The organism is Candidatus Coatesbacteria bacterium, from assembly GCA_014728225.1.
Taxonomy (GTDB): Bacteria; RBG-13-66-14; RBG-13-66-14; order RBG-13-66-14; family RBG-13-66-14; genus WJLX01.
The window spans coordinates 1-57,671 of the sequence record WJLX01000012.1; the positions used below are offsets into that span (position 1 = coordinate 1).

At 68.6% G+C, this 57,671-nt stretch carries 49 protein-coding genes (1 of these 49 running past the window's edge); 28 read left to right on the forward strand and 21 right to left on the reverse strand.

The annotated features are described in order from the left end of the window. Positions 1 to 243: 243 nt before the first annotated feature. The gene (locus tag GF399_01040; protein MBD3398899.1) at positions 244 to 1,092 is read right to left on the reverse strand and encodes a DUF3078 domain-containing protein; all 849 of its coding nucleotides are present in this window, start codon (positions 1,090 to 1,092) and stop codon (positions 244 to 246) included. Between the two features lie 84 nt (positions 1,093 to 1,176). After that, positions 1,177 to 2,073 (reverse strand): GNAT family N-acetyltransferase, encoded by an 897-nt coding sequence (locus GF399_01045; protein ID MBD3398900.1) that lies wholly within the window; start codon positions 2,071 to 2,073, stop codon positions 1,177 to 1,179. A gap of 137 nt (positions 2,074 to 2,210) precedes the next feature. On the opposite strand from GF399_01045, the gene GF399_01050 reads away from it, so the two are divergent. Then, the gene (locus GF399_01050) at positions 2,211 to 2,717 is read left to right on the forward strand and encodes a tetratricopeptide repeat protein (protein ID MBD3398901.1); all 507 of its coding nucleotides are present in this window, start codon (positions 2,211 to 2,213) and stop codon (positions 2,715 to 2,717) included. A 309-nt stretch (positions 2,718 to 3,026) separates the two neighbouring features. Here the strand turns inward: GF399_01050 and GF399_01055 are convergent, their stop codons facing one another. From GF399_01055 to GF399_01070, 4 genes are all read right to left on the reverse strand, one after another. Beyond that, positions 3,027 to 4,295, reverse strand: coding sequence for a hypothetical protein (locus tag GF399_01055; GenBank protein ID MBD3398902.1), 1,269 nt, complete (start codon positions 4,293 to 4,295; stop codon positions 3,027 to 3,029). Between the two features lie 85 nt (positions 4,296 to 4,380). Beyond that, the gene (locus tag GF399_01060) at positions 4,381 to 4,905 is read right to left on the reverse strand and encodes a hypothetical protein (GenBank protein ID MBD3398903.1); all 525 of its coding nucleotides are present in this window, start codon (positions 4,903 to 4,905) and stop codon (positions 4,381 to 4,383) included. 618 nt (positions 4,906 to 5,523) lie between these two features. Next, positions 5,524 to 7,332 (reverse strand): M28 family peptidase, encoded by a 1,809-nt coding sequence (locus GF399_01065; GenBank protein ID MBD3398904.1) that lies wholly within the window; start codon positions 7,330 to 7,332, stop codon positions 5,524 to 5,526. Between the two features lie 284 nt (positions 7,333 to 7,616). Continuing rightward, the gene (locus GF399_01070; GenBank protein MBD3398905.1) at positions 7,617 to 8,885 is read right to left on the reverse strand and encodes a hypothetical protein; all 1,269 of its coding nucleotides are present in this window, start codon (positions 8,883 to 8,885) and stop codon (positions 7,617 to 7,619) included. 122 nt (positions 8,886 to 9,007) lie between these two features. Here GF399_01070 and GF399_01075 point away from each other — a divergent pair, with 122 nt between their 5' ends. Both GF399_01075 and GF399_01080 read left to right on the forward strand, forming a co-directional pair. Next, positions 9,008 to 12,157: a tetratricopeptide repeat protein gene (locus GF399_01075; protein ID MBD3398906.1), complete on the forward strand. Its 3,150-nt coding sequence runs from the start codon at positions 9,008 to 9,010 to the stop codon at positions 12,155 to 12,157. Between the two features lie 131 nt (positions 12,158 to 12,288). Then, positions 12,289 to 13,047 carry an ATP-binding cassette domain-containing protein gene (locus GF399_01080; GenBank protein MBD3398907.1) on the forward strand — a complete coding sequence of 253 codons (759 nt, stop codon included), beginning with the start codon at positions 12,289 to 12,291 and terminating at the stop codon, positions 13,045 to 13,047. On the opposite strand, the gene GF399_01085 is transcribed toward GF399_01080, so the two are convergent. Beyond that, entirely contained in the window at positions 13,002 to 13,499 is a 498-nt protein-coding gene (locus tag GF399_01085) for a hypothetical protein (GenBank protein ID MBD3398908.1), read from the reverse strand. The genes GF399_01080 and GF399_01085 overlap by 46 nt on opposite strands. A 176-nt stretch (positions 13,500 to 13,675) precedes the next feature. Beyond that, positions 13,676 to 14,041: an aspartate 1-decarboxylase gene (locus tag GF399_01090; GenBank protein ID MBD3398909.1), complete on the reverse strand. Its 366-nt coding sequence runs from the start codon at positions 14,039 to 14,041 to the stop codon at positions 13,676 to 13,678. Positions 14,042 to 14,157: 116 nt separating this feature from the next. Here GF399_01090 and GF399_01095 point away from each other — a divergent pair, with 116 nt between their 5' ends. Further along, positions 14,158 to 15,033, forward strand: a complete 876-nt coding sequence (locus tag GF399_01095; protein ID MBD3398910.1) for an SDR family NAD(P)-dependent oxidoreductase — start codon at positions 14,158 to 14,160, stop codon at positions 15,031 to 15,033. 7 nt (positions 15,034 to 15,040) lie between these two features. Here GF399_01095 and GF399_01100 read toward each other — a convergent pair whose 3' ends face one another. Both GF399_01100 and GF399_01105 read right to left on the reverse strand, forming a co-directional pair. Further along, the gene (locus GF399_01100) at positions 15,041 to 15,409 is read right to left on the reverse strand and encodes a hypothetical protein (GenBank protein MBD3398911.1); all 369 of its coding nucleotides are present in this window, start codon (positions 15,407 to 15,409) and stop codon (positions 15,041 to 15,043) included. A 94-nt stretch (positions 15,410 to 15,503) separates the two neighbouring features. Continuing rightward, on the reverse strand, positions 15,504 to 15,875 hold the full coding sequence (locus GF399_01105; GenBank protein ID MBD3398912.1) for a hypothetical protein: 372 nt from the start codon (positions 15,873 to 15,875) through the stop codon (positions 15,504 to 15,506). A 323-nt stretch (positions 15,876 to 16,198) separates the two neighbouring features. Here GF399_01105 and tgt point away from each other — a divergent pair, with 323 nt between their 5' ends. Both tgt and GF399_01115 read left to right on the forward strand, forming a co-directional pair. Further along, positions 16,199 to 17,461 carry a tRNA guanosine(34) transglycosylase Tgt gene (tgt, locus tag GF399_01110; GenBank protein ID MBD3398913.1) on the forward strand — a complete coding sequence of 421 codons (1,263 nt, stop codon included), beginning with the start codon at positions 16,199 to 16,201 and terminating at the stop codon, positions 17,459 to 17,461. Positions 17,462 to 17,469: 8 nt separating this feature from the next. Then, complete coding sequence (locus GF399_01115) at positions 17,470 to 18,294, forward strand: GNAT family N-acetyltransferase (GenBank protein ID MBD3398914.1); 825 nt, start codon at positions 17,470 to 17,472, stop codon at positions 18,292 to 18,294. A gap of 168 nt (positions 18,295 to 18,462) precedes the next feature. Here GF399_01115 and GF399_01120 read toward each other — a convergent pair whose 3' ends face one another. The 8 genes from GF399_01120 to GF399_01155 form a co-directional block, all read right to left on the reverse strand. After that, complete coding sequence (locus tag GF399_01120) at positions 18,463 to 18,861, reverse strand: hypothetical protein (GenBank protein MBD3398915.1); 399 nt, start codon at positions 18,859 to 18,861, stop codon at positions 18,463 to 18,465. A 342-nt stretch (positions 18,862 to 19,203) separates the two neighbouring features. After that, entirely contained in the window at positions 19,204 to 20,037 is an 834-nt protein-coding gene (locus tag GF399_01125; protein ID MBD3398916.1) for a hypothetical protein, read from the reverse strand. A gap of 75 nt (positions 20,038 to 20,112) precedes the next feature. Next, on the reverse strand, positions 20,113 to 21,516 hold the full coding sequence (gene tilS, locus GF399_01130) for a tRNA lysidine(34) synthetase TilS (GenBank protein ID MBD3398917.1): 1,404 nt from the start codon (positions 21,514 to 21,516) through the stop codon (positions 20,113 to 20,115). A gap of 13 nt (positions 21,517 to 21,529) precedes the next feature. Beyond that, positions 21,530 to 23,098, reverse strand: a complete 1,569-nt coding sequence (locus tag GF399_01135; protein MBD3398918.1) for a response regulator — start codon at positions 23,096 to 23,098, stop codon at positions 21,530 to 21,532. Positions 23,099 to 23,151: 53 nt separating this feature from the next. Then, positions 23,152 to 24,405: a hypothetical protein gene (locus tag GF399_01140; GenBank protein MBD3398919.1), complete on the reverse strand. Its 1,254-nt coding sequence runs from the start codon at positions 24,403 to 24,405 to the stop codon at positions 23,152 to 23,154. Position 24,406: 1 nt separating this feature from the next. Then, positions 24,407 to 24,916, reverse strand: coding sequence for a hypothetical protein (locus GF399_01145; protein MBD3398920.1), 510 nt, complete (start codon positions 24,914 to 24,916; stop codon positions 24,407 to 24,409). A 30-nt stretch (positions 24,917 to 24,946) separates the two neighbouring features. After that, on the reverse strand, positions 24,947 to 25,930 hold the full coding sequence (locus tag GF399_01150; GenBank protein ID MBD3398921.1) for a hypothetical protein: 984 nt from the start codon (positions 25,928 to 25,930) through the stop codon (positions 24,947 to 24,949). A 30-nt stretch (positions 25,931 to 25,960) separates the two neighbouring features. Continuing rightward, positions 25,961 to 28,129, reverse strand: a complete 2,169-nt coding sequence (locus GF399_01155; protein ID MBD3398922.1) for a diguanylate cyclase — start codon at positions 28,127 to 28,129, stop codon at positions 25,961 to 25,963. 126 nt (positions 28,130 to 28,255) lie between these two features. On the opposite strand from GF399_01155, the gene GF399_01160 reads away from it, so the two are divergent. The 5 genes from GF399_01160 (at position 28,256) to mutS (ending at position 38,478) form a co-directional block, all read left to right on the forward strand. Beyond that, a complete protein-coding gene (locus tag GF399_01160) occupies positions 28,256 to 28,789 on the forward strand; it encodes a DUF2062 domain-containing protein (GenBank protein ID MBD3398923.1) in 534 nt (177 codons plus the stop codon). A 307-nt stretch (positions 28,790 to 29,096) separates the two neighbouring features. After that, positions 29,097 to 29,438 carry a cupin domain-containing protein gene (locus GF399_01165; protein MBD3398924.1) on the forward strand — a complete coding sequence of 114 codons (342 nt, stop codon included), beginning with the start codon at positions 29,097 to 29,099 and terminating at the stop codon, positions 29,436 to 29,438. 19 nt (positions 29,439 to 29,457) lie between these two features. Continuing rightward, positions 29,458 to 31,449 carry a tetratricopeptide repeat protein gene (locus GF399_01170; GenBank protein ID MBD3398925.1) on the forward strand — a complete coding sequence of 664 codons (1,992 nt, stop codon included), beginning with the start codon at positions 29,458 to 29,460 and terminating at the stop codon, positions 31,447 to 31,449. A gap of 12 nt (positions 31,450 to 31,461) precedes the next feature. Further along, positions 31,462 to 35,604 (forward strand): AAA family ATPase, encoded by a 4,143-nt coding sequence (locus GF399_01175; protein ID MBD3398926.1) that lies wholly within the window; start codon positions 31,462 to 31,464, stop codon positions 35,602 to 35,604. A gap of 243 nt (positions 35,605 to 35,847) precedes the next feature. After that, positions 35,848 to 38,478 (forward strand): DNA mismatch repair protein MutS, encoded by a 2,631-nt coding sequence (gene mutS / locus GF399_01180; GenBank protein MBD3398927.1) that lies wholly within the window; start codon positions 35,848 to 35,850, stop codon positions 38,476 to 38,478. On the opposite strand, the gene GF399_01185 is transcribed toward mutS, so the two are convergent. Beyond that, positions 38,460 to 39,050: a hypothetical protein gene (locus tag GF399_01185; protein MBD3398928.1), complete on the reverse strand. Its 591-nt coding sequence runs from the start codon at positions 39,048 to 39,050 to the stop codon at positions 38,460 to 38,462. The genes mutS and GF399_01185 overlap by 19 nt on opposite strands. Positions 39,051 to 39,136: 86 nt before the next feature. Between GF399_01185 and GF399_01190 the strand changes: the two genes are divergently transcribed. Continuing rightward, positions 39,137 to 40,114: an HD domain-containing protein gene (locus GF399_01190; protein MBD3398929.1), complete on the forward strand. Its 978-nt coding sequence runs from the start codon at positions 39,137 to 39,139 to the stop codon at positions 40,112 to 40,114. A 280-nt stretch (positions 40,115 to 40,394) separates the two neighbouring features. Here the strand turns inward: GF399_01190 and GF399_01195 are convergent, their stop codons facing one another. Both GF399_01195 and GF399_01200 read right to left on the reverse strand, forming a co-directional pair. Further along, positions 40,395 to 41,867, reverse strand: a complete 1,473-nt coding sequence (locus GF399_01195) for a PQQ-binding-like beta-propeller repeat protein (GenBank protein MBD3398930.1) — start codon at positions 41,865 to 41,867, stop codon at positions 40,395 to 40,397. Positions 41,868 to 42,224: 357 nt separating this feature from the next. After that, complete coding sequence (locus tag GF399_01200; GenBank protein ID MBD3398931.1) at positions 42,225 to 42,944, reverse strand: hypothetical protein; 720 nt, start codon at positions 42,942 to 42,944, stop codon at positions 42,225 to 42,227. Here GF399_01200 and GF399_01205 point away from each other — a divergent pair. The 16 genes from GF399_01205 to glnA all read left to right on the forward strand — a co-directional run. After that, entirely contained in the window at positions 42,928 to 43,431 is a 504-nt protein-coding gene (locus GF399_01205) for a hypothetical protein (GenBank protein ID MBD3398932.1), read from the forward strand. The genes GF399_01200 and GF399_01205 overlap by 17 nt on opposite strands. A 164-nt stretch (positions 43,432 to 43,595) precedes the next feature. Then, positions 43,596 to 45,041 (forward strand): proline--tRNA ligase, encoded by a 1,446-nt coding sequence (locus tag GF399_01210; protein MBD3398933.1) that lies wholly within the window; start codon positions 43,596 to 43,598, stop codon positions 45,039 to 45,041. Positions 45,042 to 45,328: 287 nt separating this feature from the next. After that, the gene (coaE, locus tag GF399_01215) at positions 45,329 to 45,967 is read left to right on the forward strand and encodes a dephospho-CoA kinase (GenBank protein MBD3398934.1); all 639 of its coding nucleotides are present in this window, start codon (positions 45,329 to 45,331) and stop codon (positions 45,965 to 45,967) included. Then, complete coding sequence (gene eda, locus GF399_01220; GenBank protein MBD3398935.1) at positions 45,960 to 46,610, forward strand: bifunctional 4-hydroxy-2-oxoglutarate aldolase/2-dehydro-3-deoxy-phosphogluconate aldolase; 651 nt, start codon at positions 45,960 to 45,962, stop codon at positions 46,608 to 46,610. The genes coaE and eda overlap by 8 nt, the downstream gene beginning before the upstream one ends. Continuing rightward, entirely contained in the window at positions 46,607 to 46,975 is a 369-nt protein-coding gene (locus GF399_01225; GenBank protein ID MBD3398936.1) for a hypothetical protein, read from the forward strand. The genes eda and GF399_01225 overlap by 4 nt, the downstream gene beginning before the upstream one ends. Then, the gene (locus GF399_01230) at positions 46,963 to 48,654 is read left to right on the forward strand and encodes a dihydroxy-acid dehydratase (GenBank protein ID MBD3398937.1); all 1,692 of its coding nucleotides are present in this window, start codon (positions 46,963 to 46,965) and stop codon (positions 48,652 to 48,654) included. The genes GF399_01225 and GF399_01230 overlap by 13 nt, the downstream gene beginning before the upstream one ends. Positions 48,655 to 48,666: 12 nt before the next feature. Further along, positions 48,667 to 49,098, forward strand: coding sequence for a hypothetical protein (locus tag GF399_01235; GenBank protein ID MBD3398938.1), 432 nt, complete (start codon positions 48,667 to 48,669; stop codon positions 49,096 to 49,098). Continuing rightward, the gene (locus GF399_01240) at positions 49,095 to 50,000 is read left to right on the forward strand and encodes a hypothetical protein (GenBank protein ID MBD3398939.1); all 906 of its coding nucleotides are present in this window, start codon (positions 49,095 to 49,097) and stop codon (positions 49,998 to 50,000) included. The genes GF399_01235 and GF399_01240 overlap by 4 nt, the downstream gene beginning before the upstream one ends. Beyond that, the gene (locus GF399_01245; protein ID MBD3398940.1) at positions 49,997 to 50,470 is read left to right on the forward strand and encodes a hypothetical protein; all 474 of its coding nucleotides are present in this window, start codon (positions 49,997 to 49,999) and stop codon (positions 50,468 to 50,470) included. The genes GF399_01240 and GF399_01245 overlap by 4 nt, the downstream gene beginning before the upstream one ends. A gap of 138 nt (positions 50,471 to 50,608) precedes the next feature. Continuing rightward, entirely contained in the window at positions 50,609 to 51,454 is an 846-nt protein-coding gene (gene recR, locus GF399_01250) for a recombination protein RecR (protein ID MBD3398941.1), read from the forward strand. Positions 51,455 to 51,729: 275 nt separating this feature from the next. Beyond that, a complete protein-coding gene (locus tag GF399_01255; GenBank protein MBD3398942.1) occupies positions 51,730 to 52,227 on the forward strand; it encodes a roadblock/LC7 domain-containing protein in 498 nt (165 codons plus the stop codon). 68 nt (positions 52,228 to 52,295) lie between these two features. Then, positions 52,296 to 52,889: a gliding-motility protein MglA gene (locus GF399_01260; protein ID MBD3398943.1), complete on the forward strand. Its 594-nt coding sequence runs from the start codon at positions 52,296 to 52,298 to the stop codon at positions 52,887 to 52,889. A 207-nt stretch (positions 52,890 to 53,096) separates the two neighbouring features. Next, positions 53,097 to 53,717: a DUF4388 domain-containing protein gene (locus GF399_01265; protein ID MBD3398944.1), complete on the forward strand. Its 621-nt coding sequence runs from the start codon at positions 53,097 to 53,099 to the stop codon at positions 53,715 to 53,717. Further along, positions 53,689 to 55,977: an AAA family ATPase gene (locus tag GF399_01270; GenBank protein ID MBD3398945.1), complete on the forward strand. Its 2,289-nt coding sequence runs from the start codon at positions 53,689 to 53,691 to the stop codon at positions 55,975 to 55,977. The genes GF399_01265 and GF399_01270 overlap by 29 nt, the downstream gene beginning before the upstream one ends. A gap of 14 nt (positions 55,978 to 55,991) precedes the next feature. Then, complete coding sequence (locus GF399_01275) at positions 55,992 to 57,071, forward strand: hypothetical protein (GenBank protein ID MBD3398946.1); 1,080 nt, start codon at positions 55,992 to 55,994, stop codon at positions 57,069 to 57,071. 184 nt (positions 57,072 to 57,255) lie between these two features. Further along, a protein-coding gene (glnA, locus tag GF399_01280; protein ID MBD3398947.1) for a type I glutamate--ammonia ligase crosses the window boundary here: on the forward strand, positions 57,256 to 57,671 show its 5' portion. 1,075 nt of this gene lie beyond the right edge of the window; only the first 416 of its 1,491 coding nucleotides appear in the window; it begins with the start codon at positions 57,256 to 57,258; the stop codon falls past the right edge of the window.

The following is a 57,671-nucleotide window of genomic DNA, read 5'->3' on the forward strand; positions in this document are numbered from 1 at the left end:
CACAGCGCCTTCTTCACTGTCGAGGGCACCCCCAACAGCCCCGTCCACCCCGCCTCCTGGGGGGCGATCAAAGCCCTGGATTAGCACCTCAGCCAAACCCGCGATAACCAAACCGGACGGGCCGACCCGTCCGGTTTGCTCCACGGCGCAGGCGGCGGCGCGGTTGTTGCCCGCGGTCTCCCGAAAAGGGAGACCGCGGTGAGCAAGAACCGTGACGCCGCCGGCCTAACGGTGGTAGTACGCCTAGGGCAGCTTGACCGTCACCTGCAGAGCGCTGGTCTGGGAAAGCTGGACCTCGGTGATCTCGTCCTCGTCGTAGCGCAGCTTGAGCCCGGCGCTGAGCTCCAGCCAACCCGTCAGTGAGACGCCCAGGCTGTTGACCCAGTCGACGTCCATCACCGTCAGCTCGTCGAAGGGGGCGAAGATGTCGAGCTGGGAATCGAAGCTGACGATCTCGTTGACGGCCAACTGCCAGTGGCTGGTGAAGAAGGCGCCGCCCTCGATCTTCGCGGTCTCGACCTCGGTCGTTTCCGGATCGTCGGACCAGACGGTGTACTCGTCGGTCAGGGTCTCCTTGAGACCGAAGGACAGCCGGGTGCTCCACCACTCGAACCACTTGCTCTCCACCCCGGCGGACTGGCTCATGTAGAGCGGATCGGCGAAGGCCGAGACCGCCACCGGCGGCTCTGTCTCATAGTCGTAGCCCGGGGCGAACTGGGTAGTCAGGGTGGCCTCGGCGAACAGCCGCGCCAGGGGCGAGAGGGCGTAACCGGAGCGGGTGGCGAAGTCGATGCTGTCCGCCGAGGTGCGGAAGTCCTCGTCGCCCTGCTTGGTCTGGGCGAAGGCCAGGCTGAGTTCGCTGTTCCAGAAGAACTCGCCGGGCTCGTAGTCCAGGGTACCCTCGAGGCCGGAGGTATAGGCCAGGGAGTTCTCGCCGCCGGCGGCCCAGTTGCTGAAGGAGGCCTGGGAGAGACCGGCGCTGAGATGCAGGCTGTAGCTCCAGGGACCGTTCGCTTTCTCGGCGGGCTCTTCCTGGGCGGCCAGGGGGACGACCAGGGCGAGGAGTATCAACAGGCACAGGGTGGAATGCATGGTTTCCTTTCCGTTGTAACGACGGCTGCGCTGCGGGTGATTCGTGATCACGGGACCGCCCCGTAGACCTTCCACCGGTCCGGCTCAACCGAGCGACAGTTCGTAGACGTACATCCAGTTGAAGCCCTCCTCGCCGCGCAGGCCGGCGGCCAGGAAGGTTTTTTCCAACGGCAAAGGCACCGGGGTCCAGAGGTCGGCCCCGGGATGCAGGTGGCGGATCAGCCGTCCCAGGGCCTGGACGAAGGCCGCGTCGAAGGCCGCCGGCTCGCCGCTGACGGCGCTGAGATAGAGGTGATCGGGACGGGGATCGCCGGCGTAGAGCGGCGCCGCGGCGCGCAGGCCCCGCGGTCCCCGCCGGACCAGGATCGGTCGTCCACCCAGGGCTTCCCGCAGGCGCTGCGCCGTGGCCGCGGGCAGCACCCAGCCCCGGGACAACAGTCCGGCGTAGTGCTCGCGACAGCCGGCCAGCAGGAAATCGAGCACCCCGGGCTCGTCGATGTCGACGAGGGCCAGATCGTCGGTTCCGGCGGTGACTGCGGCGCGGTTTTCCAATGGTTTTTCCCGAGAGTAAGGATAGCCCGCGAAGGGTAAAACGAGCACCTTGCGGAAGCCGCTGCCGGCGGCGAAACCGACGGAACGGTTGCTGTCCGCCGTCGACCAGCGGGCCATACCGTGTCCCAGCCGGTGCAGCTCGGCCATGGTGAACTCGTGGAGCCGTCGACCCAGCCCCAGACCCCACTGCTGCGGGTCGACGCGCAGTCCCTCGAGCCACCATTCGTCGTCGGCCAGGCGACGCACCCGGCTGACGCCGACCAGGCGGTCCCGCAACTCGGCGACGTAGACGCCGCCTTCGGCGATCCGGCGATCGATGGAGACAACGAGGTAGTCGTGACCCTCCCAGATGGTGCGGACCATTTGCCGAATCGGCTCGGCGTCGGCCGGCCGGGCGGGACGAAAGCTGAGCTCGTCGAAGTCTGCCAAGGAACCTCCCCTAGCCCGCGAGCGTTATCCAAATACTAGACAACTATAGCATATCCACGCCCGGACGAGCGGACCTGGCAATCCGCCGCTCGACGGTCTATACTTGAGCAATCGATAACCACCGAGGCGGTGCGGTAATGGAAGACAAACCCCAAGGCCTGGAGCGCGACTTCAACGGTTTGGAGCCTGTGCGCTGCCCGTACTGCGGCCGGCGCTCCTACCCCACCCGGCCCCAGCCCCGGGTACGCTGCGCCTGGTGCGGTCGCGGGTTCCAGGTCCGCCTCGAGGGCGAGGACCCCTGGTACGAGCAGGCCGTCAAGGACCTCAATCGCGCCTTGGCCATCAAGACCGACCTCTTCCTGGCCTATCACAACCTCGGCCTGGCCTACAGCGAGATCGGCCAGTACGAGCAGGCGATCACCGTCTTCGAGAAGGAACTCAAGCTCAGCCCCGATGACGCCGACACCTATTTTTTACTGGGGATGGCCTACGCCGGGGCGACTACCCAGTACAAGCGGGCCATCGCCAACCTGGAGCGCTACCTCGAGCTGCGTCCCGAGGCCACGGAGCGGGAGGAGATCCGCCGCCTGATCGCCCGGCTGGCCAAACTGGAGCAGGAGAACGGCGGCAACGGTCGGCACTGACCAACCCACTGACCAACCACGGACCAGCGGCGGAAAAAGACGAGCCCCCGGGGGCTCGATTGCTTTTCCGCAGGATTGATGCTGAACCGTAGTTTAGTCGGAGCGACGCCGGCGGAACTTTGAAAAAGGGTTGCGGAACCTAGTCCGCCACACCGCCTTTCCCCGCCGGAACCGGCACGGTTTTTGCATCTCGGCGACCGTTACGACCGATTGATAACGGTCGGCCTCCGCAAAAACCGTGCCGGTTCCGGCGGGAGTCCTATCAACTCGCGCTGCGTCGGCGAGGCCTGTTTTTCAAAGTTCCGCCGGCTAACCGTTTTTGACGGTGATGTTGAAGGTTCGTTCGCCGACCTTGACGCGGACTTTGACCCGTTCGCTTTCGGGGTTGACGCGAATGTTGAGTCCGTCGGAGTCGCCGTCGACGGAGGCCTGCCAGGTGACCCGGGTGGCGGTGGCTTCGAGGACGCGGTCGTCCTCGCCGGCGGCGTAGTCGCCGCCCTTTTCGAAGCCGAGTTCGTAGTCGGCCAGCAGGGTGCCCTCGCCCTCGATGATCTCGGCGGAGCCGTCGAAGCCCTCGAAGGGCGGGTTGTCGTAGCGGTCGAGGTTGCCCCAGCGGATTTTGATGGTTCGGCCGTCGTCGTGAAGCCAGGCGTTGGCGCGGTTGTGATCGCCGACGGCGCTGATCAGGATCACCCGTTCGAAGTCGCCGGCGGTGACTCGGACCCGGGCGTCGCCGCCCCGGGGTTCGACGTGGACGTTGAGGCCGTCGCCGTCGGCGGGGCGAACGGAAGCCTCCCAGCGGACGACGTCGGGGCCGTCTTCGAGGATGCGGTCGTTGGAGCCGCTGGAGTAGGAGCCGTCGCTTTCCCAGGAGTGGGTGTCGGTGACAGAGAGCTCGGCCCGACCGACGACGACGGTCACCTCGCCGTCGAAGGTTTCGAAGGGTGTGCTGGGGAAGGCATCGAGATTGCCCCAGCGAATCTTGACGGTCCGGTTGTCGTCGTGGAGCCAGGCGTTGGCGCGGTTGGGTCCGACCTCGCCCTCCTCGGGCGGTCCGCCCATGGTCCAGTTGGTCACCGAGCGGGTCAGCGAGCGTTCGTGCATTCCGTTGAGATCTACGACGAATTCGCCCAGCCAATCGCCCAGATGCAGGTGAACGATCTCTTCACCGGTGACCGTAATCCCGAAGGTCAGTCCGTCGGTGTCGTTCTGCGAGCTGGCGCGCCAACTGAGGTAATCGGGGCCTTTGTCGACGACGGCGTCGTCGCCGCCGGAGTCATAATCGCCGCCGGAGTCCAGCAGCTCATGGTTGATGACCGTGCAGGGGCTTTGCTCGGGGTCGAGGAAGCCGTCGAAATAGTTCAGTCCAACCCCGGGTCGGTTGTCGAGGTTGCCCCACTCGAGTTCGAAGACCAGCTGGGCGCGCTCGTCGTTGATCTCGCGCCGGGAGACCTGTTCGAGGCGCAGGACGTTGCCGGCGGAATCGAGTTGCAGGCTGGCGGCTCCCTGGGCGGCGGCGGGTACTCCCGTGGCGGCGTAGAGGGTAACGAGCAGCCAGGCTGGCGGACGGCTTTTCATCAAGTTCATCATAGTCGATAGCGACAGGCTTGGCAAGCTGGAGACCGCGTCTCCTGTTCGTTTCCATCCTCTTGCGGCTCGTTGTTCAGGGCGCGTCGATGGCCGGTCCGTCGGGGTTCCAGACCGAGGTCGATTCCTGCAGGGAGTCTTCGACGAGGTTGCCGGCGGCGATTTTGAACTCGCCGTGCCAATCGCCGACCTTGATATGGACGACGGTGTCGCGATTGGTGATCACGCGGACGGTTAGGCCGTCGGTCTTGCCGACGGTGCTGGCCCGCCAGCGGACGTAGGCCGGGCCGTCGTGGGTAACTTTGTCGTCGAGACCGTTCTCGTACTTGCCGCCGTGGTCGAACATCCGCACATCCACCACCCGGCATTCGCCGTGCTCGGGAGCGACGAAGCCGTTGAATTTCTGGAAACCGACTCCGTCGACGCCTTCGAGGTTGCCCCATTCCAGGAAGATATTGACGGCGCGGCGTCCGCCTTCGAGTTCGGCGGTGGCGCGTTGTTCCACTTTGAGCATGTTGCCGCTTTCATCGACCCGGATGGTCATCGCAACGGCGGATACCGCCAGCAGCAGCGTAAAGACGAGTAGGATTCTGCCACGCATCTTTTCCTCCTTGATGGTGAAGGTGGGTTGGAACGACATTAGTAAATTATAGCGGGTGCTGGATTAGTTTGCAGAGGTGTTTGCGGGGTTTTCGGGCCGGTTTGTCATTTCCGCTCGCGGATCACCGGTCCGGGGTTGCCTGGTAAGCGGAACGCCTTTGCCGTATTGCACCGGGCCGTCACATTTCTTGCACTTGCAACGAACCCTTGGTCGGGTTCGTTGCGCAAGAAATGCGCCGGCCCTCGCTTGTTGCCGGATGGCGGGCGTCCGGCGAGATGCGCGACGGGCGAGGGGGAGCTCATCGCCCCGGCGGGTATCAGCAGTGTAAGACGTGCTGCTGTGCGGGCGGGTTTATTAGACCCGCCCGCGAACTACCATTGGTAATGCCCTGCTGGCGGGCAGACCCTGGCGTGGGCCGCCGTGGATCAGGGTTGGGGGCGGTTCGCCGTTAAGGGGTGACCGGCTGGCTCGCAGAGCCCGCCCGACAGGGCTATCGGGTTGCGGCCGGGGCCAGAGGAGTCAGCCCACGCTTCGTCCTGGGTGGTTGATCCGTTCCTTTCTCACCCCGGCCCGTGAACGATCTTCCTCCCCGGCGGAGAGGGAAACCGATCCGGTGGGTCAACGGCTGATCACAAACCGTCGGGTCGCCCCTGAACCTTCTCCCGCCAGTCGGGCGAGGTAGACGCCCGGTTGGTATTGTTCCACATCGAGGAGGAGGGTGTGACGACCGGGGGTCGCCTCCAGGGTTTCCGTAGTTATCCGGCGGCCGGTGAGATCATAGATAGTCAGCGTCGCTGAGGCGCAGCCCTCGGGCAGGGTGTAGCTGAGCGTCAGGGCGTCGGCGGCCGGGCTGGGATAGGGCTCGTGAAGGGTCAGCCGCTGCGTCTGCGGTGGCGCGACGACGGCCTCCGTCGGGCCGTAGCGCTCGACCGCGCCCGCGTCCCCGGTGATCTCCAGCCAGTAGGAGTAAGCCTCGCCGGGGGTGACGCCCCGGTCCAGCCAGCGGGTGGTTCGCCCGTCGAGGGCACCCGAGACGGCGATGGGATTCTCCCGGCCCCGCAGGACGCGAAGGCCGGCGGGGGGCTCGCCCTCGACGGCCCAGTCGACCAGGACGCCGTCCCCGCCGGGCGCCGCGCTCAGCTCGACCGCGCCGACGGGGAAGTCCTCGAGGGGGTCGGCCAGGGCGGCGGTGTAACCTACCGCGGCGCGCAGGACGTCGGTGCCGAAGGGCCAGTAATCCTCGTAGTTGGCCAGCAGGTCCGTGGTGGAATGGTAATGCGGGTTCTCGTCGTAATCGTTCTCGATCAGCAACAGGGCGGGGTAGCCGTTGTCCCAGAACGGCGAGTGGTCGCTCCACTCGAAGGCGGGGTCGTAGCTGGTGGCGACGTTCAGGTCCGGGACGTACTCGGCGGCGAAGGTCTCCAGCCCCGTGGCCAGATCGCTGGATTGGCCGTCGTAGGGCACCCAGACGGTGTAGCCCTCCAGGCCGTCCCACAACACCATGTCGACGTTGATCACGCCCTGGATGTCGTCGCCGGCGGCGTAGGCCTGGTCGGCGTAGTAGGTGCTGCCGCACAGCCCCTGCTCCTCGGCGCCGAAGCAGATGTAGCGCAGGGTGGCGTCGAATTCATACTGGGAGAGGACGCGGGCGGCCTCGAGTACGGCGGCGGCGCCGCTGCCGTTGTCGTCGGCCCCGGGGGCGTCGTCCTCGCTGTTCCAGGGATAACCCGCCGTCGAGTCCAGGTGGCCGCAGATGATGTAGATCTCCTCCGGCGTGACCTGCCCCGGCTGCTCGGCGATGACGTTGTAGCAGGTGAAGGTGCTGCCGTACCAGGGGTCGGCGGTGAAGGTCTGAATCTCTCCGTCCAGGCCCAAACCGTCCAGATAGTCCTCGGCGTAGAGGCAGGACTGGTAATACTGATCGTGCCGGGCGCTGCGGGTGACGAAGTCCTCCAGCTCCTGGATGACGTCCTTGATCTCGTCCTCGCTGACGGCGTCGACGATCTCGCTCAACTCCTGGTCGTCGGACCACGCCGGTGACGGACCGCCCGAGCTTTCGACCATGCGCGCCGGCGAGGCCGTTCGCAGGGGCAGGACGCCGTGGAGACCCTCGAGGTTGAAGCCCGGCGGCAGCTCGCCGTTCCAGCGCACCAGATAGAGCTGGTCCCGCCGCCAGACGACCACGCCCAGTTCGGCCGCTTTGCCCACCGCGGCCGGATCGTTGACCAGAACACGCAGGTACTCCCGGGTCTCGGCGTCACGGTCCAGGACGACGGCGTCGGGCGTCGCCTCGCCGAGGCAGACCGCGTAGTCGGCGCCCCGAAGAACGATCCGGGCGTCCGCGGGCGGAACGTCGCCCTCGTACAGCACCAGATCGGCGGCGCCGCCAGCGACGGCGAGCAACAGCAGAAACAACAAAGAAATCAAGGAAATCGCTCGGCGGATCGACATACGAACTCCATCGCGTTGGTGGTCGAAGGGCGGGCGGTTGATACCGGAGCAGCGCCCGAGAGACCGTTGACGAAACGGCTGCGCGGTCGGGCTCGTCGCGGTCGGAACCGGCACGGTTTTTGCGGAGGCCGACCGTTAACGTCGGCCGTAACGGTCGCCGAGATGCAAAAACCGTGCCGGTTCCGACCGCCGTGGCGTTGTCGGGTGTCGGCGCGGCGGGCCTTGCGTCAACGGTCTCTCGGGCGGCGGAGCGGGACGGCTCACTCGACCTGGTAGAGTTCGAGGTTGACGAAGCTGGCGAAGCCGCGGCGGACCTTGAGGTTGGTCATCGGCTGCAGGGTGCGCAGCTCGGTGGGGTCTTCCTCGCCGAGGAGGGCCCGGGCTTCCAGGAGGTAGTAGGTTCCGGGCGCCACCCCGACGAGCTGGAACTCGCCGATGTAGTTGCTGGTGGTGGTCTTGTAGGGGCGGCTCTCCTCGTATTCCTCCCGGGTGCGGTAGACCGCCACCGTGGCTCCCGGGACGGCGGTGCCCCGGATCAGCACCCGACCGACGACGACGCCGGTGGTCTGGGGGTCCATCTCGATGGTGTCGGAGCGGCCGTAGCGTCCGCCGTCGAGGGTGGGGATGCGCAGGGAGTTGAAGATCGAGATCAATTCGCGCAGGTGGGCGTGGAACTCGTCGGCGGGCAGGCTGGCCTGCATGGTGTAGCCGACGCTGTTGCGCAGCAGGTAGCAGACGACGTGCCTGGTCGTTACGGTGGTTGCGCTGACGGGATCGGTGACGCCGTCATCGTAGACGGCCAGGTAGGGTTCGCCGCTGGCCAGTTCCCGCAGCAGTTCGGCCATCTCGTCCAGCTCTTCCTGATCCGCGGCGCTTTCAGCCTCGGCGGCGCGGACCTCCGGGGTCTTGTAGGGCACGCCCGTGGTCTGCTGGAGGGCTATCAGCCCTTCCATCACCGTCATATCCTCGATGATCACCTCACCGGCGTCGGGGTCGTCGTCGGCGGGTTCGTCGCTAGGCGTTTCCGGCGCGGGTGTCGGCTGCTCGCTCTCGGGGGGCGTTTCCGGGTACGCTTCAGGATCGAGGCCCTCCTCGGGCAGCGCCTCGTCGTCGAGCTCGCCGACGAGGGGTTCGGCGCTGTATTCGATCGGCCGGGGCAGCAGTTCGGGCTCCCGGCCCTCCCAGGCCTCGATCAGGGCCTGGACGCTGGTTTCGGCGCCGCGAACGCCGTAGCTGTTGCGGGCCAGCTTGCGATGGTCCGACGGGGTGTCGAGGGAGTCCATCACGTCGACGTAGACGCGGAAGCCGACGCGGCCGTCGGGGCTCTGCAGCAGGACCAGGGCGGCGCCGACGTTCTTTTCCACGCTCCAGCCCGCCGGGGCGGTGACCTGGAAGCCGTAGTCGGTGTTTGAGTAGGTCTGGCCGGTGATCGAGGTGCGGGCCGTCGCCGGGGCGAGGATACCCCAGGCCAGCAGCGCGGCGGCGGTCAGGCTCCAGAACGGTCGGCGCAGGTGTTTCATCGCGTCCATTATAGCACCCCGGACGCCCGGGTCAATGCCGTCGTTGATGCCCCTTGCAGTACCGGCCTCCAATCGGCTATGCTATTAGCCGTCCAGGGTCGATTCTACCGCGAGTCCCCGGGAGGGCGACTTTGCCGCTGTTCATGTTCACCGACATCCAGGGTTCGACCCGGCTGTGGGAGAAGCACGGCCGGGCGATGGCCGAGATTCTCGAGCGCCACGACCGCCTGGTGGAGCAGACCGTCACCGAGTTCGGCGGGCGGATCCTCAAGCATCTGGGTGACGGCTTCTTTATCATCTTCAACGAAGGCGGCGATCCCCTGGGCTGCGCCCTGAGCCTGCAGCGGCGGATCGGCGCGGCGGACTGGAAACCCGTCGGCGATCTGCGGGTGCGCACGGCCCTGCACGCCGGCGAAGCCGAGCGCCTCGGCGAGGACTATTTCGGTCCGGTGATCAACCGTACGGCCCGGCTCTGCGACGCCGGCTGGGGCGGTCAGATCCTGCTCTCCCCCAGCGCCGCCGACTACGGACCCCTGCCCGAAGGGGCCGAACTGGTCGAGCTGGGCTCGCACCAGTTGCGCGACCTGGACCGGCCCCAGGAGATCCTGGCCCTCGACCACCCCGAGCTCCCCCTGCGCAGCTTTCCCGAGCTGCGCACGATGAGCGCCCGACCCAACAACCTGCCGCCCCAGTCGACCCCCTTCGTCGGCCGCGTCGAGGAGCGCCACGAACTGCACCGGCTCCTCGATAAGGAAGGCGCCCGCCTGCTGACGATCACCGGCCCCGGCGGGATGGGCAAGACCCGTCTGGCCCTCCAGGTGGCCGCCGAGCGGCTCGACCGCTACGACGACGGCGTCTACTTCGTCCCCCTGGCGCCGCTGGCCGACGTCGAGCAACTGGTCCCCGCCGTCGCCGAAGCTTTGTCGTACAGCTTTTCGCCCGGCTCGGAGCCCCAGGAGCAGCTGCTCAACTATCTCGAGGGCAAGCGCCTGCTGCTGGTCCTCGACAACTTCGAGCACCTGACTGCCGGGGTCGAGCTGGTGGCCGATATCAACGAGCGCGCCCCGTCGATTAACGTGCTGGCCACGAGCCGGACCCGCCTCAACCTGCGGGGCGAGCAGCTCTACACCATCGCCGGCCTGCAATTCCCCCGGCACTGGGAGCCCGCGCCCGAGGATCATTACAGCGCCCTGCACCTGTTCCTGGAGAGCGCCCGGCGTCTGGAGCCCGACTTCGTCATCACCCCGGACAACGTGCGCCAGGTTATCCGCGTCTGCAGCCTGGTCGGTGGGATGCCCTTGGGGATCGAGCTGGCGGCCAGTTGGGTGCGCACCCTGGAGCCCGCCGAGATCGTCGAGGAACTCGAGAGCGGGTTGGACTTCCTCGACACCGAGCTGCGCGATCTGCCCGAACGCCACCGCAGCCTCCTCGGGGTGGTCGACTACTCCTGGCGCCTGCTGAGCGAAGGGGAGCGGACCGTCTTCAGCTCGCTGGCCGTCTTCCGCGGCGGTTGCGACCGCGCCGCCGCCAAGGCCGTCCTCGGCGTCGGCCCCCGGGAGCTGATGAAGCTGGTGGATAAGTCCCTGCTGGAACGGGGCAGCGACAAACGCTATCGGATGCACGAAGTGGTGCGCGTCTTCGCCGAGGAGAAACTGGCGGCGGAACCCGAGCGACGGGAGAAGCTGCGCCTGGCCCATGTCGAGTACTTCAACGAGTTCCTGCAGCGGCGGCGCAAGGGTCTCAGCCGGGAAGAGGGCGCCGCTCTGCAGGAGTGCCGCCGCGAAGCCGACAATCTCAACGCCGCCTACGGTTACGCCCTGAACACCGGCGATCGCGAGCTGCTCGCCGATTATCTCGAGGTCTTCTCCGCCTACATCAACGCGACCTACCGCCACCGCGAGCACCTGGAGCTCAGTCGCCGGGGCCTGGAGGTCCTGCCGCGACGGGACGATCGCGCCGACGGTCTGCTGCTGGCCGCCCAGGCCTCCTCCCTGGCCTCCCTGGGGCGCTACAAGGAGTCGATCGATTACGCCCGGCGCTCCTACGAGATCTTCGAGAAACTCGACGACGTCAGCAACGCCTACTACGTCATCTACCGCCTCGGCGCGGCCTACTTCCGCACCTTTCAGATCGACAAGGCCCGCGAATACTTCATCAAGGCCCTCGAACTGGCTCGACGGCTGGACAGGCCCATGAGTCTGGCCAGCGCGCTGCTGGCCATCGGCGATATCGAGAACGCCAGCGGCAACCTGCACCAGGGGCTCGAGTACTGCAACGAGGCTCTGGAGATCAACCGCCGCGAGGGCCGCCGGACCGGCGTGGTCAACTGCCTGATCACCGTGGCCGACATCTACAACCACCTGGGCGACCTGCGCACCGCCTACGAGCATCACGCCGAGGCCGTGCGCATCGCCGACGAAATCACCTACCTCCACGGCAGCGCCCTGGGGCGTTCGGCCCTCAGCGAGGTCGGTAACAAATTGCACCGGGGGCGCGTCAACCTCATCACGGCGCGGCGCTCCCTGGAGTTGTTCCAGGAGATCGGCGATGTCTACTGGCAGAACAACGCCCGCAGCGAGCTGGGCATCGCGCTGACCGACGAGGGCCAATACGACGAGGGTCGCAGAATGCTCGATTCGGCGTTGAGCAGCTATCACGAAGAACGCGTCTCTCCGCTGATCGCCTACGTCGAGAGGTATCTGGGTCGACTCGAACTCTTCAACGACGATCCCCACGCCGCCCTCGCCCACTTCACCCGCAGCCTCGAGCATTACTCGCTGAAAGAGTACTGGAGGCCCAGGCTGCAGGTGGAACTCTACCAGGTCTGGGCCCGTCTCGCCGCCGGAGACAACCGGCGAACGCTCGCCGAGCTGGAGAGTATCGCCGCCGATTTCCACCGCTGCCTGAGCGGCGAAACCGATGAAAGCGGCGGCGTCATCGGGATCGGCCTGCACACCCTGCGGGGGCTGTCGCTGCGCTCGAGCGGCGCGGACCCGGCTGCAGAGCTTGACGAGGCCCGCCGCCTGCAGATCGCCGAGGAGAACGGTGAAGTCGACGATTGCGGCCTGCTGCTGGGGCTGGAGTTGTCGAGGGTCCTGCCCATGGACCCCGCCGCCCGGCTGATCGCCCGGCTGGCCGACGACGAGCGCACTCCGCGCTATTTCGCCCTCCAAGCCGCCGAGCTGCGCCGGGAACGCGGCATGCCCGTCGTCAAGCTCGAAGCCCCCGAGGACTACAACCGGGGCTACCAGGCGCTGCTGGCGGAGCTCGCCCGGCCCTGAGCCGTCCCGCGGCCCGCCCCGCCCATCCCCGCTCCCCCGGGGAGCGGTTCGGGGCGGGTAACACACGCCTTACGGCCGTCTACCCAGGCCCCGGCGCGGTTATTGCGCAACGCCCCCCGCTGCGGGGGGCGTTGCCGCGCAAGAACCGTGACGGGGCCGGCGGGCGGCCCGGGGTGGAGCGGGCGGGTTTGCCCCGGGGTGGGCGGGGTAGTACAATCGGCATCATGCTGGAGTTGCGCGACGTCAGTCTGGAACGGGCCTGCGGCCTGGGCGGACCCTTCATCCGCCGGAAGCGCTTCACCGTCGCGGCGGGGCTGAATTGGCGCCTGCCGGAGCGGGGTTTGGCGCTGATTCGGGGTCCGGCGGGCTGCGGCAAGACCAGCCTGTTGCTGCTGCTGGCGGGCGCGCTCAAACCGGCCGCCGGTGAGTTGTTTATCGACGGTCGGCCGACGCGGCGCCGGGGTGGGCGTCGCCGCCGTCGGCTGTTCGCCGGAAACCTCTATCTGGGGCCGGAACCCGCGGCCTGGCAGTTGGAGGAGCGGGTGGGGGAGCTGTCCGACGAAGCCCGGGCTTGGGCCGCGGAGCTGACGGGGCTTTATCACGACGATGCAACGCGGCTGGGTGAGCTGTGCCGCTGGGGGCGGCTGGCTCTGGCCCTGGGGGCGCGGCTGGCTCTGCGGCCCCGGGCGCTGCTGCTGGATGATCCCGCTGCCGGATTGGACCCGGGCCGGATCGACGATTTGGTGGGGGCGATAAAAAAAGCGGCCGCCGATCGTTTGGTGGTCGCGGCTGCGGCGGAACCGGGCTCGCTAGGTGCGGCCGCCGGGTTGACTTTGGTACTCGCTCAGTCGTCGCCGGGGCACTCCTCGAGCCGGGCGGCGAACTCGTAGACAGCGTTGAGTTGACTCTCGGTCTGGATCGAGCCCGGGCGCAGGCGACGGACGTAATCGACGGCCTCCTCGGCATCCCAGCCCCGGCTGATCAGATAGGCGGCGATGACGGTGCCGGTCCGTCCCAGACCCATGTAGCAGTGGACGAGGATCGCCTCGCCGGCCCGGCGGGCCTCCTCGATGACCGCCACGGCGCGACGCAGCTCGGCGATGCTCGGGGCGGTGAAGTCGACGATCGGCAGGTGTTCGATGCGGCTGAAGGGTAGTTTGCCCAGCCCGACGCCCAGGGGTACCTCGGTCAGGGTCAGCAGGCGGCGGATACCGAGCTGCCTCAGGGCCTCCAGCTCGCGCCGCAGCCCCGTATAGGTGCCCGGCTTGCCCATGGCGGCCAGTTCACCCTCAATGTACCAGGTCAGATCGGGCAGGTCGGAGTGGGTGTTGGAGTCGCTCAAGGTTTTCACCTTTCGGCATTACCGTATCGTATTGCCATCGAATTGCCGCTGAGTCGCGAACTGCTTCTTATCCATGACTGCAACGAAAGTCTGCAACGAGATTAACTCATTCTGACAAGAAATGTCAAAAACCCCCGAAAATAACGGGGATTTACGACGCGCTGCCGCTGTGGAGCCTACTTGTCCTCGAGGTCGCTGATGGCGTTGTCTTCGTCGACGTAGACGACGCGCAGGTTGTAATCCTCTAGCTCATCGTCGTCGAGGAGGCGGTAGGCCAGGATGATTACCTGATCGCCGACCTGGGCCAGGCGGGCCGCCGCCCCGCGGATACTGACCGTGCCCGAGCCGCGCTCCGCGTCGATCAGATAGGTCTCGAAGCGGTCGCCGGAATCGATGTTGAAGACGTGCAGCAGCTCACCGGGCAGGAAGCCGGCCGCCTCGTAGAGGTCGGGATCCAGGGCGATCGAGCCCTCGTAGTCCAGCTCGGTTTCGCTGACGTTGGCGCGGTGGATCTTGCCTGTGACCATCCGGCGCAGAGCCATGGGACGGCCTCCTCGGTAGCGGTGGCGCTCAATGAGGTTTGACCAGGCGAAGTATAGTCCGCTACACTCGGAGTGTCAAGGCGGACCCCGCGGGGTCGAAAAGGAAGGGAAGGCCGATGGAACCTGCCATTACACTGATCACGGGCTGTTCGTCGGGCATCGGCTTGGAGACGGCGCTGCTGGCCGCCCGGCGGGGCCACCGGGTCTACGCCACCATGCGTAACCTGGACAAGCGCGGCCCCCTGCTGGAACGGGCCGCGGCGGAGAAGCTGGAACTCGAGCTGCTGCGGCTGGACGTCACCGAACCGCAGAGCATCCGCGCCGCCGCCGCCGAGCTCGAAGGGCGCGAGGGCCGGCTGACCAATCTGGTCAACAACGCCGGCTTCAGCTACTTCGGCATCCTCGAACACTTCTCCGACGCCGAGATCCGCGACCAGTTCGACACCAACGTTTTCGGGGTCCTGCGGACGACCCGGGCGCTGCTGCCGCTGATGCGTCGCGATAAATCACCCCGGCGGACCCTGGTCAACGTCTCCTCGCTCACCGGTCGCGTCGTCTATCCGCTGATGGGGCTCTACGCGGCGACCAAGTTCGCCGTCATCGCCCTGACCGAAGAGTGGCGCCACGAGCTGCGACCCTTCGGCATCCGCGCCGTCAGCGTCGAGCCCGGCGCCATCGACACCAACTTCGGCCGCGGCTCCCTCAAGCATCCGGCGGCCTACGACGGCGCCTCGCCCTACCGCGCCGTCGTCGAGACCGTCGAGAAACGCTTCGCCGCGATGACCACGGCCGAGGGGGGCTCACCGGTCACCGCCGCCCGGACGATCCTGCGGGCGATCGAGGCCCGCAAGCCCACTCTGCACTGGAGCTGCGGACCCAAATCCAAGCTCGCCACCTTCGCCCTGCGCTGCGCACCCTACAGCTTCGTCGAGTGGTCGATGCGGCGGGACGCCGGTCTGAACAAAAAAGGAAAAACCCCGGAAAATGATTGACGGAGCACTAGAAAACCATCACCTTGTCCGCCGTCGAGATGGCGTCGACGGCATCGTCCAGCCCGGCCACGGTGACGAAGTCCAGCAGGTCCTCCTCGCCGAGGTCGCGCTCACCCATCTCCGTCCGGCAGGCGAAGATCTCCGCTTTGTCCAGCACGGCCAGCATCTGTTGGGGATTGTAACCCAGGCCCTTCTCGACGTTATAGAGCCCTTCGGCGTATTGCGGTCCGCTGCGGGCGCAATAGACGCCGTCGGACATCAGAAAGACCGTCAAGTGCACCGTGGGCAGGCGCATCATCCGCCGCGCCAGGCGCAATCCCGCCCGGGCGACGTCGTTGCCGAAGGGCGGGTGGGTGATCACCAAGACCAGTTCCATTCAACCTTCCAGGCTCGGGATCGAAGCGCTGCGGCTCTCGATCCCGCTTGAGCCGGTTATACGGTCCAGCAACGAAGACGATAAAGAAGAACGGCTAGAGGGTCAGCACCTTGTCCGCGGTCGCCGTCTCTTCGTTGAGAATATCCATCGTACCCTTCTGGATGCCCTCGAGCATGTCGCCGTCCTGTAAGCCCCGCTCGCCCATGCAGGTACCGCAGGCGTAGATCGTCGCCTTCTCCAGGATCAGCGAGACCAGTTGCGGCGCGCTGAACGTCTGGGCCTCCAGCTCGCCGTAGGAGCCGTTGGCGTACTCCGCTCTCTTGCAGGCGCAGTAGACCGCTTCCGCCATCAGAAAGATCGACAGCTCCACGCCGGGCTCCTTGAGCAAGCGGCGGGCGATCCGCAGGGCGCTGCGGGTGGTTTCGTTGCCGTAGGGCGGGTTGGTGCAGATGATGAAGACGCGCATGGAGACTCCTCGCAGATTGAAGATTAGCTAACGTCGACCCGGGCGATTATATTACCCACGGCGGTTTTTTGCCAGTCCGCCGACCGGAGTGCCGAAAAACAGCCGCCGGCGCCCCGGTCTACACCCGGCCGCGCCGGAACTGGCACGGTTTTTGCATCTCGGCGAGTTCAACCAATCGGCGGGCGGTGGCGCCTCCGCAAAAACCGTGCCAGTTCCGGCGCCGGCGCTTTCCACGGCGCCGGGGCGGGGCGGCGGCTTGGGCGGGCTGTTTTTCGGCACTCCGGCCCCGGCGGGCCGTTCTGATCGGCTGGCAGGCGGAGCCCATGACCAACGAGTTGCAATTCGAGTTATCGACCGTCGACGGCGCCGCCCGTCGCGGTCGTTACGCGGTGTGCGGGCGCACCGTCGAGACGCCGGCCTTCATGCCCGTGGCCACCCAGGCCACGGTCAAGACGCTGGATTCGGCGGACCTGGAGTGTTTGGGCGCCCAGCAGCTCGTCTGCAACACCTATCATCTCTGGCAGCGGCCGGGGCCGGAGCTGGTCGCCGAAGCCGGCGGTCTGCGCGGCCTGATGGCCCTGGCGGAGGATGGTCCGGCGCTGCTGACGGATTCGGGCGGCTTCCAGGTCTTCAGCCTTTCCGGGCGCAAGGGTCGCGGCGTCACCCTGCCCGGTGAGACGGCGAGGGACAAGGGCGAGGGCTGGGGGCCCCTGGACGGCGAGAACGCCGTGTCCGAAGGCGGTGGCGCCCCCGAGACCGAGCCGTCGATCGTCAGGCGGCTGGACCGCGAGGGCGTCGTCTTCGCCTCGCCGCTGGACGGCAAGCGCTACCGGCTGACCCCGGAACGTTCCGTCGAGGTTCAGCATCGACTGGGCACGGACATCGTCATGGTCCTCGACGAGTGCACCCCCTATCCGGCGACGCCGGAGGAGGTGGGGCGCTCCCTCGAGCTGACCCACCATTGGGAGGAGCGCTCCCTGGTGCGGCACCGGGAGCTCAACGCCGCCGCTGGGACCCGACGGGCCTGTTTCGCCATCGTCCAGGGCGGGATGTACCCGGAGCTGCGCGCCCGCTCGGCGGCGTTCCTCGCCGGGCTGGAGGCCGACGGCTACGCCCTGGGCGGGCTGTCCGTCGGCGAGCCCAAGTCGATCTATCGCCGGGTGCTGGAGGCGTCGGTCGAGCTGCTGCCCGTCGACAAGCCGCGCTACGTCATGGGGGTGGGCACCCCGGCGGACATCGTTCACGCCGTCGGCCGCGGCGTGGACCTCTTCGACTGCGTCCTGCCGACACGCAACGCCCGCAACGGCCAGCTCTTCACCTGGGCCGGCCGGCTCAACCTGCGCAACGCCCGTTTCAAGAGCGATCAGGGTCCACCGGACCCGCAGTGCGGTTGTCCGGTCTGCCGTCGCTACAGCCGAGCCTACCTCTCCCACCTGATCCGGGCCGGCGAGTTCCTGGCCCTGCGCCTGGTGACCTACCACAACCTGCACTTCTACCTGGAACTGATGCGTCGGCTGCGCCAGGCGATCGAGAACGGCGGCACGGCCGCCCTCGCCGAGCGCATCGCCGAGGCCTATCCCGAGTGAAGGCGCCGATGACCAGCGACGATTACCGAAGCGCCCTGCGCTTCTTCCCCGCCGAACCGGGTCAACAGGTCCCCCGGGCCCACTTGCTGAGCCGTCGGGGCGAGCTGCGCTGCGGCGACTGCTGGGCCGCTGTGCTCTGGGGCGACGAACTCTGCCTGGGGGGCGATCCTTTCGGCAGTCCGGTGGATCCCGGTCGGCTGCAGGATCAGGTCGAGGTCGACATCCGCCTGTCCTGCGAGGTTCCGGCCCGCTCGCGGATCACCGCGCCGGCGGGGGAGCCGGCGGCGTTGGGCGCCCTGCCCGGGGCCGATTGGCGGGGCTTCTGCTACACCCCCGCCGTCTGGACCCCCCTGTTGCGCGCCCGTTTCGCCGAGGTCCAGGCCTGGACCCGGGTCGGTTTCGTCGGCGCCGCCCCCTACCCCACCCCGGAACACCCCGTGCGACCGTTGGAGCCCGGCGACGAGGCGGAGCTGGTCGAATTCGGCCAACCCTGGCTGTGGAAGTACCACGGCTCGGCCGCCGGCTTGATCACTGCGGGCCGGGCCCGGGTCACCCTGGCGGACGGCCGTCCCCGGGCCGCGGCCGCTGTCTTCGCCGCCGACGACGCCTACGCCGAGTTGGCCGTGGTCACCCACCCCGGCTTCCGCCGGCGGGGTCTGGGTCGGGCCGCCGCCGTCGCCCTGGCCGCCGCCGTCGCCGCCGAGGGCCTGACACCCTATTGGGAGACCGGCGCCGACAACGTCGGCAGCGTGGCCATCCCCCTCTCCCTGGGCTGGGAGCAGGTCAAGCTGACGCCGATGTACACTATCAACCGCCGCCCGCCGCTGGACTGACGACGACGCCCGCCGGGCCGGCGAGCAATGAAACGGGCGGGTCTGAGGACCCGCCCCGCGTCCAACCGTCCGCCCATTTAACCCCCTCCCGCTCCCCGCCGAGGAGGAAACTAGATTTGGGATTATCACCTGATTATGACCAAGCGCGAAGTCTGCTCCCGAGGTGGTTTAGCGCGTTTTCGGCGTCTCGATGGTTGAAGCTGAACGACCTTTCACGGATAAAGAGTCTGCCGTTACGCTTGAAGCCGTCGTGGTAGGCTTTTTGGCGGCGCTTGGCGTGGTCCCGGAAGTCTCGAGGCCGTTGATATGCACCTTGCCGTTGACCAAGGTCTTGTCATGGTTGATGCGTTTATGGTGAAAGCCGTTGAGCGACAGTTTCTTATTGGCCTTCCAGTCGTCGGAATAGACGATCATGTCCAGCGCGGCCTGGCGAGCGGCGGCGCGGCGCCGGCGCGTTGCGACGCCCCGGGGACGACGCTTGAACAATTTGCCGCAACGCTTGCGCCGATACCGCCCGTCGGCGCAGCGGTAGTTGCAGCTGGGACGGTTGACGCGCCGCTCCCGCAACCCGCTCTTCCCCGTCACATTGCCCCCTCGTCAGTGGCGGGATGACAGACCCGTTCACACCACGGGAAGAACCCAACTGCAATAGCTGATGTTCACCTTCCGTGATGATCCCCTAGATTTACCCCGACCCATGCCGCTGCTTCCCGCACGGGCGACCGCCTCCGGTCGCCCGTGCTCGATCCGGCACCGACGAGGGCCGGCGCGTGTTTTTGCGCCGCCGGACCGGACGGGTCCGGCGGCGTTGCAAAAACCGTGACGGCCCGGCGCAGCGGCGACAATGGTTAAAAAACGACAACGGGTCGGCCCGCGCCGACCCGCTGCAACAATAACCCGTCGATCGCCCTAGCCGAAGCTCAGCACGACCTGGATCTTGTCCAGGATCATCAGTACGCCCAGGGCCACCAGTAGCAGACCGCCGATGATCTCGACGACCTTCATATGCTTCTTGACCTTCTCGAAGAAGTTCAGGGCGGCGTCGATGGCCAGGGCCGTCAGGATGAAGGGAATGCCGATGCCGATGCCGAAGGCGGCCAGCAGGATCACCGCCCCCCAGACGTTGGCCTGCAGGGCCATACCGATGATCCCACCCAGAAAGCCGCTGGTGCAGGCGCTGAAGGCGAAAGCGAAGGTCAGACCCATCAGGAAGCTGCCCACCAGGGTGCCGCTCTTACCTTTGAAGCTGCCGCCGCCGCCGATATAGTTGAGCACGGGGATGTTGACGAAGCCGGTCATGTGCAGGCCGAAGAGGACGACGATGTGCCCCAGCACCATGAAGAAGATCCGGCGGAAGGGGCTGCCCGGCGCCATGTTGACGCCGATCAGGCCGAAGACCGCGCCCAGCAGGATGTAGACCACCAGGATGCCGAGGAAGAAGAACAGGGCGTTGAAGAACATCTTGCGCAGGTTGGCCCGCTTGCGCTTCTTCTTCTCCTCGGGGGGCAGGGCGTCCAGCTCCTCGCCCTTGAGCTGGCCCAGGGAGAGGCCGGTCATGTAGCTGATGTAGGCCGGGATCAGCGGCAGCACGCAGGGGGTGAAGAAGGTCACCAGACCCATCAGGATGGCGGTCAAGAAGCCGCCGAAGGAGAACTCCGGTGTACCGTCGACGGCGGCGAAGGCCCCCGTTGGCAGCACCAGCAGCAGGATCACGGCGACGAACAGCAGGCGGCGCTTGGACACGTGAACACCTCCGAGGCGATTTAGCAAAAACGAATGCGTTATCTTACCCCAGCGGCGGGGTGGATTGCAAGGTTGCTAATATCGTCCTTCCGGGCCTTCGGGTTCGGTCTCCAGCGGCGGCGGACCCGCGGCCTGGTCGACCACGGACAGGGTCAGGGCGCCGGTCTCCCGGGCCCGCTCGTCCCGGGCCAGCCCCGGCACCCATAACGGTCCGGCGGCGTCGGCGATCACGGGGACGTGCTCGCGCTCCCAGGCCGGCACCCGGCTTTCGGAGAGGATCTTTTTCAGCTTTTTGGTGCCGACGCCGGACAGGCGCAGGGCGTCGCCGTCGATCCGGCTGCGCAGCGTCAGAGGCAGATCGGCGGTTTCGACGCTCAGGTGACCCAGAGAGCCCGTCATGGGTTTGTTCGACAGCTCGACCAGGTATGAACCCCACTCCCAGCGGCCGGGATCGTCCAGTTCCAGGGGCGCCGGCGGTTTGGGCAGCCGCTTCGGCCCCAGGCAGATCTTGTGCCAACTGCGGCGCAGGCGCAGGCTCTTGGGCAGATCGACGGCGGCCTGCTCGTTAGCGCCGCGGACGAGATCGGCCATCTCGACCAGGTGGGCGCTGGTCAGGTGGCCGCGCCAGCCGACGACGGCGGCCCAGACGGCGCGCAGCGTCTCGAACAGCAGGGCCTCGTGGATCTCGATCAGGCGCTGGATGCCGTAGACCTCACCCCAGGGGCCGGTGCCCAGGTAGGTCTCGGCGGCGAGTTCGTCGCCGCGGCGGCGCAGGAAGTCTCGCTGGCGCGCCAGGATGCCCGAGGCCCGGGCGATGTTGTGCAGCACCTCCGGATTGACCTGGGCCAGCAGCGGCAGGACCTGGTGACGGATCAGGTTGCGGGCGATGGCTTTGTCCCGGTTGGAGGGGTCCTCGATCCAGCCCACCCCCCGGCTGCGCAGGTAGGCCCGCAGGCGGCGGTGGCGCAGGTTGAGGAAAGGCCGCCAGAGCTCGCCGTCGTCGACGACCATCCCGGCCAGGCCGTCCAGACCCGCCCCCCGGGTCAGGTTGACGATCAGGGTCTCGACCTGGTCCTCGAGGGTGTGCCCGAGGGTGATACGCCGGAAGCCCTCGCCGCGGCACAGCTCGCGCAGGAAGGTGTAGCGGGCCTCGCGGGCGGCGGCCTCGCCGCCGGAGCGGTCGGCATCCTTCCAGCGCCGCAGGTAGCTCTTGACGCCCAGCTCATCGCAGAGCTCGAGAACCCGGGAGGCGTCGGTGGTCGAGTCGGAGCGCAGCCGGTGATCGAAGTGGGCCACGGCCAACTCGAGGTCCAGTTCGGCCTCGACCAGGGCGCGCAGCAGGGCGGTGGAGTCGGCGCCGCCGGAAACGGCCACCAGCACCGGCGTACCCGGCGGCGGCGCCGAGTCGGTCAAGGCCTGGGCCAGGGGAGCAAAGGTTTCCTCGGGTGGAGTCCCTGTCTGACGGGCGGGGGGGGTCATCGACCTCCTGCTGCTATTTACGGGTCGGGGCTTTGGGGTGCATCACGGCGCAGGGGATGATCATCTCGGGCATCGAGACGCCGCCGTGCTGGAAGGCGCCGGCGTAGTAGCGTCGCTGCTCGTGCTGACGGTAGGAGTAGACGAAGTTGTAGTCCTCGAGGGCGATCAGGTAGTTCTTGCCGATGCGCTCGGCGGGCAGGCGCCATTCGCCCGGACGGTCGATCAGCAGGGCGCCCTCGCCCTCGTAGCGCAGGTTCTGGCCGAACCACAACCGCAGGCCCTTGCTGGTGCGCTTGTCACAGTAGGCGATCACGGCCCGGCGGGTCTGGATGCTGCCGTGATCGGTGGTGATGACCACGGTGCAGTCGCGGCGGGCCAGCTCCTTGAGCCCGGCCAGCAGCTTCGAGTGGGCGAACCACGAGGCGGCCACGCTGCGGAAGCTCTGCGGCGTGTTGCTCATCTCGCTCAGGACGTCGAAGTAGGCCCGCTCGTGAGTCAGCACGTCGACGAAGTTGATCACCAGGGCGTAGAGGGTGGGATCACGCCAGCCGCGGAACAGCTCGGCGATATCGGCGTCGGCGCTGGTGCCGCGGGCCTTCTTGTAGCGCGGCCGTCGGGGCGGCTGGACGCCGTGGCGCTCCAGGCAGGCCCGCATCAGCTCGGCCTCGAACTTGTTCAGGCTGGCGTCCTCTTCGGAACGCTCGATCCACCAGTCGGGATACCGCTCGGCGATCTGGGCCGGGAAGAGGCCGGAGAAGATGGCGTTGCGGGCGTAGTTGGTGCTGGTGGGGATGATCGAGAAGTAGGGGAAGTCGTCGATCAGCCAGTCGGCCTCCAGGAAGCGCCGGAACAGCAGCCAGGCGTCGTAGCGCATGGCGTCGATGACGATGAAGTACACCGGCCGTTTCTGGCCCAGGAAGGGGAAGACCACCCGGGGCAGGATGTCCGGGGCCAGCAGGGGCCGGCCGCCCTCGTCGGCGATCCAGTCGCGGTAGTTGTCGATGACGAAGCGGGCGAAGTGGGCGTCGTCCTCGCGCAGCAGTTGGTGGTGCAGGTCGTAGAGGTCGCGGTCCCGGGCGCTCTCCAGGGCGATATCCCACTTGACCAGGCTGACGTAGCGCTCCAGCCAGTCGTCGGGGTCGGCCAGCTCGTCCCGGGAGCTGTCGAGCTGGCGCAGCTCGGTCATGTAGCGCTGGACCAGGCTTTGGGCCTCCAGGGCCCGGGCCTCGAGGATGCGCTTGAGCACGCTGACCAGCTGGCTGGGCTTGACCGGCTTGACGACGAAGTCGTCGGCCGCCAGGCCGTAAGCCTCGTTCATCAGCTCCTCCTGCTCCCCCTTGGTGACCATCACCACGGGGAGCTCGGGGCGGATGCGCTTGAGTTCGGCCAGGGTCTCGGTGCCGGTCAGGCCCATCATCTGCTCGTCGAGGAGGACGAGGTCGAAGTGCTGCTCCAGCACGGCGCGCAGGGCGTCGTCGCCGTTGGTGACCCCGGCCACCTCGTAGCCCCGGCGCTTGAGGTACAGCACCTGGGAGCGCAGCAGCTCGATCTCGTCATCGACCCAGAGGATCTGCTTCTTCATCGGCGGCTCTCTTCCAGGATCCCCCGGTTAACGTTACGGACGGCCCGCCGGTTTCAAATCTGTCCGGCCGGGGCGAGCTCGATGGTGAAGGTGGTGCCTTCGCCGAGGCGGGAATCGACACTGATCCGCCCGTGGTGGTAGTCGCTGATGATCCGCTTGGCCAGGGTCAAGCCCAGGCCCCAGCCGCGGTGCTTGGAGCTCTTGCCGGCGTCGAAGGCGTGACGCCGCATGTGGCGGGTCATCCCCGGGCCGTCGTCGGCGATCTTGATCACGACCAGGTCGCCCCGGCGTTCGAGGGTGACCTCGATGGAGCCCACCGGGGTGCTGACGCCGGGATCCAGGGCCTGCTCGACGCGGCGCTCCCGGGCCTCGCGGGTGCGGGCGCCGGCCTCGGCAGCGTTGCGGATCAGGTTCTCCAGCACCCAGCCGAAGAGGATCGGGTTGAGGGGCACCGGCGGCGTGTCCTCCAGCCGCGTCTTCAGGGCGACGTTGGCCAGGCTGATCCGTTTCCGGCAGTATTCGACGGCCTCTTCGACCACGGGCCGCGGGTTCAACGGCTCCAGCTCCGGGGCCGAGCCGACCACGGCGAAGCGGTTGACGATGGCCTCCAGCCGGCCGATGTCCGAGGCCAGCTCGGGCAAAACGTCGGGCAGGCTGGCCGGGTCGTCCTTGAGCAGCTCCAGCCAGCCCAGCAAACTGGAAACCGGCGTGCCGAGCTGGTGGGCCGTCTCCTTGGCCAGACCGACCCAGATGGCCTGCTGCTGGGACAGACGGAAGCGGTGGTTGGCGTACAGCCCCAGCCCGCCGAAGAGGATGATGAAGCCGATGCCCACGCCGGGCACCCAGGCCAGGGAGCGGATGAAGTCGGGCAGGCGGTAGTGCAGGCGGAACAGCTCGCGCTCGAAGACTTCGCCGGTGGCTCGGTGGGTCTTGCGCTGGACCAGGCTGACCGGTTCGTTGGCCTCGTCCATCTCCTTGGCGATGCGCAGGATCTCCAGGCGGGAATCGCTGTCGACGGGTTTGAGTCCGCCGGGCATGTTGCGCGAGGTGACGATCCGGCCGTCGACGGTGGTGACGACGGCGGGAAAGTCCAGCATCCCGCGCAGGCTCTCGACGATCTCGTCGAGCAGCCCCTGGGGGACCTCGGTGGCCGAGAGGATGGCCGACGAGACGTCGGCGTAGGCCAGGGCGACGCTGCGGTACTCGTCCTCGAGGCGGTTGATCAACAGGTTGGAGTAGACGAACAACCCGACGCCGACGAGGACGAAGAGCAGGATGAAGTACAGGGTGATCCGCCGTAGAACCATCTCAATCGCCCGGGGGGGTCTCCAACAGCAATCCGGCCTCGCGCTCGCAGGTCGCCGCCAGCTCGCTGAGGTGGCCGACCAGACCGGCGGGCTCGACGACGACGGGCAGGTCCAGGGCCAGGTACAAGCGGCGGCCGTCGGGGTGCAGGGCGTACTTGTAGCCCGCCAGGGCGAAGCTGCGCTCCAGGGCCCGGCGGGCCAGGGCAGCGCCCAGCAGGGGCGGGGTTTCGCCGTCGGCCGGGGCCGGCAGCTCCACCAGCAGGGCGCTCAGGAACAGCCGACCCTCGTCCAGATAGACGGTGATCCGCCAGTCACTGCGCCGGCCGGCGTAATCGACGTACAGGCGTCGGGGCTCGGCGGGATCGCTGGTGACCGTCAGCCCGGCCTCTTCGAGGGCTTGCAGGTATTCGACGGGGGCGGGCGGTTCCGCGTCGGTGGTCGGGGGCGTCGCGGCGGTCGCGGCGGCCAGGGCCGCGATGAGCAGTACCGGCGCTGCCGACCGCTGCTTCATGCTTTGGGGAAACCTCATTCCGGCGTCGCCTCAGGGAAAGACCGCCAGTCCGCGCAGCTCGCCCTCGACGGGCGCCAGCAGCTCGATCCGGCCCGCGGCCGAGGTGCCCAGCCGGCGGTAGATACCCGGACCGGCCTCGAGTTCGGCATAGAAAAGAACGCTCTCGTTGTCGGTTTCGACGATCGGGAACAGCTCGTCGCCGGGCTCGTCGGTCAGCCGGCGCAGTCCGCTGTTGTCGACGTTATAGAGGAACAGGTCGTAATCGCCCAGTCCCTCCGGGGAGTCGGGATGGATGACGCCGCCGCGGTTGGAGGCGAAGACCAACCAGCGGGCGTCGTGGCTCCAGGAGGGTTGGATGTTGTCGGCGTGGTCCTCGACGAGGCCGTCGAACAGCTTGACACCGTGGTCGTAGCGCCAGATGTCCCGGCCCGAGGAGACGGCCTCGCCGGGATGGAGCTCGGCGTCGACGGTCAGGGCGAGGAAGTTGCCCCGCTGGTCCCAGCGGGCGTCGACGACACCGTTGTACAGCTCGGTGTTGACGTCCAGGGACGGAGAAACGCCCGGCTCGGTCAGGACGCGCAGCACCGGGCCGTCGGAGTCGTAGGCCAGGTAGACGACGCCCTCGTTCCAGCTTACCGGGGCCGGAAAGCGGTCGTCGATCAGATTGTGCGTCAGCTTCTCGACCTCGCCGCCGTCGACGGGGACGCGGTAGATGTCCCAGTCGCCGTCGGCGTCCGAGGCGAAGAAAACCCACTCGCCGTCGCTGGAAAAGGCCGGCGAGGTCTTGTCGCCCCCGGTGAAGGTCAGCTGTTCGGTCGTCTCCTGCGTCCGATCGAAGAGGTAGACCTCGTCGGAGACGCCCCGGGAGGCGACGTAGGCCAGGCGGGGTTCGACGTTGCCGGCGCAGCCGGCGGCGAGCAGGGCCGTCGCCGCGGCGAATACGATAAATGGCTTGCTGCGGAACATCGCTTCTCTCCAGGCTGGGGAGGGGTCGGAACTCACGCCCGGTAGCATAGCAGATTGGAGCCGGTGCGGTAAAGCGGCTCAGTCGGCGAAGGGCTGGAGACCCAGCAGGTGGTTGGAGTTCTGATCGACGAGGTAGAGCTCCTCGACGCTGCTCCCGGCCACGGACCAGGGTCGCAGGGTCTCGACGTCGGGCTCACCGAGGTGCGAAGGCGCCACCAGCTCCAAGCGCTCGCCCCGGCGACGCACCGCCCGCAGGTCGATGGTTCCCAGGTGCTCCAGGGCCGGAGCGGCGGCGGCGGGGTTGCCGCCGTAGAGGTTGTCGGAACCTGCTCCGCGGCGGACCGGCCGGGTGGCGTCGAAGAACTGCAGCCGGTTGTTGTCGCCGCCCTCGGCCACCACCAACACGCCCTCCCGGGTGACCGTCAGGTCCGTCGGGGTGCGCAGTTGGCCCGGACCGTTGCCGTAGACGTCGAGTTCACCCAGGTAGTCGCCGGCGAAGCTGTAGATGATGATCCGGTTGGCAGAGAGGTCGATGACGTACAGCCGGCCGTCGGGTCCGACGGCCAGGCGCGTCGGCTGGGCCAGGGCCGCCCCCCGGGCCGGGCGGACGCCGATCTCCAGGTCCCAGCGCCCCGAGGGGCCCCAGCCCTGGAGCCGGTGGTTGAGGGTGTCGGCGACCAGCAGGAACCCGCCGTGATGAACGACGTCCTGGGGCCGGTTGAGGCTGCCCGGGGCGTCGCCGATCTTGCCCCGGCTGTTGTACAGGTAGCTGCCGTCAGGATCGTACTGCTTGATCGTCGAGTTGTGGGTGTCGGCGATCCAGACGCCGCCGTCGTCGTCGACGGCCACGGCGCTGGGGCCGGAGAGGGCGCCCTCGCCCCGGTGATCGCCGAAGCAGATCAGCGGCGCCCGGCGGCGGGAAGCGCTCTCGCGCTTGAGGGTTTCCAGATAGGTCCGCAGCGGCAGGCGGTGGACCCGGTTCTGGTTGTACTCGATGATGAAGAGATCGCCGCGGTGTTCGTCGACGTAGTAGGGATGCAGGCGCTGGAGCCCCAGGCTCGGCCTGGCGCTCAGGTCCCAGGCCCGCAAAGTGGTCAGCCCCGCCAGTCGCCGACGCAGGAGCTGGAGCTCCTCCCGATCGCCGACGGTCTCCTCGTTCGGCCGGGGCGGTCGCTGCGGAGCGTGGCGACGCTCGATCCGGCGCGGCGGCGGCGGGTTGTCGACCAGGGTCAACTCGACGTCGGCCTCGGCGGACAAAGTTGCGGGCGCGGCGGCGCCGGAGCGGGGCTCGGTCCTGCGGCGACGGGGCTTGACGGGTTCGGGACGCCTCAGGGGTCGCGGTGTGCGCCCCGCCAGATAGACCCGGTTGCGCCCGGCGTTCTTGGCGGCGTAAACCGCCTTGTCCGCGGCGTGGAGGACGGCGGCCCCGTCGGCGCCGTCCTCCGGATAGAGCCCGACGCCCAGGCTGGCGGTGACCCGGAAGCTGATGCCCTTCTCGGGCACGGGAACGGTCTCGGCGGCCAGCTCGCGCCGGACCTTCTCGGCGATGCGGGCGCTTTTGGCCAGGTCGGCGTCGACCAGGATCAGGACCATCTCCTCGCCGCCCCGGCGCACGGCGAAGTCGCCGTCCCCCGCCGAGCGGCGCAGAACCGCGGCGGCGCTGCGCAGGGCGCGGTCGCCCACGGCGTGGCCGTAGGTGTCGTTGACCGATTTGAAGTGATCGAGGTCCAGCATCACCACGCCGTAGCGGCCGAAGCGCTCGGCGGCTTCACCGAAGCGGCGTTCCAGCTCGTCCTGACTGTAAAGCCCGGTCAGGGTGTCGAGCTGGGAGAGCTTGTCGTTGATGATCCCGGTCAGCAGCTCGACGAAGCCGCCGCAGGCCTGGAAGTCGTGTTCGCCCAGCTTGTGCGGCGGTTCGAGACCGAAGATCTCCAACCGACCGTAGAGCTGACCGCGGTGGTGCAGGGGCAGGGAGAAAACGGGGCTGCGGGCCTCGTTGCCATCCCCCGCCCCGGGCAGTTCGAGATAGCTCAACTCGGCGTCCTTGCCCGGGCTGCCCACGGGACGCTTGTCGAACAACGGGCAGTAGCGCGGATACCAGACCAGACGCGGACGGCGGCAGGCCGTGATCCGGGTCAGGTGCTCCAAAACGGCGCGGAAGACCTCGACGATGTCGTCGGAGTTCCGCGACAGCTTCATCAGCTCGGTGAACGAGCCGGCGATACTGAAGTCGTCGCTCGCAGCCACGTCCCTAGCTTACCACGAGCGACCGTCGCAGACCAGGGGTTGCTCGACCGCCGTCTTGACCGGCGGCGGGCGCCGTGGTAGGGTTTTGCCGTTGGGCAAACCCACGCGAGCCCCGTCTCGACAACAATGGACGGTCGAACCATGGGCGCCGTCAAGCGCTTCTTCACCCGCATCAAGGACTGGCTGCTGGGCAACCGGGACCCCCGGGAGATCGCCCTCGGCCTGGCCCTGGGCGCCGCGATCTCGGTCACCCCCCTGGTCGGCTTCCACGCCGTGCTGGCCGTCCTGCTGTCCTCGATCACCCCGGCCAACCGCCTGGCCGCCCTGGCCGCCACCCAGGTCGGCAATCCCCTGACCCTGCCCTTCTGGTTCTGGCTGGAGATCGAGATCGGCGGCTGGATCACCGGCACGATCATCGAGACCCGGCTGGACTTCACCAGCGTCGAGAGCGTCTTCCAGTCCCTGGGCGGCTTCCTCGGCGAGGCCGCCCTGCCCTGGATGATCGGTGCCGGCCTGCTCAGCGTCGCCGTCGGCTTCAGCGTCTACTACCTGACCATCCTCGTCGCCAAGCTCCTCCACCTGCGGATGCGCCGCAGACTGCTCGTCGAGGAGGCCCGCCGCGCCGCCGAAGAAGCAGCCGGAGAGAACGACGGCTGCTGAACCGCGAACGACCTCGACGGACGCCAGCCACGCCAGCCCCCCGAGCCGGCACGGTTTTTGCGGAGGCGAACCGTCGCCGTCGCTCCGACGGCCGCCGAGCTGCAAAAACCGTGCCGGCTCGGGGGGCGAGGTCGAAAGACGGGCCGTCGAGGTCGTTCGCGGGGTCAATGTCCGTAAGCGAGCGTTGGCCTCCACACCGCCGCGCGCCGGCGGTCTTTCACTCCGTCGCCCTGTGGTGGTAAACTGGTGAGGTTGCGTGACCGGGCGTACGCGAACCAATCCGACGCTCACGAAAGGGAGGCGCGAAATGCTGGTACACGATCACCGGACGATCGAGCGTGAGGAGGTCCAGACCGCGGGCGCCGTCGGCGTGGGCGTGCGCTGGCTGGTGACCAGGGCCATGGGGGCGCCCAACTTCGCCATGCGCGAATTCGAGGTGGCGCCGGGCGGCCGGACGCCCCACCACTCCCACCCCTGGGAGCACGAGGTCTTCGTCCTCGCCGGCGGCGGCGAGATTCACGGTGACGACGGCGCGCAGCCGATCGGTCCGGGAACGGTGGTCTTGGTGGCCCCCGACGAACCCCACCATTTCGCCAACACGGGAGCCGAGGCTCTGCGCTTTCTCTGCCTGATCCCCCATCACGATTAGCCAACGCTTCGAGGTGTCCATGGCGCGTAAACAACGAACCGGCGGGTTCTGGGACAGCCCCTGGCCCAAGGTGATCATCGTGGCGGCGGCGCTGCTGCCCCGGCTGCTGCTGTTGGGCGCCCTGGCGCCCAGCGAGTTCTTCACCGAACCGGTGATGGATTCCCAGGTCTACGACGATTGGGCCTGGACGATCGTTTCCGGGGAGTACCAGGGCCAGGCGGAGCATTACCTCAACGGCTCCTACTACATGGGGCCGCTGTACGCTTACTTCCTGACCCTGATCTTCGGGGTTTTCGGTCACAGCCTGCTGGCGGCGCGGCTGGTGGGGGCGCTCATCGGCGCGGCGACGGCCCTGCTGGTTTCCGGGATCGGCAACCGGCTGTTCGGTCGGAAGCTGGGCTTCGCCGCCGGCCTGGCGGCGGCCCTCTACCCGGCGCTGTTCTTCTACGACGCGGCCCTGCTGATGAGCGTGCTGCTGGTCTTCCTGACCGCCCTGGCGCTCTACCTGGTGCTGCGTGGGCAGCAGGGGGACCGCTGGTACCACTGGCTGGGCGCCGGGGCCTGCCTGGGCTGCTACGCCCTGGGCCGGGCCAACATCCTGCTCTTCGCCCCGGTGCTGGCGCTCTGGGTCTTCTTCAGTTTCTGGAAGAAACCGGGGGAGGACGGCGTCGGCTCCGGTCTGGGCGGGCGCTGGAAAACGGAGCGGCGGCGGGGCTTCAAGCGCGTCGTGCTGCTGGCCGCCGGGACGCTGCTCTTCGTCGCGCCGGCGACCATCCATAACGCCGTCGAGGGCGGCGAGTTCGTCCCGGTGACGGCCAACGGCGGCATCAACTTCTACATCGGCAACAACGAGCTGGCCACCGGCGAGTACGTCAACCCCTCCTGGATCGATGTCAAGCACGACCCCGGCGGACTGTCCTACGTCGAGGGCCGGCTGGGCGAGCAGTTGACCTACGGCGAGGCCTCGCGCTGGTGGAGTGCGCGGGCCGGGGAGTGGATCGCCGACAACCCGGGTCGCTGGTTGGGGCTGCTGGGCACCAAGGCCTTCCTCTTCGCCCACCGCCACGAGATCATGCAGGTGGCCAACATCCACGTCATCCTGGGCTGGGAGACGCCGTCATGGTTCTTCGGCGTGCTGTTCACCCTGGCCCTGGCGGCCTTCGTCTGGGGGCGCGAACAGCGGCGACGGATGGGCGCGCTGTGGCTGTTCCTGTTGGTTTACGCCCTGTCGATCGTCGTCTTCTTCATCACCTCGCGTTACCGATTGCCCTTCGTCGTCGTCGCTCTGCCGGCGGCGGTCTGGGGGGCGCGGGAGCTGGTCCGGCGCTCGCGGCGGGGCGGCAGGGTGTTGGTAAAAACCCTGGCCCTGGTGGTGCCGCTGTTGGTGGTGACCAACATCCCCCTGAGCTGGTTGGGGATCGAGCTCCAGGGCAACGACGCCGCCCTGGCCAACAACCGGGGCACGATCTACCTCGAGCAGGGCGCCTACCAGTTCGCCGCCGAGGAGTTCGAGCGCGCCGCCCGGGCCAACCCCAAGCTCTACGCCGTCTACACCAACCTGGGGATCGCCAACCTGCGCCGGGGGATGATCACCGAGGCCCGTAATAACTTCCGGCAGGCCCTCTCTCTCTACCCGGACCCCAAGGCGATGATCAACCTGGGCGGGATCTACCTGGAGAAGGTCCAGAACGGTGAGCGCCAGTACCTCGACGATGCCGGCCGCTACCTGGCCCGGGCCGTGGAGCTGGTTCCGGGTAACCCCAACGCCAACATTAACTTCGCCATCTACCAGTTGGCCCTGGCCGATTACGAAGGCGCCGCCGACACCCTGGAGCGCGGGTTGGTCTACCGGCCGGACAATCCGCGCCTGCTGTTCTATCTGGGCCATCTCTACGCCAAGGAGCTGGAGCGTCCGGCGCGCGCCGTCGAGCTGTTGGAACGCTTCCTGGAGACCCGGCCCTGGACCGCCGAGCACAATGTGGCCCTCTCCTGGTTGGAAGCGCTGCGCTAGGGGGACGTCGAGGTGGATGAGCTGCGGCGCGATCTGGAACGCTTTCTGCCCCCGGGGCTGGTGCGCTACGCCGTCAGCGACGCCGAGCGCATCGACGCCCTGCAGCGGGAGCTGGGCGTTCTCGAACGCCGCCACCACACCCTGGCCCTGGCCTGGCCTCTGCGCGGGGTCCTCGAGGGCGGGGGCTTTTTGCTGCCCGGAACGGTGCTGGCCGGCGATGTCGGCGCCCAGGACCACCCGACCCACCGGCGGGCCGCCGAGGTGCTGCTGGCGGCCCTCGAGGAGTACAACGGCCGGCTGTTGGCCTGGGGCGCGGGGACCTTCCTGGCCTTCTTCCCCGGAGTCACCGCCTCGGGCTCCAGCACCCAGGCCAATTATTTTCGCGCCTGCCAGACGGCCAGCGAGATGGCCGAGCTCGAGCTCCCCGGCCTGCGCCAGGCCTTGACGGCGGGGCGGGGTGGTCTGGTGGTCTGCGCCGCCCTGGAGCGCAAGCTGACCGTGCCCGTCGGTGGAGCCGTCGGCGCGGCCCTGACCCTGACCGCGGCCGCCGAGCCGGGGACGATCCGCCTGTCGACGACGATGGCCGAGGTGGTCGCCGAGCGCTTCCAGGTCGTCGAGGGCTCCGGCGGTCCCCTGTTGGGAACCATCCTCTCCGGCCGTCGGGTCAACAAGGCCCTCGTCGAAGACCAGGCCCCCGTGCCGCCCGAGCATCTCCTCGACCGCCTGGCCCAGGCGGCGGCGGGGATGGAGCGCGCCCGGCCCTGGCTGGCCCCCTGGCAACTCGAGCCCCTGGGCGCCCGCTTCAGCGGACGGCGACCGCTGACCGCCGAGGCCGTCCTGGCCCTGGCCTGGCCGCCACCGGGCGAATCGGCCAACCGCGGCGCCGCCCTCGAGGAGCGCCTGCGCGTCGAGGCCGAACTCTGCGCCAACTGGGACGGCGAGCTCTGGGGGTTGGTACCGCACCCCGACGGACTCTGCAGCGCCTACGCCTTCCCCGACGTCCGCGCCGCCGGTGCGGCGGCCCTGGCCGTGCTGGCCGAGACCGACGATCGCGGCGGGGCCATCGAGGTCGGCGAACTCTGCGATCATTACCTGCGGGGTCCCCGCTCCTCGGCGGCGGCTCCGGCGGGGAGGGCCTTGCGTTCGGCCTGCGGTGAGGCCCTGCTGGCCCCGACCGGGGAGCTGGTCTGTCATCCCGCCAGCCGGGACGAGGTCGAGCCGGAATTCGAAATCGTCCGCAGCCTCGAAGTCGCCGATCGCCCCCTGGCCGTGCTGCGCGCCGCCGCCGAGCGCGAGGAGGCCGGCCGGCCCCTGTTGGGCTGCGGCGAGCTGCTGGAGAAAACGGACGCCTGGCTGGAGGAGTTGCGCCGCGGCGGCTCCATCGTCGGCGTGGTCACCGGCGGCCCCGGAGCGGGTAAGAGCCGGGCCTGCCGCGAGCTGCGCGACCTGTTCGCCGAGCTGGGCGACGCCCACCTGTTCCGTTGCCAATCCTGGTGGGCCTACGATCCCTACAGCCTGTGGCGGCGGACCCTGCTGGCCATCTGGGGCCCCCCGGCCAGCACGGCGGCCAACCGGGCCCTGCGCGAGGCCCTCGGCGAGGCGGCCCCGCGCCTGGGCGAGTTCATCAGCCGCTTCACCGGCGGCGAGCTCTCCGAACCGCTGTGGGGCTTGAGCCCGCGCCAGAAGGGTCAGATGGCCGGCGAGCTGCTGCTGGCCGCCCTGCGCGCCCGCGAGGGCCGACCCCTGGCCCTGGTCATCGACGACGCCGACTGGCTCGACGCCGGCAGCCTGCAACTGGTGCGTTCGTTGAGCGCGGCCGGTCTGCCCCTGGCGGTGATCCTCTGCTGCCGCCGGGCCCCGGAGGAGCTGAGCGCCCAGTACGCCGAACTCCAGCCCCTCGAACCCGACGAAGCCGCCGACCTGTTCGCCGACGCCGCCGGGCGTCCCGGGCCTTTCATCGAGCGCCTGCCGCGACGGGAGCTGGTACCGGGCAAGCTGTCCCACCTGGCCGCCCTGGCCGCCGCCGGAGCCGATCCGGCCCTGGGCGCTCGGCTGTCCCTGGAGCGCCTGGGGCAGGAGCTGCTGCGTCTGGAGCCCGACGGCGAGGCGCCGCAACTGGTCTCCGTCCTGGGGCCCCGCTTCGGCGCCGGGGACCTGGCCGCCGTCACCGACGGGGTCAGCGAGCTGCGCCGCCGGCTCGAATCCAGCCGCCTGCTGGAGCGCAGCGGCGGCGAGTACGCCTTCCGCGGCCGCGCCGTCTGGCAGGCCGCCTACACCGCCCTGGAACCTCGCCGTCGCCGGGAGCTGCACTTTCGCGCCGCCCGTTTCTACCAGCGCCAGCACCGCGGCGTCGTCGCCCAGGCCGTCGCCCACTTCATGAACTGCGGCGATCCCGGTGAGCGGGTCACGGCGCTGGAGCTCGCCGGAGAGCGCGCCGCCGCCGTCGGCTCCTTCACCGCCGCCCGCCGCTACCTCCGCGAAGCCGTCGCCGCCGCCACCAACCGCCGCGACACCCGCCGCCTGATCGCCAAGCTGGCCGCCATCCACACCCACGCCCGCAACTACCCCGAGGCCGACCGGCTCTACGACAACCTGCTCGAGGAGGCCGAGGAAGCCGAGCAGCGCCAGGCCGCCGAGTTGGCCCTCGATCGCGCCGAGCTCCAACTCGCCGTCGGCGATCCCGAGATGATCGAGCGCTGGGTCGCCCGCGCCGCCGCCCTGGAACCCGAGCTCGATCCACCGCGCCGGTCCTATCTACTCGGTGAGGCCGCCAAACTGCGCGGCGACGCCGAGGCGGCCCGCGAACATCTGGGTCGGGCCGCCGAAGCGCCCACCCCCGAGGGCGCCCGGGCCGCCGTCCGCCTCGGTCGACTGCTCCTCGGGGCTGATGAAACCGCCGAGGCTCTGGAATTTCTCCGGCGCGCCGAAGCCTGGGCCCGGCAGCAGAGCCATGTGGCCCTGATCGTCGAGGCCGTCCGCCTGGCCGCCGACGCCCACGCCGCCCGCGGCGCCGTCGACGAGGCCCGCGCGGCCCTCGAACAGGCCCTCGAGCGCGAGCGCGCCCTGCTGCAGGTCCAGCCCGTCGCCGAGACCCTGAGCGCCCTGGCCGATTTCTACGCCGCCGCCGGGGAGCGCCGCCGGGCCCTCGACTGCCTGACCGAGGCCGAGGCTACCTTCACCCGCCTCGAACTGCCCGTCAAACGCCTCGACGCCCGGGAGCGCCGCGCCGCCGTCAGCGCCGACCTGGGCCGGATCGCCGTCGCCCGAGAGATCCTCGAAGAGGTGAGCGTCAAGCGCCGCGGCCTGCGCGACCGTTTCGGCGCCACCCGCTGCGCCCTGCTCGAGGGCCGCTTGGCCGCCCTGCAGGGTGACTGGCGCACCGCCAACAATGCCTACGACCAGGCCCTCCTCGGCGCCCGCGAGGTCGCCGACGAAGAGCTGATCGCCGCCGCCCGACGCGGCCACGCCCACTCGCTGTTACATCAAGGAAGACTCGCCGAGTTCGACGAAAGCCTCGGGGAACTGGAAGCCGCCGAAGCCGCCTTGCTGAGCGGCGAACTATACCGCCTGCTCTACCTCTTCGACACCGCCGCCCGGGAGCACCGCCGGACCCTCGACGCCGACCCCGACTCCCTCGAACGCCGCCTGGCCCTGGCCCTCGATCACCTGAGCGCCGGCAACAGCCGGGCCGGAAAGCGCCTGCTCGCCGAAACCGCCTGGCCGCCGGCCCCCAGACTCGAACTGGAACTCGATTACCGTCGGGCCCGGGTGCTAGTGACCCTGATCGAACACAAACCCGCCCGGGAAACCGAGCTCCAACGCTACCGCGAGCTGGCCGAAGGCGCCGACGCCGTCGTCCACCGCGCCCTGGCCGCCAAGGACGCCGCCGCCGGCCTGGTCCTCGACGGTGAACTCGCCGCCGCCCGGGAGCTCATCGACAGCGCCCTGACCCGCGAACCGCCCGCGATCGTCGGCTGGCAGTTGCAGTTCTTCGCCGGTCTGCTCGCCGGACGCGACGGCGACGCCGACGCCCGCGGCGAGTTCTTCGGCCAAGCCCTGCGTTCCCTCGAAGACTTCCGCCGCCGCCTGCCCGACGCCGAACTCCAGCGACGCCTCCAGCGCAGCGAAACCTACAACGCCCTGCGCCGCGGCTGAACGCCGGGAACCTTTGAAAAACGACGCCGGCCCGGCGCGCGGCGTCGGATACGCCCGGCGCCGGAACCGGCACGGTTTTTGCGGAGGCGCAGCGTGGCCGACGCTCCAACGGGCGCCGAGATGCAAAAACCGTGCCGGTTCCGGCGCCCCGGAGCGCCGCAGCGGCGCGGGCGTAGAGCGCTGTTTTTCAAAGGTTCCCGGCGGTTGTGCGAATAGGTCAACCCGGCCAAACCAGAGAAACCGATGGCAGCCAAAGACCCCAACGACACACCGATGATGCGCCAGTACCGTTCCTTCAAGGAGCGCTACCCGGGCTACCTGCTGCTGTTCCGGATGGGCGATTTCTACGAGACCTTCGGCGACGACGCGGTCACTGTGGCCGAGGCGCTCTCGATCACCCTGACCAGCCGGGACAAGGGCCGGGAAGACGCCGTCCCCCTGGCGGGCATTCCGATCAAGGCCTTGGATACCTACCTGCCCCGTCTGCTGCGCCGGGGCTACAAGGTGGCCCTGGCCGAGCAGCTCGAGGATCCGGCCCAGGCCAAGGGTCTCGTTGAGCGCGGCGTGGTGCGGCTCTATACTCAGGGCACCCTCTTCGAGGAGGAGCTGCTGCCCGACGGCGGGGCCAACTATCTGGCCGCCGTTCATGCCGATCGACGGGGCTTCGGCCTGGCGTTGTGCGAGTTGTCGACGGGGGAACTGCTGCTGGCGGATTACGCCGGCGGCGAGGCCCGCCGCACCCTGCTGGGGGAGCTGGCCCGCCGGCGGCCGCGGGAGTTCCTGCTCAGCGAGGCCGCCGGCTTCCTGCGCGATGAGCTGGATTCCGCCGCCGTGACCCTGCGGCCCGCGGGGGATTTCAGCCGCGCCGACGCCGAGCGCCGTCTGCGGGAGCACTACGGGGTCGGCTCCCTCGAGGGCTACGGAGCCGCCGGGTTCGGCGCCGCCTTGGGGGCCGCCGGGGCCGTGCTGGCCTATCTCGAGGAAACCCAGCTCGGCGAGCCGGTCGCCCTGCGGCCGCCGCGTCCCCTGCACGGCGTCTCGAAGTTGCTGCTCGACCGCTCGACGATCGACACCCTGGAGCTGGTCAGCTCGGCCGGCGACCGCGCCTCGTCCAAGCGCAGCCTGCTGGCCCTGCTGGATCACAGCGCGACGCCGATGGGCCGCCGCTTGCTGCACCGCTGGCTGGTGGCGCCCCTGGCCCGCCTCGAGCCGATCATGACCCGCCAGGCCGCCGTGGCCGAACTGGCCGAGGATGCCCGGGCCCGCAAGCGCCTCGTCGCGGCCCTGAGCGGGACGGGCGATCTGGAACGCGCCGTGGGCCGGGCGGCCCACCGGCGGGCCGGAGCCCGGGATCTGGTGCTGATCCGGGAGAACCTGCGCCGGGCGCCGGAGCTGACGGAGTGGCTGGGGCGGCGCGAGGGCGCCCACTGGTCCGAACTCGGCGCCGGGCTGGAGGAACTGACGGCTCTGCGCGCCCTGCTGGAGCGCGGCCTGGTCGAGGAGCCGGGGCGGCTGGGTTCCGGGGCGGTGATCGCCCGGGGTTACGACGAGGCCTTCGATCGGGCCCTCGACGAACTCGACGAGGCCGAGGAGTGGATCCGCAATCTACAGCAAACCGAGCGCGAACGCTCGGGCGTCGACAGCCTCAAGGTGGGCTTCAACAAAGTCTTCGGTTACTATCTCGAGATCCCGCGCTCCCGCTCCGACGAGGTTCCCGAGCACTACATCCGCAAGCAGACCCTGGTGGCCGCCGAACGCTTCATCACCCCGGAGCTCAAGGAGAAGGAGGCGGTCATCACCCGCAGCCGGGAACGGCTGGCCGGTCTCGAGGGGCGGATCTTCCGCCGCCTGCTCGAGGAGGTCGCCGGCTGGGCCGGCCCCCTGGGCGAGCTGGCCGGCGCCCTGGCCCGTCTCGACGTCATCACCTCCCTGGCGGCGACGGCCGCCGAGCTGGGTTGGTGCCGCCCCGAGATCGACGAGGGTCTGGTGCTGGAGATCGAGGAGGGCCGGCATCCCCTCGTCGAGCGCCATACCGCCGGGCCCTTCGTCCCCAACGACTGCCGCCTGGACGCCGACGAGCGGCAGATCATGCTGCTCACCGGCCCCAACATGGCCGGTAAGTCGACCTACATCCGCCAGCTCGGTTTGGCCGTGGTGCTGGCCCAGGTCGGCTCCTTCGTTCCGGCCCGACGGATGCGTCTGGGGCTGGTCGACGCCGTCTACACCCGTGTGGGCGCCGCCGACGATATCGCCCGCGGCCTGTCGACCTTCATGGTCGAGATGACGGAGACGGCGCGGATCGTCAACTGCGCCACGCCGCGCAGCCTGCTGCTCCTCGACGAGGTCGGCCGGGGCACCAGCACCTCCGACGGGGTGGCCATCGCCTGGGCCGTGGCCGAGCACATCCACAACGCCGGGGGTCTCGGTGCGCGGACCGTCTTCGCCACTCACTACCACGAGCTGACCCGCCTGGTCGAGGAGCTGCCCCGGGCCTTCAACATGCAGTTGGCGGTCAGCGAGGACGGCGGCGAGGTACGCTTCCTGCACCGTGTCGAACCCGGCGCCGCCCGCACCAGCTACGGCGTCCACGTCGCCCGCCTGGCCGGACTGCCCCGGGGCGTAGTCCGGCGGGCCCGGGCCCTGCTGCGCCAGTTCGAGAAGGACCGCCTCGGCGCGCCGACGGCCCAGTTGACCCTGGCGCCGGCCGCGCCCGTCGACAACGAACCCGACTACGCCTGGTTGGCGGCCGAGCTGCGCTCGGCGAACCCCGACGCCCTGACGCCCCTGGCCGCCCTCAACCTGCTGGCCCAGTGGCGCGGTCGCCTGGAGGCCGACGGCGGCGACGATGAAGGAAATCAGCCCGCCGGCGGGTAGACATCCACCTGCAGCACGTCGTCGGTGTCGGCGTCCAGCCAGATCTCCGCCGTCTTCTCCAGCCCGCCGTACTCATCCTCGGCGTAGTACCACAGCAGGGCGTAGTTGTCGACGCCCGCGCTCTGGTCGTTGAAGTCGGCGGTCACCGTCAGCAGGCGGACGTCGATGTCCTCCTCGTTGAGACCTTCGTCCAGCGCCGCGGCGTCTCCGGCGTTGATCCAGGACTCGGCGTCCTCGTAACGCGGCACCGTCTCCCACTCCGGTGAGGCCGGGGCCGCCTGGCTGAAGGTCGTGCCGTCGTAGTCCACCCGGACCAACAGACCCGCGTAACCGTCGCCGAAGTGGAAGGTGAAGCAGGAGTCCTCGTGGGAGACGATCCGACCCTCGTCATCGAGGCGACAGCCGTAGATCACCTGGAGCTCGCCCTCGGACAGCTCGGCGTCGCGGACATCCTCGGCCCTGTCGCGGGCCCAGCCCAGACTGTGGGGCGGCGGCGGGACGTACTGCGATAGATCGCAGGCCGCCGCGGTCAACAGGACGGCTGCAACAACAATTACCAACCAACGCTTCATGCTTTGTCTCCCGTGTTGCGGCTGTTTCGCCGTTGGACCGTTTAACCATTATAGCCGAACAGACCCCGGGTTGCCGAAAGGAAGCCATGCTGGAACTCGAAGACCTGAGCGAGGTGCTGCGCCGCGCCGCGGAGGAACCCCAATCCTTCCAGGGCTTTCTGTTGATCAAGCAACGCACAGTCAAGATGACCAAACGCGGCGATCCCTTCCTCCATCTCACCCTGGCCGACGCCACGGCGGCGGTCACCGGCGTGGTCTTCGCCGACCACAGCGCCTACGAGACCCTGCGCGATCCGGAAACCGTCTTCATCGCCCTGCGCGGCGTGGTCGAGAACAACCCGACATACGGGATGCAGCTCGTCATCCGCGAGGCCCGGCCGGTACGCGATGCCGATCGGGAACTGGGATTCGACGAGTCCCGCCTCGTACCCTCGACGCCCTACGACATCGACGCCCTCTGGCGAGAGGCTCTCGAACTGGTGGAATCGATCGCCGAAGAGGCCCTGCGCGAGGTCGTCCGCGAGCTGCTGACCGCGCACGAGGAACAACTGCGCCGCGCCCCCGCGGCGCGGACCATCCACCAGGCCTACCGCGGCGGCCTGCTCGAACACATGGTCTTCGTCGCCCGGGACGCCCGTTATTACGCCGACAAGTACCCGGAACTCGACGCCGACCTGCTGCTGGCCGGCGCCCTGCTCCACGACATCGGCAAGCTCGTCGAACTGGACGACGGTCCACCCTACGACTATACCGACGCCGGACGCCTGATGGGACACCTCTATCAGGGGGCGCGGATGATCGAGGAGGCCGCCACGACCGCCGAGCTCGAAAACGACAAGACCATGCAGCTCGTCCATCTGATCCTCTCCCACCACGGCGAGCGGGAGTACGGCGCCGTCACCACACCCAAGACCCGGGAGGCCGTCCTGCTGCACTACCTGGACAACATCGACGCCAAGCTGGCCATCTTCCGCCGCTACGTCGCCCAGGCCGGACCCGGCAACTGGACCGAGCCCGCCTGGGAGCTGGGACGGGCCCCGCTGTGGAAAGGCGGCGACGACTGAGCGCCGCCGAGACCCCGGAAAAGGAACCGCCGCCGCGTCTCTAACGACACGGCGCGGGACCGTCGGAACTGGCACGGTTTTTGCGGAGGCGGACCGTTAGCGTCAGCCGTAACGGCCGCTGAGATGCAAAAACCGTGCCAGTTCCGACGGAGGCGGCGAGCCTTATCAACTCTCGCGCATTCCCTTTTCCGGGGTCTCCGCGGCTCGCGCAATAGCCAACCGGGAGGGCTCAGGCCCTCCCGGTTGGCGTACTGGATAACAACTCGGACGCGACGGGCGTCTAGCCGTTGTGTTCGGCGTTGCCGCCCCACATCGCCCAGTCGGTCAGGTCGTCGTCGCCGGTGTCGAAGCCCACCAGGGTGCCGTAGTCGGTGCCCACGTAAACCCAGCCGTCCCACAGGGCGGGCTGGAAGCGCACGGGCTCGCCGATCTCGACCCGCCACAACAGCTCGCCGTCGTCGGCGTCGAGGCAGATCACGTAGCCGTCTTCGGTGCCGATGACGAGCTTGTCGTCGGCGAAGGAGGGCGGAGTGAGCATCCGGCCGCCCAGGCGTTCGCCCTCCGGCTCGTAAAAATACTCGAAGAGCACCTCGCCGGAGTCGATGTCGGTGCAGATGACGGCGTCGCCCTGAGAGGCCCAGGAGCGGTCCCCGCGGACCACGGGCCGCGATCCCTGGTAGGCCCAGACGCCGGAGACGCTGGACAGACCCACGTTGCCGGCGGCCTGGTGCAGTTGGGCCGTCTCCGGGGCGGCGGCGAAACCGACAGAGGAGTCGGCCGCCGCTTGTTCTTCGTGGTAGGCCTGTTCGGCGTTGTAGGCGTGGCGCAGGTAATCGGCCTTACGTCGCTGCCACAGTTCTTCATTGGTGCGGGTACCGGTCTTGTCGTCGAGGCGGGCCAGGCCCTCGTAGGCGAGCGTACCGTACTCGTCCTCCTCGTCGCCTTCCTCGCGCTGGCTGACGTAGATCTCGCCGTCGGCGATCCAGGGGGCGCTGGTGGCCAGCAATTGTTCGCTGAAGATCTCGGCCCCGGTCGCCAAATCCAGGCGGTAGACCGTGCCCTCGAGGCAGGTGAAGTAGACGGAGTCGTCGTCGATGATCGGGGCACTGAGCACCTCTCCGATGATGGGGACGTCCCAGATCTTGCGGCCGCTCTCCAGCTCGCGGGCGGTTATCCGATGACCGCCCTGACCCGGATAGGTCATCACGATCCGCTTGCCGGTGATCGCCGGCTGGGCCATCAGCGGGTCGCCCAGCCATTCGCCCCAGACCATCTGGCCGCTGGCGGCGTCGAGAACGTAGAGGATGCAGCTTTCGGTATTGAAGGCCACCCGGCCCTGATCGAAGACGGCAGCGGTGGGACCATCGTCGCCGGACTTGAACATCCAGGCCGCCGCGCCGTCGTCGGCGTCGAAGGCGTAGAACTCGTAGGAGCCGAAACCGCCGCCGACGTAGACCAGCCCGTCGCCAACCGCCGGGGTGGCCAGAGGCCGGCCGCCGGGAACGGCGAGCCGCCAGCCCTCACCGTCGAGGTCCGTCTCGAAGCTCTCCACGACGATAGCCAGCTCGTCACCGGCAAGGACCGTCTCCGCGGCCGCCTGGGGTACATCGGGGTCACCGTAGTTGTACTCACCCAGCGCACTCTGCTGCGTAATATCGGGCATGCTCTGTTCCAGGTAGTCGTCGGCGGCGATAGCGACGACGGTAGTCAGCACGGCCGGGACAACCAACATCAACCAGCGCGGTTTATCCATCGGAAACCTCCGGGGCTTGGTGGAAGGGACGTTGTTTATCTACGCCGTGGGGTCGGGTTTGGTTGCAGGGCCGCGGCGGGAGCATGCGGTCCGCGCCGGCGTCAATCCAGACCTGGTTGAAGGTGGTTTGCGGCGGCTTGGCGATGCGGCCGCCGGAACCGGCACGGTTTTTGCATCTCGGCGACCGTTACTGACGATGATAACGGTTCGCCTCCGCAAAAACCGTGCCGGTTCCGGCGGCGCGGTCCAGAGTTGTCGGTGTCGGGTCTCTGGTGGCGGGGTCTGGATTGACGCCGGCGCGGGGCCGGGATTATTGAGCCGGTCGTTGAGTCGGGGGCGATGAAGGCGTCGAGGGGTTTAATCGGTCATTTCGTCGATCTCGTCCCAGTCGGGCCGGGCGGCGATATAGTCCTGGATCAGCTCGCGGGCGCGTTCGGCGTCGCCGCGCAGGACGTGGATGGTACCCCAGTAGCCCTTGGCGGTGGTGAAGATGCCGTCGAACCAGGGTACGTAGTTGCTAATGATGTAGTAGGGGATGTTGTTTTGTTTGAGCAGGCCGGTCAGCAGGCGGGCCTGCATCTCGTTGGCGGCGCGGTGGACCTCGTCGGTGGCCATCGCCCGGCCGAGGCGGTGCTGGTGCCAGTCCTCGGGTGGGCCGTCGTCGAGCTCCGCGGCCATTTCGGCCAGTTTTTCCTCGAGTTCCCAGGGGTCGTAGAAGCGGCCGCCGTCGTAGGGTTGGTAGACCAGTTCCTGGTTGTCGGTGAGGACGAAGGGTGCTTGGGCGACCTCGGCCAGGTAGATCAGCAGCTCGACCAGTTTGAGCTGCTCGAGCTCTTCCCCGGCGGGCGGGGCTTCGTCCTCGCCGGCGTAGCGCCAGAGGCTGGTTTTCTTGCGGTAGTAGTCGAGGACTGCCGGGGGCGGTTCGAGGCTCTGCAAGTGCTCCTCGAGTTCCCTGTCGCGCAGGAATTCGAGGGCCAGACCGGGAGCCCGACCGCGCAGCTCGCCGAGGGGGTTTTCGACGTCCCCCAGGTGACGCAGGAGGTATTCGGGGTCGACGACGATGCGTACGCTGTCCATGGCGGCCTTTCCGGGGGCGGTTCAGTTACAGTTTAGCACAACGGGGGGGAGATGCGCCGCCGCTCTTGCGGGCCGGGGGCGCGGGGGTTACAATCGGAGGGTGGACGGCAAGCTGAAAGAAACCCACCGTCGCGCCGACGGGCGCCCCCTGGGCCGTCGGCTGGGCTGGATTCTGTTGCTGATCGGGCTGGGCCTGGCCGCCTACCTGCTGTTGGGCTCGAAGAACAGCATCTTCGAGCTGCGCGAGCTGCGCGAGGAGAAGGCGGAGTTGCTGGAGCGCCGTCGGGAAGCCGAGCGCAGCCTGGAGCGTTACCGGGAGCTGCTGGAGCGGCTGGAGACCGACGACGCCTTCCTGGAGGAGCTGGTTCGGGAGCGCCTGGGTCTGGCCGCTCCGGGGGAACGGGTCTATGTTATCATCGATAAAACCTCGGCGGACGGGGAGAACACGGAGGGCGCTGACGCCGCCGATCCCGCCGGTGGGGATTGACGTGAGGTGAAAGAGTTGCAAGGGCGACTCATTGGATTGGAGGACGGCGTGGCGTCCCGTCGCGGTCGGACGGACCGCGGCGGCGCCCGGGAACCGCTGCCGGTCGGGCATCGCATATTCCGATTCGCCGACAACCGTTCCCCCGCTTCCACAAAGGATTGACCATGGGCAAGAAGAACCGCAAGGGCTCCGTCGAGAGCATTACCGATATCAACGAGGACTTTTCCGCCTGGTACGTCGACGTCGTGCGCCAGGCCAAGCTGGCCGATTACACCTCCCTCAAGGGCTGCATGGTCATCCGGCCCTACGGCTTCGCCCTGTGGGAGAACATGCGCGACCATCTGGACAAGCGGATCAAGGATACGGGTCACGTCAACGCCTACTTCCCGCTGTTCATTCCGGAGAGCCTGCTGCAGAAGGAGGCCGACCACGTCGAGGGCTTCGCTCCGGAGGTGGCTTGGGTGACCCACGGCGGCGAGAAGGAGCTCGAGGAGCGGGTCTGCGTCCGACCGACCTCCGAGGCGATCATCGGCAGCATCTACTCCAAGTGGATCCAGTCCTACCGCGACCTGCCCCTGCTGATCAACCAGTGGGCCAACGTGGTCCGTTGGGAGAAGGTCACCCGGCTGTTCCTGCGGACCACGGAGTTCCTCTGGCAGGAGGGTCACACCTGCCACCGCACCGAGCAGGAGGCCATCAACGAGGCTCTCAAGATGCTCGAGGTCTACGAACGCTTCTACGAGGAGGATCTGGCCGTTCCCGTGCTCAAAGGGGTCAAGAGCGAGGCGGAGAAATTCGCCGGCGCCCGCAGCACCTTCTGCGTCGAGGCCCTGATGCAGGACGGTAAGGCGTTGCAGGCGGGCACGACCCATGATCTGGGTCAGCACTTTGCCAAGGTGTTCGATATCAAGTTCCTCGACGAGGACGAGAGCGAGAAGTACGTTCACCAGACCAGTTGGGGCGTCAGCACGCGTTCGGTGGGCGCCCTGGTGATGACCCACGGCGACGCCCGCGGTCTGCGCCTGCCCCCGCGGGTGGCTCCGACCCAGATCGTCGTCGTGCCGATCCTGTTCGACGACACCCGAGAGGACACCCTCAGCTATTGCGCCTACGTACTGGAGTGCCTGGAGGGCTACCGGGTGGAGTTCGACACCTCGCCCAAGAGCCCGGGCTGGAAGTTCGCCGAGGCCGAGCTGCGCGGGATCCCGCTGCGGATCGAGGTCGGCCCCCGGGACATCAAGCAGGATCAGGTGACGATGGTGCGTCGCGATACCGGCGAGAAGCGTCCGGTGCTGGTCGAGGATCTGGAGCGGATCGTCGGCGAGACGCTGGAGGACATCCAGCAGAAGTTGTACCAGCAGGCCCTGGAGTACCGCCAAGCCCACACCTGGAGCGTGTCCGGCCTCGACGAGCTGGCCGAGCGTCTCGAGGAGCAGCGCGGTCTGTACCACGCCCCCTGGTGCGGCAGCCCCGAGTGTGAGACCGCGGTCAAGGATCGCACCAAGGCCACCATCCGCTGTCTGCCCTTCGAGCAACCCGAGGACAAGGGCGTCTGCCTGGTCTGCGGCGCCGAGGCCAAGTGGGACGCCGTCTTCGCCCGGGCCTATTAGCTCCTTCGGTGCGTTCGTTTTTTACGACCCCGCCCGCGGGCGGGGTTTTTTGCGGCCGCTCCCGTACCACGGCGGCGGTGTCGTCCCTCCGCGGCCGGGGGCCCACCGGGTCTGCCCCCGGCGCGACACCGGCCCGGCACGGTTCTTGCGATGACGACGGACCCGGCCGGGTCCGTCGTCGCAACAACCGCGCCGGGCCTTTGGCTTGGGCGTTGTTCACTGGTGCGGGGCGTTGCAGGGGCTCGGTCGTCTGTTATAATCAATAGGCAACCGCAGGGGAAACGGCTATGCTGACCATCGGCTGGACGGGGGGCGTCTGCGCGGGCAAGACGACGGCCCTGCGCTGCCTGGGCGAGATCGCCGCCCTGGAGGTTCTCGACGCCGACGCCCTGGGTCATCACCTGCTGCGCGAGGAGGGGATCAGGGGGCGGGTCGTCGAGCTGCTGGGCGCCGAGGTCCTGGGGGCCGACGACGAGCTGGACCGCGGCGCGGTCGGTCTGCGGGTCTTCGCCGACCGGGCCCTGCTGGAGCGCTTCAACGCCCTGGTGCATCCGCCCTTGGTGGAGCGCATCGGCCGGGCCGTCGCGGCGGCCCGCGAGCGTCCGCCGCGGGGGCGGGAGGCCTTCGTCGTCGACGCGGCGTTGATCTACGAGTGGGGCATCCAGGACCTTTTCGACGTCGTGGTGGCGGTGCGCGCCGTGTCCGGCCTGGCCCTGCGGCGGTTGAGGGAGCGGGGTCTCGACGAGGACGGAGCGCGCCGGCGGATGGCGGCCCAGTTGCCGGCGCAGAGCAAGGCCCGGCGGGCGGACTTCGTCGTGGTCAACGACGACGACCTGACGGCCCTGCGGCGGCGGGTGCGTTTCCTCTGGGAGCATCAGTTGTACGAGCTGCGCCGGGAGCGGGGAACGGTGGACGACGATGGCTGAGCGGTTGCGTGACAACCAGGCCGAGCTGCGGCGGCGCGTGCGCCGCGCCCGGGTGGTGCCGCTGATCCGCACCCGGGAGGCCGCAACGGCCCGCCGGGTGGGCGGAACGTTGATCGCGGCCGGCGCCACGGTCCTCGAGGTGGCGTTGACCTGCCCTGATGCCCCGGCGGTCCTGCGGGCGCTGTCGCCGGCGGACTGCCTGGTCGGCGCGGCCAGCGTGGCGGACGAGGAGTCCCTGCGGGCCGCTCTGGAGGCCGGGGCGGACTTCGCCGTCAGCGCCCACCTCGATCGTCGCTTGATCGAGGTTTGCCAGGCGGCCGGTCGGCCCTTCATCCCCGGGGCGGCGACGCCGACGGAGATTTGCGCCGCCGTCGAGTCCGGCGCCGAGCTGGTCAAGGTCTTTCCGGCCCGACAGCTCGGCGGACCGGCCTACCTGCGGTCCCTGCTGGGTCCGCTGCCCGGTCTGCGCCTGCTGCCGGCGGGGGGGATCGCCCTCGAGGAGATCGACGACTATCTGGCGGCCGGCGCCTGGGGCGTCGTCGTCGGCAATGCTCTGATCGGCGCCGCCGAGCCGTCCGCGGCCTACACCGAGCTGCAGCGCCGCCTGTCCGCGGAACGGTCCGGCGCGGGAGGTGGATCGTGACGAGGCTGGTGCCGTTGCTGCTGCTGTGTTTGTCGACGGTCGTTCCCGCCCAGGCCGTGTCCGTCGAGGAGCTGGTCATCCGCCCCGACGGCGAGATCGTCCTGGAGCTCAACCTCAATGAGGACGGGGCGGGGTACTTCTTCCGCGCCGAGCTGGAGTGGTGGACCTGGGCCGGCGAGCGCGGCTACCGCGAGCTGGAGTACGGCCGGCGCCATACCCGCTTCAGCGGCCCGACGGGACCGCTGACCATGGGTGAGCTGTCCCGGTTGACCGGCGGGGCGTCCATCAAGCTGGCCGTGATCACCGTCACCCTGGTCGACGACGCGGGCAACCGCGTGCGCGAGGAGTACCGGTGGCGGCCCTGAGGCCGGCGGACGAAGCCGCCCCCGAGGCCCTGCCCCTGCGCCTGGGAGCCGGGCTGCCGCCGTCGGCCGCCGAGCGGCCCTGGGTGTTGGTGGAGAGTCACGCCGGTGAGACCCACCCCGGCGCCGCCCACCTCGAAGACCTCTCGCGGGAGCTGGCCGACGCCCTGCTCGGGGCCGGACTGGCCCCCTACCGGGCCCACTGCACCGATCTGTGTGACGGCGTGGCCCAGGGCACCCCGGCGATGGGCCTCTCCCTGGCCGGGCGCGAGCTCTACGCCCTGGCCGCCGAGCTCCACGCCCGCGGCGGACACGCCGTCGCGGCGGTCTTCGTCGCCGCCTGCGACAAGGCCCTGCCCGGTCAACTGCTGGCCGCCGTCCGGCTGGACCTGCCCTGCCTGGTCCTGCCCGGCGGGGTGATGCCCCGGGCCGCCGGCGACGCAACCCTGGCCGACGTCGGCGACTGGGCCGCCGCCCGGCGGCGCGGCGCCCTGGGGCGTGAGGAATACGAGCGCCGACGCCGGGGCGCCTGTCCCGGACCCGGAGCCTGCGCCTTCCTGGGCACGGCGGGCACCATGCAGTGCCTGGCCGAGGGCCTGGGGCTGGCCCTGCCCGGCAGCGCCCTGCTGCCGACGACGGGTGGCGAGCTGACCGTCGCTCTGGGGCGCGTCGCCGAGCGCCTGCCCGGCCTGCTGGCGGACGGACCCACCCCGCGCCGCCTGCTCGACGCCCGCTCCCTGCGTAACGCCGTACGCCTGACCGCCGCCCTGGGCGGTTCGACCAACGCCCTGCTCCACCTGGCCGCCCTGGCCCGGGAGCTGGGAACGCCCTTCGAGCTGCGCGCCGTCGACACCCTCTGCGCCGCGGTGCCCCGCCTGGTCGATCTGCGCCCCGCCGGACGCCGTCCCACAGACCGCTTCCATCTGGCCGGCGGAGTGCCCGCCGTCGTCGAGCGCCTGCTCGAGCTCGGTTGCTGGGAGCCGGAGGCCCGGACCGTCCTCGGCGATTGGCCGACGACCCTGGCTCGTTGGCGCGAACGCGACGAGCCCGGCGTCCGCCTGCGTCTGTTGGATGAACTGGGCGAGACGCCGACGGATTATCTGGCCCCGGCGCGGGAACCCTTCGCCCCCGGCGGCGGATTGCGCGTCCTCTTCGGCAATCTGGCCCCCCGGGGCGCCGTGGTCAAGGCCGCCGGTCTCGAGCGTCGGCTCGTCGCCGGACCGGCGCGGGTCTTCGCCGGCGAGGCCGCCGCCCTGGAAGCCGTGGCCGCCGGGGCGATCGCTCCGGGCGAGGTCCTCGTCCTGCCCGGCCAGGGACCCCGCGGCGCCGGAATGCCCGAGCTCTACTACCTGACCGCCGCCATGCGCGAACATCCCCGATTGAGCGGCTCGACGGCCCTCGTCACCGACGGCCGCTTCTCCGGCGCCACCAGCGGACCCTGCGTCGGCCATGTCTGCCCCGAGGCTGCCGTCGGCGGTCCCCTGGCCCTGGTGCGCGACGGCGATCCCGTGCGCGTCGACCTCGAGGGGCGCCGCCTGGAGCTGCTGGTCGAGCCGAGTGAACTGGAGCGCCGCCGGGCGACACCCCCTGCGCCCGCCCCCGCCGCGGGCCGACTCGGTCGCCTGTACCGCGCCCTGGCCCGCCAGGCCGACGAGGGGGCCGGTCTCGACATCCCCGCCTGACGAGGTGACAACGTGCGCTACGAAGAGATGCGGACAGCCTTCGAGCTGCTGCTCGGGGCCCGGCTGCTGGAGGCCCGGCGCTCGCAGTGGCACGTGCGCTTGCTGCTCGAACGCCCCGGACGTTCGGCCCTCGGCTGTCCCGCCCTCTGGTACCTCACCGGCGCCCTGGTCAACTGCGCAGACCTCGTCTACCGCCCCGCCGCCGGGGAACGACTGCTGGCCCCGGAGCGCCTGGCCGAACTCGAGCCCCGGTTGGAGGCCGTCGGCGGCGCGGATCCGACCCTCGAGCTGGCCTGCACCGACCGCGACGGTGGTCCCGGCGCCTTGAGCCTGCGGGCCCGCGGTCTGCTGCTCTACGACGCCGCCGGCGAGGAGCTGACCCTCGACGGCCTGCGGACAACGGCCCGCGAGTGCTGGGGCCGCGGGACGGAGGACGACGGGTGAGCCGACCCCTGCTGTTCACCGCCGGCGAGCTGATGCTGGAGACCCACCGGGAACACCCCGGCCATCGCTCCGTCGGCGGCGCCGCCGCCAACGCCGCCCTGGCCTTCACCCTCACCGGGGGCCGCGCCGCGCTCGCCTGCCGCCTGGCCGAGGACGACGAGCTGCCCCGGTTGCGCGCCGCCCTCGAGCGCCGCTGCCTCTGGAGTCCCGCCGTGCGCCTCGGCGGACCCTTCAACGCCGTCTACGACATCGGCGGCCGCTGCCCCTACAGCCGCTTCGGCTACACCCGCGACGGCAGCGCCGGCAGCCGCCTGACCGTCGACGACCTCGACGACGCCCTCCTCGCCGCCGCCGACGTCGTCCTGGTCTCCGGCGTCTTCAGCTCCCTCAACGACGGCGGCCGCCGCGTCGGCCTGTACCTCGTCGAGCACGCCCGCCCCGGCGCCCTGCGGGCTTACGACGTCAACCGCCGCCCCGCCCTGGTCGACGACGTCCGCGCCCGGGAGCTTTACCGCCAACTGGCCCCGCGCCTCGACCTCGTCAAGGCCGACCTCGCCGAGGCCCGCCTGCTTTGGGGGCCCGGCGGACCCGACGCCCTGCTCGCCCGGGCCGCCGAGCAGCACCACCACGTCCTGATCACCCTCGGAGCCGACGGCCTGCTGCTCCACAGCCACGGCGCGACGATCCGCCAAACCGCCTTGCCCGCCGACGAGATCGACCCCACCGGCGCCGGCGACGCCGCCCTCGGCGCCGCCCTCCACGGTCTGGCCCGCGGCGACTCCCCCGACGCCGTCGCCCGCAGCGCCGCCGCCTGTGGCGCCCGCTGCGTCACCCGCCACGGCGCCTGGGGCTACGCCGACAATCACTCACCCCACTTACTCCAACAAAGAGAAGAAGAATGAAAAGCCTGCTCATTGCTCTGCTGCTCATCGCCCTGCTGGCCCCCGCCGCCGCCCAGGTCCGCACCTTCGGCCTCGGCCTGATCGCCGGCGAACCCAGCGGCCTGTCCGCCAAACTCAACCTGTCCCAGACCAGCGCCCTGGCCTTTCATCTCGCCTGGAGCTTCAACGGCGGCATCGCCGCCGGGGCCGACTACCTCTTCCATATGCCCTGGCTGCCCAGCCCCTGGCGCCCCTACCTCGGCGTCGGCGGCCGCTTCCACATCCGCGACCGCGACCACGCCGACAAACCCGACGAACTCGAAGACGACGAGACCGAATTCCACCTCGCCGGACGCGGCCTGATCGGCTGTGAATACCTCTTCCTCGACGGCCGCCTCGGCGTGGGCCTCGAAGCCGGACTGGGCCTCGACTTCATCCCCGGCGTCGATTTCGACGCCTCCGGCGGCCTGACCCTGCGCTACTATTTCTAGCACGAGCACCCGACGACGACAGCCCGGACCCCCTTCACAGCACCCCCTTATTCTTGACACACCCCGCGCCCCGGTGTTACTTTCATTGCGCTATCAACACCCACGGGGAGCTCCCCGCAACCCCCGACAAAGACAACTTTGGTCCCCAGCTTAAAAAGGCTGCTGGCGGCTCTGCGCCGTCTGCCCGGCATCGGCGCCAAATCCGCCCAGCGCATCGGCTACCACCTCCTGCGCGCCGACGACCAACAGAGCCTCGAACTCGCCCGCTCCATCGTCAACCTCACCCGCCGCGTCGGACTCTGCTCCATCTGCGGCAACACCGCCGAGGTGGGCCGCAATCAAGAACGGGCCAAGTACGGGGGCCACGCCTTAGAAGACGGACGGACCACCCGCGAAGAACCCACCGACGAGCCGGGCCGCAATCAAGAACGGGCCAAGTACGGGGGCCACGACTTAGAAGGCGGACGGACCACCCGCGAAGAACCCGCCGGCGAGCCGGGCCGCAATCAGGGGGGGCCGCATAATGGGGGCGGATCACCCGCAGAGGCGGATTACGAGACCCCCGACGGCGGCGCGACAAGCCTCGTCTGCGACATCTGCGCCGATCCCGAACGCGACCACGGCCGCCTGCTGATCGTCGAGGAACCCTACAACGTCGAGGCCTTCGAGCGCACCGGCGTTTACGACGGCTACTATCACGTCCTGGGGGGCTTGTTCGATCCCCTCGCCGGGATCGGCGCCGAGGAGCTGAGCCTCGACCACCTGGTCGTCCGCCTGCGCCGCGGCGCCTATCGCGAGGTCATTCTGGCCACCAGTCCGACCTCGGCCGGTGAGGCCACCGCCTCTTATCTGCGGGAACTGCTCGAGCCTCTCGAACTCGAGGTCACCCGCATCGCCGTGGGCCTCTCCGCCGGCGCCGACGTCGACTACGCCGACGAGGTCTCCCTGCGCCTGGCCCTCGAGGGACGCCGCCGCTTTAGCTGAGGCTGGCGGCCGACGCGGGCGACTGGTATACTGGAGCTGTTATCACGGTGGCGGCGGTATCCCGACCGCAGCCTCCTTCGACGCCGGACGGGCCGACGCCGGACGGGCGTTTATGCGGATGATGACCCGCCTCGACCGGTAAACCAGCGTCAAACCTTATCTCAACCCGGCCTTTTCTTTACCACGTGACCCGGGAGCCCGGGAGAACGCAACCGCAGCAATCCAGCGGGCGGCGCAATCCCGGCCCCGCAAGCTCGCCGCGGAGTGGCTGAATCATGGAACACGAACAAAGCGTTGAGCTTTTCGAGGAAGATTATCAAATCATCAACCGCGTGCTGTCCCGTCTGCTGACGGAGGCCAACGCCCGCATCGTCCTGCTGGTCGACCGCTCCGGGCAGTTGATCAGCTCCCACGGCGACACCTCCAATATGGACTCCACCGCCTTCGCCAGCCTGTCGGCGGGCAACTTCGCCGCCACCAGCGCCCTGGCGAAGATCCTCGGCCAGGACGAGTTCTCCGTGCTCTTCCACCAGGGAGAGAAGGAGTCCATCCATATCTCCATCGTCCAGAGTCGGGTCATCCTGGTCATCGTTTTCGACAACCGCACCAGCCTCGGTCTGGTACGGCTGCGGGTCAAGAAGGCCCTCGAAGAGCTGTCCACCGTCTTCGAGAACATCTTCGCCAAGCTGGGCGCCTCCAGCCAGAGCCGCAGCCTGGACTCCTCCTTCGCCTCGGTCGCCGAGAGCGAGATCGATAATCTCTTCAAGGACTAACCAGCGGGCGGCGCGTCCGGCTCCAAGCGAACGCCGCCGCTTCTTAAAAGCACGGGGGATGGCTCTCGATGTCGCTGATCAACTACGCCAATAAGGAGATCAACTGTAAGATCGTCTATTACGGTTGCGGCCTGTGCGGCAAGACGACCAACCTGCTCTACATCCACAAGAAGATCGCCGCCGAGTACCGCGGCAAGCTGGTCAGTCTGGCCACCGAAACCGACCGCACCCTGTTCTTCGATTTCCTGCCCCTCGATCTGGGCAGCATCCAGGGCTTCACCACCCGCTTCCACCTCTACACCGTCCCCGGCCAGGTCCACTACGACGCCTCGCGCAAGCTGATCCTCAAGGGCGTCGACGGCCTGGTCTTCGTCGTCGACTCCCAGGTCGAACGCATCGAGGACAATATCGAGAGCCTGGAGAACCTCAAGGTCAATCTGCGCAGCCAGGGCTACGAACTCGATGACCTGCCCATGGTCGTGCAGTACAACAAGCGCGACCTGCCAAACGTCGTCCCCGTCGAGGAGCTGGAGCGCCAGATCAACCACCGCAACGACCCCAGTTTCGAATCCATCGCCACCGAGGGCGTCGGCGTCTTCGACACCCTGCGCGCGATCAGCAAGCTCATCCTGGCCAGCATCAGCCAGAAGCAATCCGTCTAGTCTTTTCATCCAGGCGACTCCGGCGACGTCCGTCGGGGAGGTAACCCGTTCCCGATGCTGGAAGAGGCACCACCCGTCCTGCGCTGAAACACTGGGGTGGATGGCCGCCCTTCCGGCCTCTTTACGCCGGACAACCGACGACCGTCAGCGTCCGTTACGCGCCGCCGAGCAACCCCAAACCCGACCGGAAGCCAACCACCGCCGACCATGCCCTTCGATGGAGACTTAAAGGATTTCGCCCTGCCCGACATCCTGCAGATGCTGCAGATGGGTAAGCGCACCGGCGCCCTGTCGATCCGGCGCGGTGAGGATATCGGCACCCTCTACTTCCGCAAGGGCGAACTCGTCCACGCCACCTTCGCCAACATGACCGGCGAGGATGCCGCCTACGCGCTGTTGAAATGGAAGAACGGCCGCTTCCGCTTCGACACCACCATCTATCCCACCCGGCGGACCATCGACATCTCCGCCACCAATCTGATTCTGGAATCGGCGCGGCGCTCCGATGAGCTGCGCGACCTGCAGACCGAGCTGCCGCCGCCGGACACCGTGCTGACCTTCGCCAAGGTCGAGGGCGCCCACGACGATATTCACCTCTCGCCCCAGCAGTGGAAGGTCCTGGCCCTGATCGACGGCGCGCGCACCATTACCGAGATCTGCGCCGTCTCGGACCAGGATGAGGTCACCGTGCTGCAGACCCTCGAGGAGATGATCAATATCGGCCTGGTCAGGCGGGTCGGGGATAACGCGGCGGGCGAGGAGGAGATCGACCTCGACGAGGAAATCGGCGCCCCCGACGATGACTGGGACCGTCCGCCGGGCTCCTGAGCCGGCACCGCCGTCCCGTTCCCCCCGCCGCCCCGCCCTTCGACCCATTTCCAGCCACCCGTCGAGTCCGCCCCGTATGAAAAACCTCTTGGCAGTGCTGAATCCGGCGCAGCAGAAGGCGGTGACCCACCGCGGGGCGCCCCTGCTGGTTCTCGCCGGCGCCGGTACGGGCAAGACGCGCACCGTCACCGTGCGCATCGCCCATCTGCTCGAAGAGGACGGCGTCCAGCCCGACGAGATCCTGGCCATCACCTTCACCAACAAGGCCGCCGGGGAGATGCGTGAACGGGTCAACTCCCTGCTGGGGGCCGAGGAGACCCGGGGCACCGCCGAGCGCATCTGGATCCACACCTTCCACGCCTTTTGCGCCCGGGTCCTGCGCCGCGACATCCACCACCTGCCCGACCGCGAGCGCGAATTCGTCATCGCCACCCAGGCCGACCAGCGCTCGATCATCAAGCGCCTGATCGGCCCGGAGCGCAGCGGCGACGTCAAGCCCAACGAGGTCGTCAGCGTCATCTCCCGGGCCAAGAACAACCTCGTCCAGGCCGGCTCCTTCCCCGCCTCCACGGCGCGGGAGAAGCGTATCAAGGAGCTGTTCCTGGAGTACGAGAGCCAGCTCCGCGACACCAACGCCCTGGACTACGCCGACCTGATCCTGCTGACCGTCACCCTGTTCCACGAGTACCCGGACGTGCTGGCCCGTTACCGCCGCCGCTTCCGCCATATCCTCGTCGACGAGTACCAGGACACCAACACCGCCCAGCACGATCTGATCCGCCTGCTGGCCGGCGCGGGCGAGAACCTCTGCGTCGTCGGCGACCCCGACCAGAGCATCTACCGCTGGCGCGGCGCCGAGCCCGAGAACATCGCCCGCTTCCCCGAAGAGTTCCCCGGCGCCCGGATCATCAAGCTACTGGAGAACTACCGCTCGACGCGCAACATCCTCAAGGTCGCCAACGCCCTGATCGCCAACAACCCGCTGACCTTGGGCGAGGACAAGGAGCTGTGGACCAAGGGCGAGGAGGGCAAGCGGGTCATCGTCTACGCCGGGCCCGACGAGTACGACGAGAGCGGCTGGATCGCCACCCAGATCTTCAACGCCGTCCACAACCGGGACGAAGGCGGCTACGACGACTATGCCGTGCTCTACCGCACCAACGCCCAGAGCCGGGTCCTCGAGGACGCCCTGCGCAAGCGCTCGATCCCCTACAACATCATCGCCGACGTCCGTTTCTACGACCGGCGCGAGATCCGCGATCTGCTGGCCTACCTGCGCCTGCTGGTCAACCCCAACGACCTGCTGTCCTTCCGCCGCATCGTCAACGTCCCCAGCCGCGGCGTGGGCAAGATCTCGGTCAACACGATGATGGAGGAGGTCGAGAAGGACCGCAGCCACCTGCCCGACGTCATCCGCCGCTGCATCGACGAGGAGCTGATCCCGCCCCGGGCCCGACGGGCCGTCGACAACCTGATGGAGCTTCTCGACGAACTGACCACCCGGCGGGCGCCCGTGGACGAACTCCTCGAGGAGCTGCTCGAGCGCATCGACTACACCGCCTGGCTGCAGAAGTCCAACGACGCCGTCAGCCGCCTGGAGAACGTCGAGCAGTTCCTGGAGACCGCCCGCGACTTCACCGCGGCCAACCCCGAGGGCAGCCTGGAGGACTTCCTCGAGGAGGTCTCTCTGACGGCGCCGATCGACAACTTCGACGAGCACGCCGGCTCGGTCTCCCTGCTGACCCTCCACGCCGCCAAGGGGCTGGAGTTCCCCGTCGTCTTCATCAGCGGCCTGGAGGAGGGGCTGATCCCCCTGGTGCGCCGGAGCTCCCGCGAGGCCGAGGCCGAGTTGCAGGAGGAGCGCCGCCTGCTCTACGTGGGCATCACCCGCGGCCAGTACCGCGTCTACCTGACCCGGGCCCTGCGGCGCAACCTCCAGGGGCGCAAGGTCTACAACCAGCCCAGCCGGTTTTTGAAGGAGCTGCCGCCGGACCTGCTCGACGACCGCTCCATCCGCGAACTCAACGTGCTGTCGACCACCGAGGACCTGCGGGCCGTCGAACAGAAGAAACAGCGCGTCAAGAAGGCCCAGAAGGGCGTCGTCTTTTCGACGGGGGATCGGGTGTGGCACGACAAGTGGGGCCGGGGGATCATCCTCTCCCGGGCCGGCGACGGTCCCAACCTCAAGCTGACCGTCAAGTTCGCCCGTCACGGGATCAAGAAGCTGGTGGCCAAATACGCCAACCTGCAAAAGATGTAAGCGGGGTGGGAGCAGTGACAGTCAAACAGATCGCCCTGGAGGACATCGAGCGCGGGATCCGCGCCGTCCTGACCGAGAAGGGGCGCGACAAGGAAGAGCTCATCCAGGGCTTCCTCGACATCCTCGGCCGGGGGATGGGGGTCAGCCGCGCCTGCTACAACGAGAAGCAGGGCCAGAGCTTCATCACCGCCCTGGAGTGGTGCAACGACGGCATCAAGCCCTCCCTGGGCCAGAAGCTGCCCGACCGCTTCATGCGCGCCCTGGTCACCGGCGACATCCACTACTTCACCCGGGAGACCGCCGCCGGGTTGCTGCCCAAGGAGCTGAAGTTCATCGCCGGCACCGTGCTGTCGATCCTGGAGTTCCTGCAGAACATCACCGCCATCATCGCCGGGCCGATCTACATCGACGGCCAGATGACCTCCGTGGTCTCCCTGGATATCTGCCGGGAGCATCGGGAGCGCAAGGACTGGAACCGGGAGCAGCTCGACTTCACCGCCAAGATGATCCGCCTGCTGGGCGACGAGCTGCGCCGCCGTCACTGGTCGGCCCCGATCAAAGCCGAGCCCAAGTCCGCCCTGTTGGTTCTCGATCTGGTCCAATCGACCAACCTGGTCCTCGACTACGGCGACGACATCTACATCGACCAGATCGATCTGTTTCACAAGGCGTTCATGGAGCACCCCTCCTCCCGGGAGCTGATCTTCATCAAGAACACCGGCGACGGCTTCCTGGTCGTCTACCGCAACGCCCGGGACTGCTTCACCGTGGCCTGGGACTTCCTGCTCGACAACCCCCTGCAGGACAGCCGGCTGCGGATCGGCATCCACTGGGGTTCCATCAAGAGCGGCGTCGGCGGCGACCCCCTGGGCGTCGAGGTGCACCGCGTCTTCCGTATCGAAGGTGTCAGCACCCGGGACCGCGTCTTCGCCACGGGCTTCCGCAAACTGCCGCCCCACGGGCGGATCATGGCCACCCAGGAGATCCTCAACCTGCTGACCAAGGAGCAGCGGCGCTACTTCCACCGCGCCGGTCGCTTCCGTCTGCGCGGTTTCGCCGAGCCCTGCCCCCTCTGGGTGGCCAGCCGCGATTGAGGCCGCTTTTCCGCCGTTGCGCTGCGCAGAAGCGGGGGGACTTTTTTTACCCCGGCTGGACGGATTAGTCGGCGGCGGCTGGGCTTGCGGGGGTGGTTATGCGCCCCGGCGTCGCGCGACGACAGCTTGATAAACAAGGCCCCCGCGGGGGCGTGACCTTTAACCGGCAAAACCATGGAGGAGCATGCTGCGCTACGAGTTCGACCACGACACACCGGCCGAGGAGATCAAGAGGCAACTCATCGACGAGGGCGTCAGCACCATCGACCTCAAGTACATCGACCTGCCCGGCCGCTGGCACCACCTGACCCTGCCCGTGGAGGGCCTGAACGAGAAGATCTTCACCAAGGGCGTCGGCTTCGACGGATCCTCGATCCCCGGCTTCCAGCGCGACGTCACCGGCGGCGACATGGTCATGCTGCCCGACAAGACCACGGCGATGGAGGACGTCTTCTGGGAGGAGCGCTGCGTCAGCTTCATCTGCGACTGCGCCGACGCCGCCACCGGCGAGCCCTTCACCGGCGACCCCCGCGGCGTGGCCAAGCGCGCCGTCGCCTACGCCAAGCAGTTCTTCGCCGCCAATGAGACGGCCAAGACCGC

Coding starts and splice junctions, on each gene's coding strand:
- GF399_01040 (MBD3398899.1), bottom strand. CDS start 1,092: ATGCATTCCACCCTGTGCCTGTTGATACTCCTCGCCCTGGTCGTCCCC.
- GF399_01050 (MBD3398901.1), top strand. CDS start 2,211: ATGGAAGACAAACCCCAAGGCCTGGAGCGCGACTTCAACGGTTTGGAG.
- GF399_01055 (MBD3398902.1), bottom strand. CDS start 4,295: ATGAAAAGCCGTCCGCCAGCCTGGCTGCTCGTTACCCTCTACGCCGCC.
- GF399_01060 (MBD3398903.1), bottom strand. CDS start 4,905: ATGCGTGGCAGAATCCTACTCGTCTTTACGCTGCTGCTGGCGGTATCC.
- GF399_01070 (MBD3398905.1), bottom strand. CDS start 8,885: ATGGACGCGATGAAACACCTGCGCCGACCGTTCTGGAGCCTGACCGCC.
- GF399_01090 (MBD3398909.1), bottom strand. CDS start 14,041: ATGGCTCTGCGCCGGATGGTCACAGGCAAGATCCACCGCGCCAACGTC.
- GF399_01095 (MBD3398910.1), top strand. CDS start 14,158: ATGGAACCTGCCATTACACTGATCACGGGCTGTTCGTCGGGCATCGGC.
- GF399_01100 (MBD3398911.1), bottom strand. CDS start 15,409: ATGGAACTGGTCTTGGTGATCACCCACCCGCCCTTCGGCAACGACGTC.
- GF399_01105 (MBD3398912.1), bottom strand. CDS start 15,875: ATGCGCGTCTTCATCATCTGCACCAACCCGCCCTACGGCAACGAAACC.
- tgt (MBD3398913.1), top strand. CDS start 16,199: ATGACCAACGAGTTGCAATTCGAGTTATCGACCGTCGACGGCGCCGCC.
- GF399_01115 (MBD3398914.1), top strand. CDS start 17,470: ATGACCAGCGACGATTACCGAAGCGCCCTGCGCTTCTTCCCCGCCGAA.
- tilS (MBD3398917.1), bottom strand. CDS start 21,516: ATGACCCCCCCCGCCCGTCAGACAGGGACTCCACCCGAGGAAACCTTT.
- GF399_01135 (MBD3398918.1), bottom strand. CDS start 23,098: ATGAAGAAGCAGATCCTCTGGGTCGATGACGAGATCGAGCTGCTGCGC.
- GF399_01140 (MBD3398919.1), bottom strand. CDS start 24,405: ATGGTTCTACGGCGGATCACCCTGTACTTCATCCTGCTCTTCGTCCTC.
- GF399_01145 (MBD3398920.1), bottom strand. CDS start 24,916: ATGAAGCAGCGGTCGGCAGCGCCGGTACTGCTCATCGCGGCCCTGGCC.
- GF399_01150 (MBD3398921.1), bottom strand. CDS start 25,930: ATGCTACCGGGCGTGAGTTCCGACCCCTCCCCAGCCTGGAGAGAAGCG.
- GF399_01160 (MBD3398923.1), top strand. CDS start 28,256: ATGGACGGTCGAACCATGGGCGCCGTCAAGCGCTTCTTCACCCGCATC.
- GF399_01165 (MBD3398924.1), top strand. CDS start 29,097: ATGCTGGTACACGATCACCGGACGATCGAGCGTGAGGAGGTCCAGACC.
- GF399_01170 (MBD3398925.1), top strand. CDS start 29,458: ATGGCGCGTAAACAACGAACCGGCGGGTTCTGGGACAGCCCCTGGCCC.
- mutS (MBD3398927.1), top strand. CDS start 35,848: ATGGCAGCCAAAGACCCCAACGACACACCGATGATGCGCCAGTACCGT.
- GF399_01185 (MBD3398928.1), bottom strand. CDS start 39,050: ATGAAGCGTTGGTTGGTAATTGTTGTTGCAGCCGTCCTGTTGACCGCG.
- GF399_01190 (MBD3398929.1), top strand. CDS start 39,137: ATGCTGGAACTCGAAGACCTGAGCGAGGTGCTGCGCCGCGCCGCGGAG.
- GF399_01195 (MBD3398930.1), bottom strand. CDS start 41,867: ATGGATAAACCGCGCTGGTTGATGTTGGTTGTCCCGGCCGTGCTGACT.
- GF399_01205 (MBD3398932.1), top strand. CDS start 42,928: ATGCGTACGCTGTCCATGGCGGCCTTTCCGGGGGCGGTTCAGTTACAG.
- GF399_01200 (MBD3398931.1), bottom strand. CDS start 42,944: ATGGACAGCGTACGCATCGTCGTCGACCCCGAATACCTCCTGCGTCAC.
- GF399_01210 (MBD3398933.1), top strand. CDS start 43,596: ATGGGCAAGAAGAACCGCAAGGGCTCCGTCGAGAGCATTACCGATATC.
- coaE (MBD3398934.1), top strand. CDS start 45,329: ATGCTGACCATCGGCTGGACGGGGGGCGTCTGCGCGGGCAAGACGACG.
- eda (MBD3398935.1), top strand. CDS start 45,960: ATGGCTGAGCGGTTGCGTGACAACCAGGCCGAGCTGCGGCGGCGCGTG.
- GF399_01245 (MBD3398940.1), top strand. CDS start 49,997: ATGAAAAGCCTGCTCATTGCTCTGCTGCTCATCGCCCTGCTGGCCCCC.
- GF399_01255 (MBD3398942.1), top strand. CDS start 51,730: ATGGAACACGAACAAAGCGTTGAGCTTTTCGAGGAAGATTATCAAATC.
- GF399_01260 (MBD3398943.1), top strand. CDS start 52,296: ATGTCGCTGATCAACTACGCCAATAAGGAGATCAACTGTAAGATCGTC.
- GF399_01265 (MBD3398944.1), top strand. CDS start 53,097: ATGCCCTTCGATGGAGACTTAAAGGATTTCGCCCTGCCCGACATCCTG.
- GF399_01270 (MBD3398945.1), top strand. CDS start 53,689: ATGACTGGGACCGTCCGCCGGGCTCCTGAGCCGGCACCGCCGTCCCGT.